This is a genomic window from Klebsiella sp. CN_Kp113, assembly GCF_040064585.1.
GTDB lineage: Bacteria > Pseudomonadota > Gammaproteobacteria > Enterobacterales > Enterobacteriaceae > Klebsiella > Klebsiella michiganensis.
This window is the reverse complement of the sequence record NZ_JBEAID010000020.1, coordinates 1-57671: the sequence shown is the minus strand read 5'-3', so window position 1 is coordinate 57671 and position 57671 is coordinate 1. Positions and strand designations below refer to the sequence as shown.

At 54.9% G+C, this 57671-nt stretch carries 51 protein-coding genes, 1 tRNA gene, 4 pseudogenes and 1 other annotated feature (1 of these 57 running past the window's edge); of the genes and pseudogenes, 40 read left to right on the top strand and 16 right to left on the bottom strand.

The window, feature by feature from the left end; translation table 11 throughout:
* Positions 1-65: the 5' portion of a GGDEF domain-containing protein gene (locus ABLV30_RS12600; protein ID WP_025106869.1), read on the bottom strand. Its footprint begins 982 nt before the window's first position; only the first 65 of its 1047 coding nucleotides appear in the window; its start codon is at positions 63-65; its stop codon lies beyond the left edge, outside the window.
* Positions 66-328: 263 nt separating this feature from the next.
* Between ABLV30_RS12600 and ABLV30_RS12595 the strand changes: the two genes are divergently transcribed.
* Positions 329-568 (top strand): DUF1435 domain-containing protein, encoded by a 240-nt coding sequence (locus ABLV30_RS12595; protein WP_014227825.1) that lies wholly within the window; start codon positions 329-331, stop codon positions 566-568.
* 19 nt (positions 569-587) lie between these two features.
* On the opposite strand, the gene ABLV30_RS12590 is transcribed toward ABLV30_RS12595, so the two are convergent.
* Positions 588-674 (bottom strand) — tRNA-Leu (locus tag ABLV30_RS12590).
* Positions 675-842: 168 nt separating this feature from the next.
* Positions 843-1871, bottom strand: coding sequence for a 16S rRNA (guanine(1207)-N(2))-methyltransferase RsmC (gene rsmC / locus ABLV30_RS12585; RefSeq protein ID WP_064406233.1), 1029 nt, complete (start codon positions 1869-1871; stop codon positions 843-845).
* A 158-nt stretch (positions 1872-2029) separates the two neighbouring features.
* On the opposite strand from rsmC, the gene ABLV30_RS12580 reads away from it, so the two are divergent.
* The 13 genes from ABLV30_RS12580 to deoD all read left to right on the top strand — a co-directional run bounded on the left by ABLV30_RS12580 (position 2030) and on the right by deoD (position 14429).
* The gene (locus tag ABLV30_RS12580; protein ID WP_014837349.1) at positions 2030-2443 is read left to right on the top strand and encodes a DNA polymerase III subunit psi; all 414 of its coding nucleotides are present in this window, start codon (positions 2030-2032) and stop codon (positions 2441-2443) included.
* On the top strand, positions 2412-2858 hold the full coding sequence (gene rimI, locus ABLV30_RS12575; RefSeq protein ID WP_004098383.1) for a ribosomal protein S18-alanine N-acetyltransferase: 447 nt from the start codon (positions 2412-2414) through the stop codon (positions 2856-2858). The genes ABLV30_RS12580 and rimI overlap by 32 nt, the downstream gene beginning before the upstream one ends.
* Before the next feature lie 14 nt (positions 2859-2872).
* Positions 2873-3550 (top strand): pyrimidine 5'-nucleotidase, encoded by a 678-nt coding sequence (gene yjjG / locus ABLV30_RS12570; protein ID WP_004098385.1) that lies wholly within the window; start codon positions 2873-2875, stop codon positions 3548-3550.
* A gap of 92 nt (positions 3551-3642) precedes the next feature.
* Positions 3643-5232, top strand: coding sequence for a peptide chain release factor 3 (gene prfC / locus ABLV30_RS12565; protein ID WP_004098388.1), 1590 nt, complete (start codon positions 3643-3645; stop codon positions 5230-5232).
* 217 nt (positions 5233-5449) lie between these two features.
* Positions 5450-6061 (top strand): molecular chaperone OsmY, encoded by a 612-nt coding sequence (osmY, locus tag ABLV30_RS12560; RefSeq protein WP_014227828.1) that lies wholly within the window; start codon positions 5450-5452, stop codon positions 6059-6061.
* 124 nt (positions 6062-6185) lie between these two features.
* On the top strand, positions 6186-6347 hold the full coding sequence (locus ABLV30_RS12555) for a DUF1328 domain-containing protein (RefSeq protein ID WP_003856556.1): 162 nt from the start codon (positions 6186-6188) through the stop codon (positions 6345-6347).
* Positions 6348-6467: 120 nt separating this feature from the next.
* The gene (locus ABLV30_RS12550) at positions 6468-7541 is read left to right on the top strand and encodes a patatin family protein (RefSeq protein ID WP_004128693.1); all 1074 of its coding nucleotides are present in this window, start codon (positions 6468-6470) and stop codon (positions 7539-7541) included.
* Complete coding sequence (locus tag ABLV30_RS12545) at positions 7538-8317, top strand: metal-dependent hydrolase (protein ID WP_048262661.1); 780 nt, start codon at positions 7538-7540, stop codon at positions 8315-8317. The genes ABLV30_RS12550 and ABLV30_RS12545 overlap by 4 nt, the downstream gene beginning before the upstream one ends.
* 146 nt (positions 8318-8463) lie before the next feature.
* Positions 8464-9741: a NupC/NupG family nucleoside CNT transporter gene (locus tag ABLV30_RS12540; RefSeq protein WP_224385030.1), complete on the top strand. Its 1278-nt coding sequence runs from the start codon at positions 8464-8466 to the stop codon at positions 9739-9741.
* Between the two features lie 416 nt (positions 9742-10157).
* Positions 10158-10937: a deoxyribose-phosphate aldolase gene (gene deoC, locus ABLV30_RS12535; protein WP_014837351.1), complete on the top strand. Its 780-nt coding sequence runs from the start codon at positions 10158-10160 to the stop codon at positions 10935-10937.
* Between the two features lie 77 nt (positions 10938-11014).
* The gene (deoA, locus tag ABLV30_RS12530; protein WP_014227832.1) at positions 11015-12337 is read left to right on the top strand and encodes a thymidine phosphorylase; all 1323 of its coding nucleotides are present in this window, start codon (positions 11015-11017) and stop codon (positions 12335-12337) included.
* 52 nt (positions 12338-12389) lie between these two features.
* Positions 12390-13613 (top strand): phosphopentomutase, encoded by a 1224-nt coding sequence (gene deoB / locus ABLV30_RS12525; RefSeq protein ID WP_057173129.1) that lies wholly within the window; start codon positions 12390-12392, stop codon positions 13611-13613.
* 93 nt (positions 13614-13706) lie between these two features.
* Positions 13707-14429 (top strand): purine-nucleoside phosphorylase, encoded by a 723-nt coding sequence (gene deoD, locus ABLV30_RS12520; protein ID WP_004098401.1) that lies wholly within the window; start codon positions 13707-13709, stop codon positions 14427-14429.
* Between the two features lie 49 nt (positions 14430-14478).
* Here deoD and lplA read toward each other — a convergent pair whose 3' ends face one another.
* Positions 14479-15495 carry a lipoate--protein ligase LplA gene (gene lplA, locus ABLV30_RS12515; protein WP_014227834.1) on the bottom strand — a complete coding sequence of 339 codons (1017 nt, stop codon included), beginning with the start codon at positions 15493-15495 and terminating at the stop codon, positions 14479-14481.
* Positions 15496-15505: 10 nt separating this feature from the next.
* Entirely contained in the window at positions 15506-16147 is a 642-nt protein-coding gene (locus ABLV30_RS12510) for a YtjB family periplasmic protein (RefSeq protein ID WP_014227835.1), read from the bottom strand.
* 104 nt (positions 16148-16251) lie between these two features.
* On the opposite strand from ABLV30_RS12510, the gene serB reads away from it, so the two are divergent.
* From serB to nadR, 3 genes are read left to right on the top strand one after another with little or no spacing between them, the layout of a single operon-like run.
* Positions 16252-17223 (top strand): phosphoserine phosphatase, encoded by a 972-nt coding sequence (gene serB, locus ABLV30_RS12505; RefSeq protein WP_014227836.1) that lies wholly within the window; start codon positions 16252-16254, stop codon positions 17221-17223.
* 9 nt (positions 17224-17232) lie between these two features.
* Positions 17233-18615 (top strand): DNA repair protein RadA, encoded by a 1383-nt coding sequence (gene radA, locus ABLV30_RS12500; RefSeq protein WP_004098408.1) that lies wholly within the window; start codon positions 17233-17235, stop codon positions 18613-18615.
* A 21-nt stretch (positions 18616-18636) separates the two neighbouring features.
* Complete coding sequence (gene nadR / locus ABLV30_RS12495; protein WP_004098414.1) at positions 18637-19869, top strand: multifunctional transcriptional regulator/nicotinamide-nucleotide adenylyltransferase/ribosylnicotinamide kinase NadR; 1233 nt, start codon at positions 18637-18639, stop codon at positions 19867-19869.
* Between the two features lie 108 nt (positions 19870-19977).
* On the opposite strand, the gene ettA is transcribed toward nadR, so the two are convergent.
* On the bottom strand, positions 19978-21645 hold the full coding sequence (gene ettA / locus ABLV30_RS12490; protein ID WP_014227837.1) for an energy-dependent translational throttle protein EttA: 1668 nt from the start codon (positions 21643-21645) through the stop codon (positions 19978-19980).
* 273 nt (positions 21646-21918) lie between these two features.
* Here ettA and sltY point away from each other — a divergent pair, with 273 nt between their 5' ends.
* Entirely contained in the window at positions 21919-23856 is a 1938-nt protein-coding gene (sltY, locus tag ABLV30_RS12485) for a murein transglycosylase (protein WP_014227838.1), read from the top strand.
* Positions 23857-23973: 117 nt separating this feature from the next.
* Positions 23974-24306 (top strand): trp operon repressor, encoded by a 333-nt coding sequence (gene trpR / locus ABLV30_RS12480; RefSeq protein ID WP_004098417.1) that lies wholly within the window; start codon positions 23974-23976, stop codon positions 24304-24306.
* On the opposite strand, the gene yjjX is transcribed toward trpR, so the two are convergent.
* A complete protein-coding gene (yjjX, locus tag ABLV30_RS12475) occupies positions 24293-24808 on the bottom strand; it encodes an inosine/xanthosine triphosphatase (RefSeq protein WP_014837357.1) in 516 nt (171 codons plus the stop codon). The genes trpR and yjjX overlap by 14 nt on opposite strands.
* A gap of 114 nt (positions 24809-24922) precedes the next feature.
* Between yjjX and gpmB the strand changes: the two genes are divergently transcribed.
* Positions 24923-25570, top strand: coding sequence for a 2,3-diphosphoglycerate-dependent phosphoglycerate mutase GpmB (gpmB, locus tag ABLV30_RS12470; RefSeq protein WP_014227840.1), 648 nt, complete (start codon positions 24923-24925; stop codon positions 25568-25570).
* On the opposite strand, the gene robA is transcribed toward gpmB, so the two are convergent.
* Positions 25567-26436, bottom strand: coding sequence for an MDR efflux pump AcrAB transcriptional activator RobA (robA, locus tag ABLV30_RS12465; protein WP_014227841.1), 870 nt, complete (start codon positions 26434-26436; stop codon positions 25567-25569). The two genes, gpmB and robA, sit on opposite strands and share 4 nt — an antisense overlap.
* Before the next feature lie 209 nt (positions 26437-26645).
* Between robA and creA the strand changes: the two genes are divergently transcribed.
* From creA to creD, 4 genes are read left to right on the top strand one after another with little or no spacing between them, the layout of a single operon-like run.
* Entirely contained in the window at positions 26646-27119 is a 474-nt protein-coding gene (gene creA / locus ABLV30_RS12460; RefSeq protein ID WP_004098425.1) for a protein CreA, read from the top strand.
* A 12-nt stretch (positions 27120-27131) separates the two neighbouring features.
* On the top strand, positions 27132-27821 hold the full coding sequence (gene creB / locus ABLV30_RS12455; RefSeq protein WP_004098427.1) for a two-component system response regulator CreB: 690 nt from the start codon (positions 27132-27134) through the stop codon (positions 27819-27821).
* Positions 27821-29245, top strand: coding sequence for a two-component system sensor histidine kinase CreC (creC, locus tag ABLV30_RS12450; protein WP_049082059.1), 1425 nt, complete (start codon positions 27821-27823; stop codon positions 29243-29245). Before creB ends, creC begins: the two co-directional genes overlap by 1 nt.
* Before the next feature lie 57 nt (positions 29246-29302).
* Positions 29303-30661, top strand: coding sequence for a cell envelope integrity protein CreD (creD, locus tag ABLV30_RS12445; RefSeq protein ID WP_049069365.1), 1359 nt, complete (start codon positions 29303-29305; stop codon positions 30659-30661).
* 54 nt (positions 30662-30715) lie between these two features.
* Here the strand turns inward: creD and arcA are convergent, their stop codons facing one another.
* On the bottom strand, positions 30716-31432 hold the full coding sequence (gene arcA, locus ABLV30_RS12440) for a two-component system response regulator ArcA (protein ID WP_002887843.1): 717 nt from the start codon (positions 31430-31432) through the stop codon (positions 30716-30718).
* A gap of 95 nt (positions 31433-31527) precedes the next feature.
* On the opposite strand from arcA, the gene yjjY reads away from it, so the two are divergent.
* The 6 genes from yjjY (at position 31528) to thrC (ending at position 37793) form a co-directional block, all read left to right on the top strand.
* The gene (gene yjjY, locus ABLV30_RS12435; protein ID WP_001541509.1) at positions 31528-31668 is read left to right on the top strand and encodes a protein YjjY; all 141 of its coding nucleotides are present in this window, start codon (positions 31528-31530) and stop codon (positions 31666-31668) included.
* Between the two features lie 398 nt (positions 31669-32066).
* Positions 32067-32753, top strand: coding sequence for a tRNA/rRNA methyltransferase (locus ABLV30_RS12430; protein WP_032747866.1), 687 nt, complete (start codon positions 32067-32069; stop codon positions 32751-32753).
* A gap of 212 nt (positions 32754-32965) precedes the next feature.
* The gene (thrL, locus tag ABLV30_RS12425) at positions 32966-33034 is read left to right on the top strand and encodes a thr operon leader peptide (protein WP_004222578.1); all 69 of its coding nucleotides are present in this window, start codon (positions 32966-32968) and stop codon (positions 33032-33034) included.
* Positions 32973-33090: a sequence feature (Thr leader region), on the top strand. It overlaps the preceding gene by 62 nt.
* A gap of 25 nt (positions 33091-33115) precedes the next feature.
* Positions 33116-35578 (top strand): bifunctional aspartate kinase/homoserine dehydrogenase I, encoded by a 2463-nt coding sequence (gene thrA / locus ABLV30_RS12420; protein WP_154920109.1) that lies wholly within the window; start codon positions 33116-33118, stop codon positions 35576-35578.
* A 1-nt stretch (position 35579) separates the two neighbouring features.
* Positions 35580-36509, top strand: a complete 930-nt coding sequence (gene thrB, locus ABLV30_RS12415; RefSeq protein WP_004128739.1) for a homoserine kinase — start codon at positions 35580-35582, stop codon at positions 36507-36509.
* A gap of 3 nt (positions 36510-36512) precedes the next feature.
* Positions 36513-37793, top strand: a complete 1281-nt coding sequence (gene thrC, locus ABLV30_RS12410) for a threonine synthase (RefSeq protein WP_004098452.1) — start codon at positions 36513-36515, stop codon at positions 37791-37793.
* Positions 37794-37845: 52 nt separating this feature from the next.
* Here thrC and yaaA read toward each other — a convergent pair whose 3' ends face one another.
* Both yaaA and ABLV30_RS12400 read right to left on the bottom strand, forming a co-directional pair.
* On the bottom strand, positions 37846-38619 hold the full coding sequence (yaaA, locus tag ABLV30_RS12405; RefSeq protein WP_004098454.1) for a peroxide stress protein YaaA: 774 nt from the start codon (positions 38617-38619) through the stop codon (positions 37846-37848).
* Positions 38620-38696: 77 nt separating this feature from the next.
* The gene (locus tag ABLV30_RS12400) at positions 38697-40127 is read right to left on the bottom strand and encodes a sodium:alanine symporter family protein (protein ID WP_048262678.1); all 1431 of its coding nucleotides are present in this window, start codon (positions 40125-40127) and stop codon (positions 38697-38699) included.
* Between the two features lie 203 nt (positions 40128-40330).
* Here ABLV30_RS12400 and tal point away from each other — a divergent pair, with 203 nt between their 5' ends.
* The 3 genes from tal to ABLV30_RS12385 all read left to right on the top strand — a co-directional run bounded on the left by tal (position 40331) and on the right by ABLV30_RS12385 (position 43402).
* Positions 40331-41284 carry a transaldolase gene (gene tal, locus ABLV30_RS12395; protein ID WP_004098458.1) on the top strand — a complete coding sequence of 318 codons (954 nt, stop codon included), beginning with the start codon at positions 40331-40333 and terminating at the stop codon, positions 41282-41284.
* Between the two features lie 99 nt (positions 41285-41383).
* Positions 41384-41971, top strand: coding sequence for a molybdopterin adenylyltransferase (gene mog / locus ABLV30_RS12390; protein ID WP_004098459.1), 588 nt, complete (start codon positions 41384-41386; stop codon positions 41969-41971).
* Positions 41972-42091: 120 nt separating this feature from the next.
* Complete coding sequence (locus ABLV30_RS12385) at positions 42092-43402, top strand: MFS transporter (RefSeq protein ID WP_014227850.1); 1311 nt, start codon at positions 42092-42094, stop codon at positions 43400-43402.
* A gap of 42 nt (positions 43403-43444) precedes the next feature.
* Here the strand turns inward: ABLV30_RS12385 and satP are convergent, their stop codons facing one another.
* The 3 genes from satP to ABLV30_RS12370 form a co-directional block, all read right to left on the bottom strand.
* A complete protein-coding gene (gene satP / locus ABLV30_RS12380) occupies positions 43445-44011 on the bottom strand; it encodes an acetate uptake transporter (RefSeq protein ID WP_014227851.1) in 567 nt (188 codons plus the stop codon).
* Between the two features lie 88 nt (positions 44012-44099).
* Positions 44100-44849: an acidic protein MsyB gene (gene msyB, locus ABLV30_RS12375; protein WP_025106856.1), complete on the bottom strand. Its 750-nt coding sequence runs from the start codon at positions 44847-44849 to the stop codon at positions 44100-44102.
* Positions 44850-44876: 27 nt separating this feature from the next.
* The gene (locus tag ABLV30_RS12370) at positions 44877-45281 is read right to left on the bottom strand and encodes a DUF2541 family protein (RefSeq protein ID WP_265801772.1); all 405 of its coding nucleotides are present in this window, start codon (positions 45279-45281) and stop codon (positions 44877-44879) included.
* 386 nt (positions 45282-45667) lie between these two features.
* Between ABLV30_RS12370 and dnaK the strand changes: the two genes are divergently transcribed.
* From dnaK to ABLV30_RS12350, 4 genes are all read left to right on the top strand, one after another.
* Positions 45668-47584, top strand: coding sequence for a molecular chaperone DnaK (gene dnaK, locus ABLV30_RS12365; RefSeq protein ID WP_004128758.1), 1917 nt, complete (start codon positions 45668-45670; stop codon positions 47582-47584).
* 87 nt (positions 47585-47671) lie between these two features.
* Positions 47672-48805, top strand: a complete 1134-nt coding sequence (gene dnaJ / locus ABLV30_RS12360) for a molecular chaperone DnaJ (protein ID WP_064406215.1) — start codon at positions 47672-47674, stop codon at positions 48803-48805.
* A 167-nt stretch (positions 48806-48972) separates the two neighbouring features.
* Entirely contained in the window at positions 48973-49920 is a 948-nt protein-coding gene (locus tag ABLV30_RS12355) for a LysR family transcriptional regulator (protein ID WP_025106854.1), read from the top strand.
* Between the two features lie 124 nt (positions 49921-50044).
* A complete protein-coding gene (locus ABLV30_RS12350) occupies positions 50045-50392 on the top strand; it encodes a phage holin family protein (RefSeq protein ID WP_348865604.1) in 348 nt (115 codons plus the stop codon).
* A 77-nt stretch (positions 50393-50469) separates the two neighbouring features.
* On the opposite strand, the gene ABLV30_RS12345 is transcribed toward ABLV30_RS12350, so the two are convergent.
* Positions 50470-51003 (bottom strand): glycoside hydrolase family 108 protein, encoded by a 534-nt coding sequence (locus tag ABLV30_RS12345; protein ID WP_025106853.1) that lies wholly within the window; start codon positions 51001-51003, stop codon positions 50470-50472.
* A 16-nt stretch (positions 51004-51019) separates the two neighbouring features.
* Positions 51020-51464 (bottom strand): annotated as a pseudogene (locus ABLV30_RS12340) (transcriptional regulator).
* A 385-nt stretch (positions 51465-51849) separates the two neighbouring features.
* Between ABLV30_RS12340 and ABLV30_RS12335 the strand changes: the two are divergent.
* The 3 pseudogenes from ABLV30_RS12335 to ABLV30_RS12325 all read left to right on the top strand — a co-directional run.
* Positions 51850-53950 (top strand): annotated as a pseudogene (locus tag ABLV30_RS12335) (glycosyl hydrolase family 18 protein).
* A 90-nt stretch (positions 53951-54040) separates the two neighbouring features.
* Positions 54041-57086: pseudogene (locus ABLV30_RS12330) on the top strand (chitinase).
* Positions 57087-57392: 306 nt separating this feature from the next.
* Positions 57393-57618: pseudogene (locus ABLV30_RS12325) on the top strand (cytoplasmic protein); the annotation flags it as partial.
* Positions 57619-57671 lie beyond the last annotated feature (53 nt).

The window sequence follows — 57671 nt, the reverse complement described above, 5'->3', positions numbered from 1 at the left end:
AAAAATAGCCGTAAGGAATACTGATATTTTTGTTCGTAATGGGAGCGCCAGGATTGTGCAGTCATGTCGGAGTTGTCATTATTAATCGTTAAAATTCAATGTGATGTTAGTTTGAAGTGAATAATAAAAAACAGTGCGCAAAATAAGGTTTTTACGAAATAATCAGATAATTTAATATATTATTTTTTGCCGCTTAATTTATCACCTTCATGAATGTATGTCATTACCACAAACGTAAAGAATAAGGACGCGCTATTTTCCCGGGATGACAAATGATAAAAATTACCATATGATATTGGTTATCATTATCGTTGTGAGAGGCGAAAACATGTTGCAGCGAACTTTAGGGAGTGGATGGGGCGTGTTGATCCCTGGCGTACTGATAGCCGTCCTCGGGTTTGCCGATTTGTCGGTAGATGCCTGGCGCGGATTGGTGACGCTGGGAATGCTCATGTCAGCGGTGATGATTTGGCACCGTCAGCTAAGGCACTTTGTTCTGCTGCCATCATGCGTGGCGCTGGTCAGTGGGATGATGCTGGTAATAATGAATTTGAAGCTGATGGGATAAAACGGAAGGGTAAGAATATTGGTGCGAGGGGGGGGACTTGAACCCCCACGTCCGTAAGGACACTAACACCTGAAGCTAGCGCGTCTACCAATTCCGCCACCTTCGCATACCATCGACACTATGAAAGTATCGTTACCACGGAGGCGCATTCTAGTGGTTTTCAGCTATTCGTCAATAGTTAATTGTATCAGTTGGATTGATTGTTGCAAAAATGGACGGTCAGAGAGGAAAAACATCGGCGACCAGCGTCTGCTGGCGCCGAAAAAACGCAGGATTATTTCTTCGCCTGACGGGTCATCACCGTCCGGTAGACCTTAAAGCGGCCCGTTTGGGCAATCACTTCATGGAAGCCGAAGATCTCATCCAGCACGTTCGGATAGGGCAGGAAGGCGTTAGCGACGATGCGCAGCTCGCCGCCGCTGTTCAAATGACGAACGGCGCCGCGAATCAGCGTTTGCGCGGCCTCCAGGCTGGTTTGTAGACCATCGTGGAAAGGCGGGTTGGAGATAATCATGTCGAAGCGGCCGTTCACTTCAGAGAACACGTTGCTGGCGAACACTTCCCCTTCGATGCCGTTAGCGGCCAGCGTGGCGCGACTGGCTTCAACTGCCGGGGCGCTGACGTCGCACAACGAGAGGCGGACTTTAGGCGAGTGGCTGGCCAGCACGGTTGCCAGCACGCCGGCGCCGCAGCCGACATCAAGCACTTTACCTTTGGTATGCGGCGTCAGCGTGGAAAGCAGCAGCTGGCTACCGACATCCAGGCCATCGCGGCTGAAGACGCCCGGCAGCGTTTTAATCGTCAGATTATCCAGCGAATACTCGCCCCAGTACTGTTCTGGATTGAACGCGGGCTGTTTTTCCAGACGACCGTGATACAGTCCACAGCGGCGCGCGCTGTCGACTTTGCTCAGCGGCGCATATTCCGCCAGCATCTGCTCGGCGCTGCGCACGCCGCTGCGGTTTTCGCCAACCACGAAAATATCAATACCGGTCGGCAGCAGCGAAAGCAGGTTCATCAGCTGAAACTGCGCTTCCGGTTTGTTCTTTGGCCAGTAGTAAATCAGCGTATCGCAATCGGCGACATCGCCGGCCTCTGCGACCAGGCTATAGCGGGCATTTTCGCCCATCTGGCGGCTCAGTACCTGCCAGTGGTGGAACTGCTGGGTATGGGCGCGGCTGGCGGCCGTGTCCAGACGTGCGGGCAGGTCATCCTGCAGGTCACCGGCAAACAGAACGCGGGCGGACTCGAAATCATCACTGTGGCGCAGCAAGACTTCACTTGCCGGGGTAAAAGCGGACATGAAACACTCCTTCATTAAGACTGGCGCCGATTATACACGTTATCTTTCGGCCTGCCTCTTTGTTGGCGGCGGGATGCGCTCCGACCGCCGCGTAGTTTGTTGGCGCAGATACGACGGATTTGCTATATTGCGCGCTTAATTAACAGGAGTGTTTCGCTATGACATCCCGACGAGACTGGCAATTACAGCAGCTGGGCATCACCCAGTGGTCGCTACGTCGTCCTGGGGCGTTACAGGGTGAAATCGCTATCTCGCTTCCTGGACACATTCGTCTGGTGATGGTGGCGGAAGAACCGCCATCGCTGACCGAACCGCTTATCAGCGATATTCTGCGCGCGCTGGCCCTGATGCCGGAGCAGGTGATGCAGCTGACGCCTGAACGCGTTGCGATGCTGCCTCAGGACGCACGCTGTAATAGCTGGCGGCTGGGCACCGACGCGCCGCTGCTGCTGGCGGGCGCACAGCTTTCCACGCCCGCTTTCGATGAACTTCAGACCAGCACGCCTGCTCGCATGGCGCTCTGGCAACAGATTTGCGCACATGAACACGATTTCTACCCTCAACCCGGCTGATTTGCCCCGCGCCTGGCAAATTGAAACGCGCGCCCACGCTTTTCCGTGGAGCGAACAGACGTTTGCCAGTAATCAGGGCGAGCGCTATCTGAATCTTCAACTGTCCGTGGACGGCGTGATGGCGGCCTTTGCCATTACGCAAATCGTGCTCGACGAAGCGACGCTGTTCAATATTGCCGTCGACCCCGCTTTCCAGCGTCGCGGTCTGGGCAGGGCGCTGCTGGAACGGGTGATTGATGAAGTTGAAAAACGCGGCGTCGTCACGCTGTGGCTGGAGGTGCGCGCGTCTAACGTCGCCGCCATCGCGCTCTATGAAAGCTTAGGCTTTAACGAGGCGACGATTCGCCGCAACTATTACCCCACGGTCGACGGACGTGAGGACGCCATCATAATGGCACTGCCAATCAGTATGTAAGACAAGGTGATACGATGAAGTGGGACTGGATTTTCTTTGATGCCGACGAAACGTTATTTACGTTTGACTCATTTAGCGGCCTACAGCGGATGTTTCTCGACTATAGCGTGACGTTCTCCGCAGAGGATTTTCAGGACTACCAGGCCGTGAATAAGCCGCTATGGGTGGATTATCAAAACGGCGCCATTACCTCTCTTCAGCTGCAGCATCAGCGCTTTGACGGTTGGGCGGAACGCCTGAACGTCCCTCCCGGCGAGCTGAACGCCGCGTTTATGAACGCGATGGCGGAGATCTGCTCGCCGCTGCCGGGAGCGGTATCGCTGCTTGATTCGCTGCAGGGGAAGGTAAAAATGGGCATCATCACCAACGGTTTTACCTCACTGCAGCAGACGCGTCTTGAACGTACCGGACTGCGCGATCACTTTGATTTGCTCATTATTTCCGAAGAGGTTGGGGTGGCTAAGCCGGATGCGCGTATTTTCGACTATGCGCTGGCGCAGGCGGGCAATCCCGATCGTTCGCGGGTGCTGATGGTTGGCGATACGGCGGAATCGGATATTCGCGGCGGCGTGAATGCCGGCCTGGCGACCTGCTGGTTCAACCCCCATCAGCGCGAACTGCCCGCGGACCTCCGCGCGGACTGGACGGTCACCTCTTTAAGCGAACTGGAGCAACTCCTGTGTAAACACTGATTGCCTCCCCCCCATTGATGGGTAAAATAGCCGCAATTTTTTCGTATTCAACATGCGCGGCGCGTTGCCGCGTTTACTAAGAAGATTGAATTATGACGTTGTCTCCTTATTTGCAGGAGGTGGCCAAGCGCCGCACTTTTGCCATTATTTCTCACCCGGATGCCGGTAAAACGACCATTACTGAAAAGGTACTGTTATTCGGACAGGCTATTCAGACCGCCGGAACGGTGAAAGGTCGCGGCTCCAGCCAGCATGCGAAATCTGACTGGATGGAGATGGAAAAGCAGCGCGGTATCTCCATCACCACGTCCGTGATGCAGTTCCCGTATCACGACTGCCTGGTTAACCTGCTGGATACCCCGGGCCACGAAGACTTCTCCGAGGATACCTACCGTACCCTGACGGCGGTGGACTGCTGCCTGATGGTTATCGATGCCGCGAAAGGCGTCGAGGATCGTACCCGTAAGCTGATGGAAGTCACCCGTCTGCGCGATACGCCGATCCTGACGTTCATGAACAAACTCGACCGCGACATCCGCGATCCGATGGAGCTGCTGGATGAAGTGGAAAACGAGCTGAAAATCGGCTGCGCGCCGATCACCTGGCCGATTGGCTGCGGCAAACTGTTCAAGGGCGTTTACCATCTTTATAAAGATGAAACCTACCTGTATCAGACCGGTAAAGGCCACACCATCCAGGAAGTGCGCATCGTGAAGGGGCTGGATAACCCGGAGCTTGATGCCGCGGTGGGTGAAGACCTGGCGCAGCAGCTGCGCGATGAGCTGGAGCTGGTGCAGGGCGCGTCTAACGAATTCGATAAAGAGCTGTTCCTGGCGGGCGAAATTACGCCGGTATTCTTCGGCACCGCGCTGGGTAACTTTGGCGTCGATCATATGCTGGACGGTTTAGTGGAGTGGGCGCCCGCGCCGATGCCGCGCAAAACCGACACCCGCACCGTGGAGGCCGCGGAGGAGAAGTTCACCGGCTTCGTCTTTAAAATTCAGGCCAACATGGACCCGAAACACCGCGACCGCGTGGCCTTTATGCGCGTGGTTTCCGGTAAGTACGAGAAGGGTATGAAGATGCGCCAGGTGCGTATCGGCAAGGACGTGGTGATCTCCGACGCGCTGACCTTTATGGCCGGCGACCGTTCGCATGTGGAAGAGGCGTATCCGGGCGATATCCTGGGTCTGCATAACCACGGCACCATTCAGATTGGCGATACCTTCACCCAGGGTGAAATGATGAAGTTCACCGGTATCCCGAACTTCGCCCCGGAACTGTTCCGCCGCATTCGCCTGAAAGATCCGCTCAAGCAGAAACAGCTGCTGAAAGGGCTGGTTCAGCTCTCTGAAGAGGGGGCGGTGCAGGTGTTCCGTCCGATCGCCAATAACGATCTGATCGTTGGCGCGGTGGGTGTGCTGCAGTTTGATGTGGTTGTTGCTCGCCTGAAGAGCGAGTACAACGTTGAGGCGATTTACGAGTCCGTCAACGTCGCGACCGCACGCTGGGTGGAATGCAGCGACGCGAAGAAATTCGAAGAGTTTAAGCGTAAGAACGAAATTCAGCTGGCGCTGGATGGCGGCGATAACCTGACTTATATCGCCCCGACCATGGTTAACCTGAACCTGACGCAGGAACGTTACCCTGACGTCCAGTTCCGTAAAACCCGCGAGCACTAATCCTCTCCGGAGCGCGGTTTTCGCCGCGCTCCACGCCATTTCCCCCTCAGATTGCCCTTTCTGGAAAGTTCTTAATTCTTACCGTTTTGCGCGCTTTTTTACCCGTTCATGCCGCACTCTTCCGCGTATCTACTACATTTAATAAGTAATTTTTGGAATCCTGGCTTAATAGACTACTTATTTTGCTTTACCTGCTTAGATATAACGAGGAACAACGATGACAAAACTTAAGAGCGGCAAGACACTCCTGGCCCTCTTCCTGGGCTCAGCAATAATCAGCGCTTCGGCGTATGCGGAAAACTCGACCGCAGATAGCGCAAAATCTGCAGCAAGCAATGCCGGGCAAGCCGTTGATAATTCGATGAACAAAGTCGGGAATTTTATGGACGACAGCACCATCACCGCCAGGGTGAAAGCGGCGCTGATCGATCATAAAGATATTCGCAGCACCGATATCTCTGTGAAAACTGAAAACAAAGTCGTCACGTTAAGCGGTACGGTTGACAGTTCAGAGCAGCATAAGCAGGCGCTTAGCGTAGCGAAAGCGGTTGAAGGCGTGACCTCCGTTAACGACAAGCTTAGCGTACAGAACGAAAAATCTGCTTCGCTGAAGGGCTACGCCGGTGACACGGCGGTGACCAGCGAGATCAAAGCGAAATTACTGGCTGACGATATCGTTCCGTCGCGTAACGTGAAGGTTGAGACCACCGATGGCGTTGTACATTTATCCGGTACGGTAGAGTCCAGTAAGCAGTCGGAGCGGGCGGAAGGTATTGCGAAAGCCGTTTCCGGCGTCAAAAGCGTGAAGAATGACCTTAGCGTCAAATAAATCTATTCACTAAAAAAATTTATTCTGCGGTCTTTCCGCAGGATGTGTAGCACCACAGGGTTGTGTATGCGCGGCCTGAGTGCGCAGAAAATCGACCGTCATTAACTATGGTAAGGAGAGACGTATGTTTAGATGGGGCATTATTTTTCTGGTGATCGCGTTAATTGCCGCCGCTCTGGGCTTTGGTGGCCTGGCGGGTACCGCTGCCTGGGCTGCGAAAATTGTCTTCGTTGTCGGTATTATCCTGTTCCTGGTCAGCCTGTTCACCGGCCGTCGGCGTCCCTAGACGTTAACGCGTGAAATACCGTCTTACATAAAGCCAGTCAATGTGACTGGCTTTCTCAGTTTCAGGGCGTTAAAAATTGCGTTACCTTTGTTTTTATAATAAGCCAGACAGGAAAGCAGGGTGGGGCAGCGAATTCCCGTTACGTTGGGCAACATTACGCCGTTATCTGTTAAACCCTTCCAGCCGGGCAGGCTCGCACTGGTGTGCGAAGGCGGGGGGCAGAGAGGGATTTTTACCGCCGGGGTACTGGACGAATTTATGCGCGCGGGATTCAACCCGTTCGACATGATGTTCGGTACCTCTGCCGGGGCGCAAAATCTCTCGGCCTATCTGTGCAACCAGCCCGGCTATGCCCGCAAAGTGATCACCCGCTACACCACCGCCCGCGAGTTTTTCGACCCGATGCGTTTTGTGCGCGGCGGGAATCTTATCGATCTTGACTGGCTGGTCGACACCACCTCGAAAAAGATGCCGCTGGCGATGGCCTATGCTGAAGATTGTTTTGCTCAGGGAAAAGAGTTCTGGATGTGCGCCTGTCGCGGCGATGATTACACGCCAAACTACTTTTCCCCCACTCAGCAGACCTGGCTTGACCTGATTCGCGCCTCCAGCGCCATTCCCGGTTTTTACCGCAGCGGCGTGCTGCTGGATGGCGTGAGCTATCTTGACGGCGGCGTCAGCGATGCGATCCCCGTACAGGAAGCGGCCCGCCGAGGGGCGCAAACCATCGTGGTGATCCGCACCGTTCCGTCCCAGATGTACTACACGCCGCAGTGGTTTAAACGGATGGAGCGCTGGCTTGGCGAAAGTAGTCTGCAGCCGTTTGTGAATCTGGTGCAGCATCACGAAACCACCTATCGCTCCACGCAAGAGTTCATTGAAAAACCGCCGGGTAAGCTGAGAATTCTGGAAATTTATCCGCAGAAGCCGTTGAAGAGTATGGCGTTAGGCAGCCGTCTTCCGGCGTTGCTGGAGGACTACAAGACCGGACGCCAGTGCGGGCGCTACTTTCTCGCTACCGTCGGTAAACTGCTGGCCGACAGACCGCCGCTGCTGCGCCATGCGCCGCGTATTGCGGTACCGAAAACGGTCGTTATTCCGCCAGCGCCGGTGGCCAATGAGATCCCTCAGGCGCCGGTCATCGCGGCGGTGCAGGCCAATGATGCCAGCTTTGAAAATGAGGACCTGGCGTGACCCTACGATTTATTGATACCCACTGCCATTTCGATTTTCCCCCTTTCACCGGCGACGAAAGCGCCAGCATTGCCCGGGCGACGGAGGCTGGCGTGACGCAGATCGTGGTACCTGCGACAGAAGCGGATAACTTCGCCCGCGTGTTAGCGCTGGCGGAGAAATATGATGAGCTCTACGCCGCCTTAGGCCTCCATCCGATAGCGATTGAACGGCATAGCGCAGAGAGTCTTGAACGGCTTGAAGCCTGCCTGGCGAAACGCGACGCTAAGCTGGTCGCGGTTGGGGAGATCGGTCTCGATCTCTATCGGGAAGATCCGCAGTTTGCACGTCAGGTTTCTGTATTTGAGGCGCAGATGCGGCTGGCGAAACGCTACGATTTGCCGGCGATCCTCCACTCCAGACGCACTCACGACAAGCTGGCGATGCTGCTGAAAAAGCACGCTTTACCGCGAACCGGCGTAGTGCACGGTTTTGCCGGTAGCCTTCAGCAGGCGGAGCGGTTTGTGCAGCTGGGCTACAAGATTGGCGTTGGCGGCACCATTACCTATCCGCGCGCCAGTAAGACCCGCGATGTGATCGCGCAGCTGCCGCTTTCGGCGCTGCTGCTGGAGACCGATGCGCCGGATATGCCGTTGAACGGTTTCCAGGGGCAGCCGAACAGGCCAGAACGGGTGGCTCGCGTCTTCTCCACCTTATGCGAGCTACGCTCTGAGCCCGCGGAAGAGATAGCGAATACCCTGATTGATAATACAAATGCGCTTTTTGCGCTTCCGTAGCGCTTTGCTGAGTGACCTGTGTCTCATTCCTGCCTTTTTATCTCATTGTTTTGCTTAAAATGTGTGAGCTGAAATGAGCATGATGGTTTCATGCCGTTATAATCGCGGGGTTTTAAGGCTGAACTCTCAATACACAGGGACTCTGTATGCAAATTATCATGGGACTTATCGGCATGGTGGTGCTGTTAGCCATCGCTGTGCTCCTCTCCAGTAATCGAAAAGCCATCAACCTGCGTACCGTCCTCGGCGCCTGGATTATCCAGGTGGGGATCGGCGCGTTAATTCTCTACGTGCCGGCCGGGCGCACCGCGCTGCTGGCCGTGTCGAACGGCGTTGCCAACGTGATTGCTTACGGCAATGAAGGGATCGGCTTTATCTTTGGCGGGCTGGTTTCCGATAAGATGTTTGAAGTCTTCGGCGGCGGCGGGTTTGTTTTTGCCCTGCGCGTCCTGCCGGTCATCGTCTTCTTCTCATCGCTGATCGCCGTGCTTTATTACCTCGGCATCATGCAGTTTGTTATCCGCATTCTCGGCGGGGCGCTGCGCGCGGTACTGAAAACCTCGCGCACGGAATCGCTCTCTGCCACGGCGAACATCTTCGTTGGCCAGACCGAAGCGCCGCTGGTGGTGCGTCCATATATCGCCACCATGACCCGTTCCGAGCTCTTCGCCGTGATGTGCGGGGGCCTGGCCTCGGTTGCGGGCTCCGTTCTGGCCGGTTACGCGCAGATGGGCGTACCGCTGGAATACCTGATTGCCGCTTCGTTTATGGCGGCGCCGGGCGGCCTGCTGTTCGCGAAGATTATCGTGCCCGAAACCGAGCAGCCCCGGGACAACCCGGCGATGGAAAAAAATGACGCCGATCCGCAGGCGCCGGCGAACGTGCTGGATGCCGCCGCGTCCGGCGCGGCTTCCGGGATGCAGCTGGCGCTTAACGTCGGGGCGATGCTGCTGGCGTTTATCGCGCTGATTGCCCTGGTTAACGGTATTCTCTCCGGCGTGGGCGGCTGGTTTAACCATCCGGACCTGTCGCTGCAAATGATTCTCGGCTGGGTCTTCTCGCCGCTGGCGTGGGTGATTGGCGTTCCGTGGAATGAGGCCACCGTTGCCGGCTCGTTTATCGGCCAGAAGCTGATTATCAACGAGTTTGTGGCCTACATGAATTTCGGTGAATACCTGAAAGCCGATGCCGAGGTCGCAGCCGCCGGTTTGCAGGTGATTTCAACCCACACCAAGGCCATCATCTCGTTTGCCCTGTGCGGTTTTGCCAATCTGTCATCCATTGCGATTCTGATTGGCGGACTGGGCGGCATGGCGCCTAATCGCCGCCAGGAAATTGCCCAACTGGGCATGCGGGCCGTGGCGGCGGGGACGCTGTCTAATCTGATGAGCGCCACGATAGCGGGCGTCTTCCTCGCGCTATAGCGCCGTCGTTAATCACGACCCTACCCCGCGGCACCGCCGCCGCGGGGAACTCTCCTCTGTGTGTTAAAATCCTATCATTTAATAATTATCTATTTATCAATAACTAATGATGCATCTGGCATTTTTTCGCACAAAATGTCCGCGCTGATATCGAGGTTTACCGCGTGGATATGTTACAATAATAACATTACCTCGATGCTGAGATTCCTGGTTATGCTTAAAGAGAGTCTGGCCTTCGGGGGGCATGCACAGGGATTTATTATGTGATTCATATCACTCTACAGTAATGCAAATTAGTAATTAGTTTTCATTAACTGTGATGTATATCGAAGTGTAACGGCGAGGGGATGTTACAATAGTAACAGACTCGCAAGGTGAACAAACTTTAATACGGCAATACGCCGTCGGAGTATGAAATGACTGATTTAACGGCAAGCAGCCTGCGCGCGTTGAAACTGATGGACCTGACCACCCTGAACGATGACGACACCAATGAAAAAGTGATCGCGCTGTGCCACCAGGCCAAAACACCGGTAGGGAATACTGCCGCAGTATGCATCTACCCGCGCTTTATCCCGATCGCGCGTAAAACGCTGAACGAGCAGGGTACTCCGGATATCCGGATCGCGACGGTGACCAATTTCCCGCACGGTAACGATGATATTGCTATTGCGCTGGCGGAAACCCGCGCGGCGATAGCTTACGGCGCAGACGAAGTTGACGTCGTATTCCCTTACCGCGCGCTGATTGCCGGCAACGAACAGGTGGGTTTTGACCTGGTGAAAGCCTGTAAAGAAGCCTGCGCGGCGGCAAACGTGCTGCTGAAAGTGATTATCGAAACCGGTGAGCTGAAAGAAGAAGCGCTGATTCGTAAAGCATCTGAAATCGCCATCAAAGCCGGTGCCGATTTTATCAAAACGTCTACCGGTAAAGTTCCGGTCAATGCGACCCCGGAAAGCGCGCGCATCATGCTGGAAGTCATCCGCGATATGGGCGTTCAGCAGAGCGTCGGCTTCAAACCGGCGGGCGGCGTGCGTAGCGCAGAAGACGCGCAAAAGTTCCTCGCTATTGCCGATGAACTGTTCGGTGCCGACTGGGCCGACTCTCGTCACTACCGCTTTGGCGCTTCCAGCCTGCTGGCAAGCCTGCTGAAAGCGCTGGGTCACGGCGATGGTAAGAGCGCCAGCAGCTACTAATACGTAATTTGCCTGACCTCAAGGCCGGATGCTGTCCGGCTGTGGTTGGTCTTTGACTCTTTCCTCGGGAGGTTATCTTGTTTCTCGCACAAGAAATTATTCGTAAAAAACGTGATGGTCATGCGCTGAGCGATGAAGAGATTCGTTTTTTCATCAACGGCATCCGCGACAACACCATCTCAGAAGGGCAGATCGCCGCGCTGGCGATGACCATTTTTTTCCACGATATGTCTATGCCGGAACGCGTTTCGCTGACCATGGCGATGCGGGATTCAGGGACCGTTCTCGACTGGAAGAGTCTTAACCTCAATGGCCCGATCGTCGATAAACACTCTACCGGCGGCGTAGGCGATGTGACCTCGCTGATGCTGGGGCCGATGGTCGCGGCCTGCGGCGGCTATGTCCCGATGATCTCGGGGCGCGGTCTCGGGCACACCGGCGGTACGCTCGACAAGCTGGAAGCGATTCCTGGGTTCGATATTTTCCCGGACGATAGCCGCTTCCGTGAAATCATTAAAGATGTCGGCGTCGCGATTATCGGGCAGACCAGCTCTCTGGCGCCGGCGGACAAACGTTTTTACGCCACGCGCGATATCACCGCAACGGTGGACTCTATCCCGCTGATCACCGCCTCCATTCTCGCCAAGAAGCTGGCGGAAGGCCTGGACGCGCTGGTGATGGATGTCAAAGTCGGCAGCGGCGCCTTTATGCCTACTTATGAGCTTTCCGCCGCGCTGGCCGAAGCGATCGTCGGGGTATCCAACGGCGCCGGCGTGCGGACGACGGCGCTGTTAACCGATATGAACCAGGTGCTGGCTTCCAGCGCCGGTAATGCGGTGGAAGTGCGTGAAGCCGTGCAGTTCCTCACCGGCGAGTACCGCAATCCGCGGCTGCTTGAGGTGACGATGGCGCTGTGCGTCGAGATGCTGATTTCCGGCAAGCTGGCGCAGAATGACGCCGACGCGCGGGCGAAGCTACAGGCGGTGCTGGATAACGGTAAAGCCGCAGAAGTCTTCGGCCGGATGGTGGCGGCGCAAAAAGGGCCGAACGACTTCGTGGAAAACTACGATAAGTATCTGCCGGCCGCGATGTTGAGCAAAGCCGTCTATGCCGAAGGCGAAGGGTTTGTCGCCGAAATGGACACCCGCGCGCTGGGCATGGCGGTGGTGTCAATGGGCGGCGGTCGCCGTCAGGCATCGGATCTGATTGATTACAGCGTCGGTTTCACCGACGTGGTCCGCCTCGGCGCGCGTATCGACGCGCAGCAGCCGCTGGCGGTTATCCATGCTAAAGATGAAAACAGCTGGCAGGAAGCGGCCAAAGCCGTGAAAGCGGCCATTAAACTTGACGATAAAGCGCCTGAAATGACGCCGACGGTCTATCGTCGTATCACCGAATAGTTATATACTGATCTGATCGCTTTTTTGCAGCGCAAAAGGTACGGAGAATAATATGAAACGTGCATTTATTATGGTGCTGGACTCATTCGGCATCGGTGCGACTGAAGACGCCGATCGCTTTGGCGACGTCGGTTCAGACACCATGGGCCATATTGCAGAAGCCTGTGCCAAAGGCGAGGCTGACAACGGCCGCAAAGGCCCGCTCAATCTACCGAATCTGACCCGTCTGGGGCTGGTTAAAGCCCATGAGGGTTCTACCGGTAAAATTGCCGCCGGTATGGACGGCAGCGCGGACGTTATCGGCGCCTACGCATGGGCGCATGAGCTCTCTTCCGGTAAAGACACCCCGTCAGGCCACTGGGAAATCGCCGGCGTGCCGGTTCTGTTTGACTGGGGCTACTTCCCCGAGCATGAAAACAGCTTCCCGCAGGAACTTCTGGATAAACTGGTTAAGCGCGCAAACCTGCCGGGCTACCTCGGCAACTGCCACTCTTCCGGTACCGTTATCCTCGACCAGCTGGGCGAAGAGCATATGAAAACCGGCAAGCCGATTTTCTATACCTCCGCTGACTCGGTATTCCAGATTGCCTGTCATGAAGAGACCTTTGGTCTCGATAAGCTGTACGAGCTGTGTGAAATCGCGCGTGAAGAGCTGACCGAAGGCGGCTACAACATCGGTCGCGTTATCGCGCGTCCGTTTATCGGCGACAAAGCCGGTCATTTCCAGCGCACCGGTAATCGCCACGATTTGGCCGTTGAGCCGCCGGCGCCGACGGTGCTGCAGAAGCTGGTCGACGAGAAAAAGGGCCAGGTTGTATCGGTGGGTAAAATCGCCGATATCTACGCCAACTGCGGTATTACCAAAAAGGTGAAGGCGACCGGCCTGGATGCGCTGTTTGACGCCACTATCAAAGAGATGAAAGAAGCGGGAGACGAGACCATCGTCTTCACCAACTTCGTGGACTTCGACTCTTCCTGGGGCCACCGCCGCGACGTTGCAGGCTATGCCGCAGGGCTGGAGCTGTTCGATCGCCGTCTGCCGGAGCTGATGGAACTGGTCGGGGAAGATGACATTCTGATCCTGACCGCCGACCACGGCTGCGACCCGACCTGGACCGGTACCGACCATACCCGCGAGCACATTCCGGTGCTGATCTATGGCCCGAAAGTGAAGCCGGGTTCGCTGGGTCACCGCGAAACCTTCGCCGATATTGGCCAGACCCTGGCAACGTACTTCGGTACGTCTCCGATGGAATACGGCAAAAACATGCTGTGATTATTTGCCCGGTGAGCCTCGCTCGCCGGGCCTTTTTTGTCGACCTGATTAGGCATAGCCGCCATCAGGTAAAACATTCAGAAGGATTTAACGATGGCTACTCCACACATTAACGCAGAAATGGGCGATTTCGCTGACGTTGTGCTGATGCCTGGCGACCCGCTGCGCGCGAAGCACATTGCAGAAACGTTCCTTGAAGATGTCCGCGAAGTGAATAACGTGCGCGGTATGCTGGGCTTCACCGGTACCTACAAAGGCCGCAAAATTTCCGTGATGGGTCACGGCATGGGGATCCCGTCCTGCTCCATTTACGCAAAAGAGCTGATCACCGACTTCGGCGTCAAAAAAATCATTCGCGTCGGCTCCTGCGGCGCGGTGCGTATGGACGTTAAGCTGCGCGACGTGGTTATCGGCATGGGTGCCTGCACCGACTCTAAAGTTAACCGTATGCGTTTTAAGGACCACGACTTTGCGGCGATTGCCGACTTTGGCATGGTGCGTAACGCGGTTGACGCGGCAAAAGCGCTGGGCGTTGACGCTCGCGTGGGCAACATTTTCTCCGCTGACCTGTTCTATGCGCCGGACGGCGGCGAAATGTTCGACGTGATGGAAAAATACGGCATTCTGGGCGTGGAAATGGAAGCGGCCGGCATCTACGGCGTCGCGGCGGAATTTGGTGCGAAAGCGCTGACCATCTGCACGGTCTCCGACCACATCCGTACCCACGAGCAGACCAGCTCCGCTGAACGTCAGACGACCTTCAACGACATGATTAAAATCGCGCTGGAATCCGTTCTGCTGGGTGATAAAGAGTAATCATCTCTTCCGCCCTCTCCCTATGGGAGAGGGCCGGGGTGACCGCACGTTAGCGTACCGCGCCGGCAATCCATGCCGAGAGCTCCCGCAGCGCTTTCTCCTGCTCCGGGAAATCCACGAGTAATGCATCGCACTCCTGCTGCAGCATATCCGCGCGGTAGAGGCATCCCTGCAGCCTGGCGGCCAGCGCTTCCAGCGGCGCCGGGTTGAGGCTGTCGGTAAAAATCTGCGTGCGCGTGATATGGCCTTTTTCGACGTCGAAATGGAGCTCTACGCCGCCCCAGGTAAAACGTTCATCCAGCAGATGGCTGAAGGCCGGAGCCTGGCCAAAGTTCCACTCCCAGCTGCTCTGGCGGGCAAAGGTCGCGGCAAAATTCGGCAGGTCCGGCATTTTCTCCGGAGAGATCACTTCGGCCTCCACGCGCTCGCCGTAATGGGCGAAGAACGCCTCCTGAATCGCTTCGCAAACCTGCTGATGGGTAATGCCCGGCAGCAGCTCGACCAGATTGGCTACCCGTCCGCGCACGGAGGTAATGCCTTTGGCCTGCAGCTTCTTCTTATCGGGATTGAGGTAGTTGGCCAGGCGGCTTAAATCGGCGTTCAGCAGCAGCGTACCGTGGTGAAAGCCGCGATCCATCGTTTCGCGATAGGCGGAACCGGAGACCTTGCGGTCGCCTTCGGCGGTTTTGACCACCAGATCGTTGCGGCCCGAGGCTTCCGCCGCTACGCCCAGCGCATTCAGCGCCGTCAGCACGATATTTGTGGAAACGGTTTTATCGTACTCCGGTTTGCCGGCCATAAAGGTAAAGCAGGTATTGCCCAGATCGTGGAATACCGCGCCGCCGCCGCTGCTGCGACGGGCCAGGCGCACGTTATCTTCTTCCATACGTCGGGTGTTGCACTCTTTCCACGGGTTCTGCGCGCGGCCAATGACCACCGTATCGGCATTGCGCCACAGAAACAGCACCCGTTGAGTCGCGGGCATCTGGCGAAAAATAGACTCCTCAACCGCCAGATTGAACCAGGGGTCGTAAGAGTCGGAGAGCAGCAGGCGCAGCGTGGACATGGCGATTTCCTTATTCTGATTCATCTTTATCTTCATCCTGCACCGGCTTATTGGCGGTGAGCAGGAAAGGCGATTGCTGCCAGCGGGTACGTTTACCCTGCAGCAGGGTGCGCGTCAGGACGACGCCGATGGCCAGAGATAGCAGCAGCATCAGACGCAGGATATTGGTGGTATTATCGACCTGCTGCGCTTCGGTGGCCAGGGTATGGGTATCCAGCGTCAGGCGCAGGTAGCCGAGCGGGCCGTTTTTACCCTGAACAGGTTCGACGATTTGCTGGTTGAAGTAGCCGCCGGCTTTTTTACCGTCCAGCGCCAGCCGATCGCGTACCTCGACGCTTTCGCCGGAACGCGCCACCAGGTCGCCCTGTTCGTCATATACGCCGGCGTCGAGGATCCGGCTTTTATGGGTAAGCTGATCCAGCAGCTGGCTAATCCGCTTTTCGTCGGGCGTTTCGCTACGCATCAGCGGCGCCAGGTTGAGCGTGACCTGCTGGGCGAGCGTGCGGGCCAGTTCTTCCAGCTGCGGATTGCGCTGCTTCTGGCTGTTCTGGCTGAACCATGAGGCCCCCTGCATCAGGGCGACGAGGAGCGCGAGACAGATCAGAACAATCACCGCGCGATGCAGCCGGAATTTAAGTTTTGCGCGTACCATATTCCACCTTTGAAAATTTGCAGCTTAATGTTGCCAGAAGCGCTGGTTACAAGGTAGCCTCATGCGTTATTTTCCTCGCCTGAATGAAGTTATGTGGAGCCGTGATGCCAAACAGTTTGACCTGGTGCGACCTGCCTGAAGATGTTTCCCAGTGGCCTGGATTGCCGCTTTCCCTGAGCGGTGATGAGGTCATGCCGTTGGATTATCACGCCGGACGCAGCGGCTGGCTGCTGTATGGTCGCGGTCTTAACAAGCGTCGCCTGACCGAGTGGCAGCGCGAACTGGGGGCGGCCCTGGTGATTGTTGCCTCCTGGGCGGTCGACGACTATCAGGTGATTCGGCTGGCTGGTTCTTTGACGCTACGAGCGACCCGTCTGGCCCATGAGGCCGGTTTTGATGTTGCGCCGCTGGGTAAAATCCCGCATTTACGTACGCCGGGGCTGCTGGTCATGGATATGGACTCGACGGCGATTCAGATTGAGTGCATTGATGAAATCGCCAAACTGGCCGGTACCGGCGAGCTGGTCTCTGAAGTGACCGAGCGCGCGATGCGCGGCGAACTTGATTTTACCGCCAGCCTGCGCCAGCGGGTGGCGACGCTGAAAGATGCCGATGCCAATATTCTGCTGCAGGTGCGGGAAACGCTGCCGCTGATGCCGGGCCTGACCCAGCTGGTGCTGAAGCTGGAAACGCTCGGCTGGAAAGTGGCGATCGCCTCCGGTGGCTTCACCTTCTTTGCCGAGTATCTGCGCGACAAGCTGCATCTCGACGCGGTGGTCGCCAACGAACTGGAGATCATGGACGGTAAGCTGACCGGCAACGTTATCGGCGATATCGTCGATGCGAAATACAAAGCCAATACGCTGCGTAAACTGGCGGAAAAGTATGAGATCCCGCCGGCGCAAACCGTCGCCATTGGCGATGGCGCAAACGATCTGCCGATGATTAAAGCGGCAGGGCTCGGCATCGCCTATCATGCTAAGCCCAAAGTTAATGAACTGGCGGAAGTGACAATCCGCCACGCTGACCTGATGGGGGTATTCTGTATTCTCTCCGGCAGCATGAATCAAAAGTAAGAGGTTAACGTGGCGAAAGCTCCAAAACGCGCATTTGTCTGTAATGAATGCGGTGCGGATTATCCGCGCTGGCAGGGGCAGTGCAGCGCCTGTCATGCCTGGAATACCATAACCGAGATGCGCATTGCCGCTTCGCCCCAGGTGGCAAGAAACGAACGTCTGTCAGGATATGCCGGTAATGCCGGCGTATCGAAAGTGCAGAAGCTCTCCGATATCAGCCTCGAAGCGCTGCCGCGCTTTTCGACCGGCTTTAAAGAGTTTGACCGCGTGCTCGGCGGCGGCGTGGTGCCGGGGAGCGCGATTCTGATCGGCGGCAACCCCGGCGCGGGTAAGTCAACGCTGCTGCTGCAAACCCTGTGTAAGCTCGCCGAAGGTATGAAAACGCTCTACGTCACCGGGGAAGAGTCGCTTCAGCAGGTGGCGATGCGCGCTCACCGTTTAGGCCTGCCGACGGCTAACCTCAATATGCTGTCAGAAACCAGCATTGAGCAGATTTGCCAGATTGCCGATGAAGAAAAGCCGCAGCTGATGGTTATCGACTCCATCCAGGTGATGCATATGGCCGACGTACAGTCGTCGCCGGGCAGCGTGGCCCAGGTGCGCGAAACGGCGGCCTATTTAACGCGCTTTGCCAAGACGCGCGGCGTGGCTATCGTCATGGTCGGCCACGTGACCAAAGACGGCTCGCTGGCCGGGCCGAAAGTGCTGGAGCACTGTATCGACTGCTCCGTGCTGCTCGACGGCGACGCCGATTCTCGTTTCCGCACCCTGCGCAGCCATAAAAACCGCTTCGGCGCGGTCAACGAGCTGGGCGTATTCGCCATGACCGAGCAGGGGCTACGTGAAGTGAGCAACCCCTCGGCTATCTTTCTGAGCCGCGGTGACGAAGTGACTTCCGGCAGTTCGGTGATGGTGGTCTGGGAAGGCACGCGACCGCTGCTGGTGGAGATCCAGGCGCTGGTCGATCACTCGATGATGTCCAACCCGCGCCGCGTGGCGGTGGGGCTGGAGCAGAACCGTCTGGCGATCCTGCTGGCGGTTCTGCATCGTCACGGCGGTCTGCAGATGGCCGACCAGGACGTCTTCGTCAACGTGGTTGGTGGCGTGAAGGTCACCGAAACCAGCGCCGATCTGGCGCTGCTGCTGGCGATGGTTTCCAGCCTGCGCGACCGTCCGCTGCCCCAGGACCTGGTGGTTTTCGGCGAGGTGGGTCTGGCAGGCGAGATTCGCCCGGTGCCGAGCGGCCAGGAGCGTATTTCAGAAGCGGCTAAGCATGGTTTTCGTCGGGCGATTGTTCCGGCAGCCAATGTGCCGAAAAAAGTGCCGGAAGGGATGCAAATCTTTGGCGTGAAAAAGCTTGCGGACGCACTTAGCGTCTTTGACGACTTATAATAAGTTAAAAGGAGACTCGCGATGTCGTCATTTGACTATTTAAAAAGCGCCATAAAGCAGAAGGGGTGTACGCTACAGCAGGTAGCTGACGCCAGCGGGATGACAAAAGGCTATCTGAGCCAGCTGCTGAACGCGAAAATTAAAAGCCCCAGCGCGCAGAAGCTGGAAGCGCTGCACCGGTTTCTCGGGCTGGAGTTTCCGCGTCGGCAAAAAAGCGTTGGCGTGGTATTTGGTAAGTTTTACCCGCTGCATACCGGACACATCTATTTGATTCAGCGCGCCTGTAGCCAGGTCGATGAGCTGCACATCATTATGGGCTACGACGATCCCCGCGACCGCGAGCTGTTTGAAAAGAGCGCGATGTCGCAGCAGCCGACCGTGCCCGATCGCCTGCGCTGGCTGCTGCAGACCTTCAAGTACCAGAAAAATATCCGCATCCACGCCTTCAATGAAGAGGGGATGGAACCTTATCCGCACGGCTGGGACGTCTGGAGCCGCGGGATCCGCGCCTTTATGAACGAGAAGGGCATTGAGCCTAACTGGATCTACACCTCGGAAGAGGGCGACGCGCCGCAGTATCTGGATCATCTGGGAATTGAAACCGTACTCATCGATCCTAAACGCACCTTTATGAACATCAGCGGCGGGCAGATTCGTGAAAACCCGTTCCGCTATTGGGAATATATTCCTACCGAAGTGAAGCCGTTTTTCGTGCGCACCGTGGCGATCCTGGGCGGTGAATCGAGCGGTAAGTCGACGCTGGTGAATAAGCTATCCAATATCTTTAATACCACCAGCGCCTGGGAGTATGGCCGCGACTACGTCTTTTCGCACCTCGGCGGCGATGAGATGGCGCTGCAATATTCCGACTACGACAAGATTGCCCTCGGCCACGCGCAGTATATTGATTTCGCGGTGAAGTATGCCAACAAGGTGGCGTTCATCGACACGGACTTTGTCAGCACCCAGGCGTTCTGTCTCAAGTACGAAGGGCGGGAACACCCCTTTGTGCAGGCGCTGATCGACGAGTATCGTTTTGACCTGGTCATCCTGCTGGAAAACAACACGCCGTGGGTGGCGGATGGTTTGCGTAGCCTTGGCAGCTCGGTGGACCGCAAAGAGTTTCAGACGCTGCTGGTGTCGTTGCTCAAGGAAAACGAGATAGATTTTGTGCATGTAAAAGAGGCCGACTACGATGCCCGCTTCCTGCGCTGCGTGGAACTGGTGAAAGAGATGATGGGCGAGCAGGGATAGGCCTTCTGCGGCCTGATGCCGCATGAATGCCTGCGCCTGGCTACAACCCTCTCCCGGCGGGAGAGGGGGCAAACACGAAAAAGGGCAACCTGCGTTGCCCTTTTGCTTTTATTTCGCGATACGTTTGTACTTAATACGCTTCGGCTCCAGCGCATCGGCGCCGAGGGTGCGTTTCTTGTACTCTTCGTATTCGGTAAAGTTACCTTCGAAGAACTCCACCTTACCTTCATCCTGGTAGTCCAGAATGTGGGTCGCGATGCGGTCGAGGAACCAGCGGTCGTGCGAGATAACCATCGCGCAGCCCGGGAACTCCAGCAGGGCGTTTTCCAGCGCGCGCAGGGTTTCGATATCCAGGTCGTTGGTGGGCTCATCGAGCAGCAGGACGTTACCGCCCACCTGCAGCAGCTTCGCCAGGTGCAGACGACCGCGCTCACCGCCGGACAGCTCGCCAACGCGCTTGCCCTGGTCAACGCCTTTGAAGTTAAAGCGGCCCACGTAGGCGCGGCTCGGCATCTCGGTGTTGCCAATCTTCATGATATCCAGCCCGCCGGAAACTTCTTCCCATACGGTTTTGCTGTTGTCCATCGCGTCGCGGAACTGATCGACGGAGGCCAGCTTGACGGTTTCACCCAGGGTGATTGAACCGGCATCAGGCTGTTCCTGACCGGACATCATGCGGAACAGGGTGGATTTACCCGCGCCGTTCGGGCCGATGATGCCGACGATAGCGCCTTTCGGTACCGAGAAGCTCAGGTCGTCAATCAGCAGACGGTCGCCGTAGGACTTACGCAGGTTGCTGACTTCAACCACTTTATCGCCCAGACGTGCGCCTGGCGGAATAAACAGTTCGTTAGTCTCGTTACGCTTCTGGTACTCGACGTTGTTAAGCTCTTCAAAGCGCGCCAGACGGGCTTTGCCCTTAGACTGACGGCCTTTCGCGCCCTGACGGACCCACTCCAGCTCTTTCTCGATTGACTTACGGCGCGCCGCTTCCTGAGAAGCTTCCTGCGCCAGACGCTGATCTTTCTGCTCCAGCCAGGAGGAGTAGTTGCCTTCCCACGGAATACCTTCGCCGCGGTCAAGCTCAAGGATCCAGCCGGCGACGTTATCGAGGAAGTAGCGGTCGTGGGTAATCGCCACGACGGTGCCTTCGAAATCGTGCAGGAAGCGTTCCAGCCACGCGACGGACTCTGCATCCAGGTGGTTAGTCGGTTCATCGAGCAGCAGCATGTCTGGTTTTTCCAGCAGCAGGCGGCACAGCGCGACGCGGCGGCGCTCACCGCCGGACAGGTTGGCGATTTTCGCGTCCCAGTCCGGCAGACGCAGGGCATCCGCCGCGCGCTCAAGCTGGACGTTCAGGTTATGGCCATCGTGCGCCTGGATAATCTCTTCGAACTTGCCCTGCTGAGCGGCGAGCTTGTCGAAGTCGGCATCCGGCTCCGCGTATTTGGCGTACACCTCATCCAGACCTTTCAGGGCGTTGACCACTTCGGCCACCGCTTCTTCAACCGACTCACGTACGGTCTGCTCCGGATTGAGCTGCGGCTCCTGCGGCAGATAGCCGATTTTCAGGCCCGGCTGCGGACGGGCCTCGCCTTCGATATCGGTATCGATGCCGGCCATGATGCGCAGCAGGGTAGACTTACCGGCGCCGTTCAGACCGAGAACGCCGATTTTTGCGCCAGGGAAAAAGCTCAGGGAGATATTTTTCAGAATATGACGTTTCGGCGGAACCACTTTGCCGACACGATGCATGGTATAAACGAATTGAGCCACGTTGGACTTCGCCTCTTTTATATACTCTTCATCCCTCAGGCTCGCTTGATGCAGCCAGAATGATTTTGAGTAGGGTAGTGAATAGTTTTCAAAGGCGAAGTGTAGCCTTTTTCGCGCTTTAATCCCAGCGAGGCGATGGGATTCACAAAAGCGTAAAAAAATGTCCGGGACGTGGCGCGATTCGCGTTGTCTGATTAGCATATCTACGTAATACCTGAAATTTTTGCCCGCGGCATGATGCTGCTGTGGTGTATCTGAATAGAGGAAGAGCTTGTGGAAAAAGCCAAAACTGTGACGTGGCGTCTTCTGGCCGCCGGCGTAAGTCTGCTGACGTTAAGCCAACTGGCGCATGCGGATTCACTGGATGAACAGCGCAGCCGCTATGCTCAAATTAAACAGGCGTGGGACAGTCGACAAATGGACGTCGTCAATCAGCTGATGCCCACCCTGACGACCTATCCGCTCTATCCTTATCTCCAGTACCGGCAGATTACCGACGATCTGATGAACCAGCCGGCGCTGGTGGTGACCAACTTTATCGCCGCCAACCCGACGCTGCCTCCCGCGCGCTCGCTGAAATCACGGTTCGTCAATGAACTGGCGCGCCGTAGCGACTGGCGCGGCCTGCTGGCCTTCAGTCCGGATAAGCCGACCGGCACCGAGGCGCAGTGCAATTACTACTATGCGAAGTGGAACGTCGGCCAGGCTCAGGAGGCCTGGGACGGCGCCAAAGCGCTGTGGCTGAGCGGCAAAAGTCAGCCAAACGCCTGTGATCAGCTGTTTGGCGCCTGGCGCGCCTCCGGCCAGCAGGATCCGCTGGCCTACCTTGAACGCATTCGCCTGGCGATGAAAGCGGGTAATACAAGCCTGGTGCGGGTCCTGGCCCAGCAGATGCCTGCCGATTATCAAACGATTTCGACGGCGGTCATCGCGCTGGCTAACGATCCTAATAGCGTGATGACGTTCGCCCGGACAACCGGCGCGACGGATTTTACCCGCCAGATGGCGGCGGTCGCGTTTGCCAGCGTTGCGCGGCAGGATGTGGAAAATGCGCGCCTGATGATCCCCTCATTAGCGCAGGCGCAGCAGCTCAATGAAGATCAGATTCAGGAGCTGCGGGACATCGTCGCCTGGCGCCTGATGGGCAGCGACGTGACCGAAGAGCAGGCCATCTGGCGCGACGATGCCATTATGCGTTCGCAATCCACCTCGCTGGTGGAGCGCCGGGTACGTATGGCGCTGGGTCTTGGGGACCGCCGGGGCCTGAACACCTGGCTGGCGCGCTTGCCGATGGAAGCGAAAGAGAAGGACGAATGGCGCTACTGGCAGGCCGATCTGCTGCTGGAGCGCGGGCGCGATGACGAAGCGAAAGATATTCTCCGCTCGCTGATGCAGCAGCGCGGCTTCTATCCGATGGTCGCCGCGCAGCGCCTTGGCGAGGAGTACAGGTTCCGCATCGATAAAGCGCCAGCGAACCTCGATCCGGCGCTGACCTCGGGGCCGGAAATGGCGCGGGTGCGCGAACTGATGTACTGGAATATGGATAACACCGCCCGCAGCGAGTGGGCCAATCTGGTCACCAGCAAGACCAAAGACCAGCAGGCGCAGCTGGCTCGTTACGCGTTTAATCAGAACTGGTGGGATCTCAGCGTCCAGGCCACCATCGCCGGTAAATTGTGGGATCAGCTGGAAGAGCGTTTCCCGCTGGCCTATAACGACCTCTTTACCCGCTATATCAGCGGTAAAGATATTCCGCAAAGCTACGCGATGGCCATTGCGCGTCAGGAGAGCGCCTGGAACCCGAAAGCCGGTTCACCGGTTGGCGCCCGCGGTCTGATGCAGATTATGCCGGGGACGGCAACGCATACGGTGAGCATGTTCAGTATTCCCGGCTATAGCGGTCCATCGCAGCTGCTCGATCCGGAAATGAACATCAACATTGGTACCAGCTATCTGCAATATGTTTATCAGCAGTTTGGCAATAACCGTATCTTCGCCTCCGCGGCCTATAACGCCGGTCCCGGGCGGGTGCGCACGTGGCGGGGCAACAGCGGCGGCCGCATTGACGCGGTGGCGTTTATTGAGAGCATTCCTTTCTCTGAAACGCGCGGCTACGTGAAAAACGTTTTGTCCTATGACGCCTACTATCGCTATTTTATGGGCCAGAAAGAGACGCTGCTGAGCGATGCGGAGTGGAAGCTGCGCTATTAATATCGCCGTCGTCGGGCAACATCGTATTTCGCGATGTTGCCCGAAATCCGTAGAGTCCGGACAGAAGTATGTTATGCTTTGTACTCGTTAGTGAGTACATTCGACAGGTGGCGTAACATGACCCAACAATCCCCCTATTCAGCGGCGGTGGCCGAACAGCGTCATCAGGAGTGGCTGCGTTTTGTCGCCCTCCTGCAGCAGGCGTACGCCGACGATCTCCATCTGCCGCTTTTACAGCTCATGCTGACGCCCGACGAGCGCGAGGCGCTGGGCACGCGGGTGCGTATTATTGAAGAGCTGCTGCGCGGCGAGATGAGCCAGCGCGAGCTGAAAAACGAGCTCGGCGCCGGGATCGCCACCATTACCCGCGGTTCGAACAGCCTGAAGTCAGCCCCGCCGGAGCTGCGTCTGTGGCTGGAGCAGGCGTTGATTAACGTTAACGATAAATAGCGTTATGAAACGGGCTTAGCGCCAGCACGACGGCCTGATGATAAACGCTGCTGCGCGTCAGTTTTCCGGCCGTAAATACGCCGATAGCGCCCTCTTTACGGCCAATTTCATCGATGCCGGTATACTGAGACATCACCGGCCCCAGCGCTTCTCCTGCCTGGACTTTTTCAAGAATGACCTGCGGCAGCGGCAGGGTCGCCGAGCGCGCTTCGCCGCGCAGGCTGCCGTCCTCGATCGTCACCCAGCTAAAGGTGCTGCCCTCATCGATGCCGGCTTCAATAGCGACCCAGAAGTCAGCATTGGGCTGCGCGCGACGCGCGTTAGCCACGCGGTTTCGTGCGCCAGCGCGCGTTTCGTCGCTGCCGAAAGGCTGTTCCGGCACGCCGCTCTCGACGGAGACGGACTCAATGTGGCAGGATCCTTCGCCGAAGATCTCGTTAAAAGCCTGCAGAATTGCCTGAATTTTGGCGGGATTAGTGGTAGCTGAGACAACATGGTGCATAATCAAAACAACTCAGAAATACTAAACATCATCGCAGTATACTCCAAATCATTCTTGTTGCAGGCGGCTATGCTTGTAGCTTAATGGTTAAGAGCTCATAACGGATAATAAAGCATGTTACAGGTATACCTTGTTCGCCACGGTGAAACGCAGTGGAACGCCGAGCGACGTATTCAGGGCCAGTCCGACAGTCCGCTTACCGCCCACGGTGAGCGTCAGGCCTGGCAGGTAGGCGAGCGCGCCAGAACGCTGGGGATTACGCATATTATCGCCAGCGATTTAGGCCGGACGCGGCGTACCGCAGAAATCATCGCTGAAGCCTGCGGATGCAGCGTCATGACCGATTCACGCTTGCGTGAGCTGGATATGGGCGTGCTGGAAAAGCGCCATATCGACTCGCTGAGCGAAGAAGAAGAGGGCTGGCGTCGACAGCTGGTTAACGGTACGCCCGACGGGCGCATCCCGCAGGGAGAGTCAATGCAGGAGCTGAGCGACCGTATGCACGCGGCGCTGACCTCTTGTCTGGAGCTGCCCGCAGGCAGCCGGCCGCTGCTGGTGAGCCACGGCATGGCGCTGGGGTGTCTGGTGAGTACGATTCTTGGCTTGCCCGCCTATGCCGAGCGTCGCCTGCGTCTGCGCAACTGCTCTATCTCTCGCGTTGACTATCAGCAAAGCCCCTGGCTGGCGTCGGGATGGGTCGTGGAAACCGCGGGGGATGTCTCGCATCTTGATGCCCCCGCGATGGATGAGCTACAGCGTTAACGACGAATCGGAATCAGGTATTCGCAGCGCAGCTGAATAGGCGGTTCCTGATTCCGGTTTTCATCTTCCGGGAAGAAACGTTCGATATCCAGGCCCTTACGACGAGTGAGATTGAGCATCGGCATGCAGGTGCCGTAAACCGTCAGAATAAATTCCTGTAGCCCGGTGCCCAATCCTTCGTAGGTAAACATCACGTATTCGCCGCCTTCCAGCGTCACCGGGTGGGCGTTGTGCAGATGGCCGTTAGCCAGCTCCGGCGTCAGCGCGGTGGTGTAAAACACCTCCTGCTCATCGTCTTTATCGAGGCTCGGACGCGGCTCATGCAGGCCGTACAGCGTCGGAGGAATCGATGGCGTATTGGCGAGGAATTCACGCCAGAACTGCACGCGCATCTGATTACGGAAATCGGAGATCTCTTCCAGCTTGCAGGTATAGCTCTGGGTCACGCCGACCAGCTGAGTGGTGTTCAGCGTGACGAATTCGTACTGCGGCATGGTGAACTCGCCCAGACGCAGCGGAGGACGCATACCGTAAGAGCTCCAGTCGGGGGAGCGTCGGTAAAGGGCTGGCGTCAACGAGAACTGTTTTTTAAATGCGCGAGTAAAAGTCTGCTGCGAGTCAAAGCGATACTGCAGCGCAATATCGAGAATCGGACGCGCGGTCAGGCGTAGGGCAACCGCTGACTTAGATAAGCGACGGGCGCGAATATAGGCACCAATGGCATGGCCGGTCACGTCCTTGAACATTCTTTGCAGATGCCACTTGGAATAGCCCGCCTTCGCTGCCACATTGTCCAGTGAGAGTGGCTGATCCAGGTGACCTTCCAGCCAGCTAAGGAGATCGCGAATAATCCCTGCTTGATCCATAAAATATCCCCATCCTTAAACTCAGGTGCCTGATACTAAAGGTAGCGGATAATAGCATTTTTTGATGTTTTAGCATTCAGTGTTTTTTTTGCTTTTAAATGCGATTCTTCCAGAAGTATCGGTGGTAATTTTGTAAAGCTGTGATCTATAAAACTTTTCTTCTTAATGTGTGATAATCACTCAGCTAAATTTTTAAGAATGGTAACAATATGAAATACAAGAAGTTAGTGGCAGGTATGCTTTTACTGGCGGGGTCTCAGATGGCGCAGGCGGAGCAAATTGGCTCTGTGGATACCGTGTTTAAGTTCCTTGGGCCGGATCATAAAATTGTCGTAGAGGCCTTTGACGACCCGGATGTACAAAACGTGACGTGCTACATCAGCCGGGCGAAAACCGGGGGAATTAAAGGCGGGTTAGGGCTGGCGGAAGATACCTCTGATGCTGCGATCTCCTGTCAGCAGGTGGGGCCGATTGAGCTGACGGATAAAATCAAAAACGGTAAAACGCAGGGCGATGTCGTGTTCCAGAAACGCACCTCGCTGGTATTTAAAAAGCTGCAGGTGGTGCGCTTTTACGATGCCAAACGCAATGCGCTGGTCTATCTGACCTATTCGGATAAAATCGTCGATGGCTCGCCGAAGAACGCGATTAGCGCGGTGCCGATTATGCCATGGAATAAATAACAGGGAACGCCGATGCAACAACCGCGGATCTGGTTGGTGGAAGATGAGATGAGCATCGCCGATACGCTCGTCTACCAGCTGCAGCAGGAAGGATTTATCGTTACGGCGTTCGAGCGCGGGCTGCCGGCGCTCGATGCGGCACATCACCACCAACCCGACCTGGCGATTCTCGACGTCGGGCTGCCGGATATCAGCGGGTTTGAGCTCTGTCGGCGGCTGCTTGCTCGCTACCCGGCGCTGCCGGTGCTGTTCCTGACGGCCCGCAGCGAAGAGGTGGATAAGCTGCTTGGCCTGGAAATCGGCGCTGATGACTATATTGCCAAGCCATTTTCCCCTCGTGAAGTTTGCGCCAGAGTTCGCACCGTTCTGCGGCGGCTGCAGAAGTTCGCCGCTCCTCCACCGCTCTTGCGCGTGGGGGAGTTCACATTGAACGACGCCGCGGCTCGGGTCACCTGGTGCGGTCAGAGCCTGAATCTGACCCGCTATGAGTTTTTATTATTAAAAACGCTACTGCACTCTCCGGGGCGCATTTTTTCCCGCCAGCTGCTGATGGAGCAGGTATGGGGCGATGCGAACGAGAGCTTCGATCGTACCGTGGATACTCATATCAAAACGCTGCGCGCTAAGCTGCGAGAAGTGAACCCTGACATCTCCCCCATCAATACGCACCGCGGCATGGGATACAGCCTTGGAGGCTTCTGATGCGCATCGGTATGCGGCTGCTGATGGGCTACTTTTTGATTGTGGCGATCGCGGCCTGGTTTGTGCTTTCCATCTTCGTTCAGGAGATTAAACCCGGGGTCCGGCGGGCAACCGAAGGGACGCTGATTGATACGGCTACCCTGCTTGCCGAGCTGGCCCGCGAGGATTTACTCTCCGCCGATCCCCAGCACGGGCGCCTGGCCCAGGCTTTTCAAACGCTGCATCGCCAGCCGATCAACGCCAACATTGCCGGCATTAATAAAGTTCGCAATGAATATCATGTCTATATGACCGATGCGCAGGGCAAGGTGGTGTTTGATTCTGCGGGCAGTGCGCTGGGGCAAGACTACTCGCGCTGGAACGATGTCTGGCTCACTTTACGCGGGCAATACGGCGCGCGCAGCACGCGCAGCGATCCGAACGATGATAACAGCTCGGTGATGTATATTGCCGCGCCGGTGACTGACAGCGGCCGAATCATTGGCGTGCTAAGCGTCGGGAAACCCAATCTGGCCATGGCGCCGGTCATTAAACGCAGCGAGCGGCGTATTCTGTGGGCCGGCGGGGCGCTGCTGGGGATCGCGCTCCTGATAGGCGCTGCGATGGTATGGTGGATTAACTTTTCCATCGGCAAGCTGGTTCGCTACGCGGACTCCGTGACCGCCGATCGTCCGGTTCCGCTGCCGAATCTGGGCGGCAGCGAGCTGCGTAAGCTGGCGCAGGCGCTGGAGAGTATGCGCCTTAAGCTTGAAGGTAAAAACGCCATTGAAAACTATATTTATGCGCTGACCCATGAGCTGAAGAGCCCGCTGGCGGCGATTCGCGGCGCGGCAGAAATTCTCCGTGAGGCTCCTCCGCCTGAGGTCGCCGCCCGTTTTACGCGTAATATTCTGGCGCAGAACGCGCGAATGCAGTCGCTGGTGGAAAATTTGCTCCAGCAGGCCCGGCTGGAGAATCGGCTGGAGATCGCCCGACGTCCCGTCCCCGTCGCTGAGCTATTTCATCGCCTGGCCGAGGAGCGCGAGATCGCGCTGGCGGCGAAAAAAGTGACGCTGCGCTGGCAGGATACGCCTGTGATGGTTGAAGGCGATCGGGAGCTTCTGGCGCAGGCGTTGGGTAATCTCCTTGATAATGCTATCGATTTTACGCCTTCCGCAGGGGAAATCCTGATTGGGGCGGAAGAGCGTGATGGCGGCGTGCTGTTAACCGTATGCGATACGGGATGCGGCATTCCCGACTACGCCCTGGGGCGTATTTTTGAACGTTTCTATTCCCTGCCTCGTGAAAATGGGCAAAAAAGCAGTGGCCTGGGGCTGGCGTTTGTTCGTGAAGTCGCGCGCCTGCATCAGGGGGATATCCAGCTGGTTAATCGCCCTGAAGGCGGCGCGTGCGCTTTGCTGACACTTCACGCTCACTTCACATAGCTTCAAACTCTCCCCACACGGCCCCTTTAAGGTGAGCGCATCACTAAGGAGAGGGCTATGTTGAAATCACCACTATTCTGGAAAATGAGCACCCTGCTGGGGTGCATTTTACTGTTGTCGATCCCGCTGATGCTGGTCCGGCAGCTGATCGTTGAACGCGCGGACTATCGTAGCGACGTGGTTGACGCGCTGGAGAGCAGCACCAGCGGATCGCAGAAACTGGCCGGACCGCTGATTGCCATTCCGGTAACCGAGACGCTAACGCGGGTTGAGGGAACTAAAACGGTAGAATATCAAACCCAATGGGTACACTACTGGCTGCCGGAGACGCTGGCGGTCACCGGTAATCAGGATGTTGAATCCCGGAGAATCGGTATCTATGAGGGGCAGATCTGGCACAATAATCTCAGCGTCAAAGCGCATTTTGAACCTTCGCGCATCAAGGCGCTCAGGAAGCAGACGATTACGCTGGGCAGACCGTTTCTGGTCGTCAGCGTCAGCGATGCGCGCGGTATTGGCGAGATTAAGTCACCAGAGCTCAATGGCGAGAGGCTACCCGTTGAGCCTGGGCCGGGTCTCGACGATAGCGGGGAGGGCATTCATATGCCGATGCCGCTGTTACTCCCTGAACAAAAAGCGCTGGATATTGAATTCACTCTCAATCTGAATGGCAGCGGCAGTTTCTCGGTGGTTCCGCTTGGGCGCAACAGTACCTTACAGCTTGCCGGCAACTGGCCGCACCCGGGTTTCCTTGGCGACTTTTTACCTGCAAAGCGGGAAGTCAGCCCAACAGGCTATAGCGCCCAGTGGCAAAGCACCTGGTTTGCCAACAATATGGCGAAGTTTTTTGTTGAGGGTCGGCAGATTGAGTGGCGTCAGTTGCCCGCTTTCAACGTGAATGTCACCACGCCCGCCGATCAATATCAGCTGACCGATCGGGCGACAAAATATGCCGTTCTGTTGATAACGCTGACGTTTATGGCCTTTTTTGTTTTTGAAAGCTTAACGCGGTATCGCATGCACCCCATGCAGTATCTGCTGGTGGGGCTGTCGCTGGTCATGTTCTATCTGGTGCTGCTGGCGCTGTCCGAACATATCGGTTTTACGGCATCGTGGATTGCCGCCAGCCTGCTAGGCGCGCTTATCAACGGGGTGTATCTTCAGGCAGTATTGAATGGTTGGCGTAACAGTTTACTGTTCGTCTGTGCGCTACTGCTGCTGGACGGCGTTATGTGGATGCTGTTGCGATCGGAAGATAGCGCATTGCTGCTGGGGACCGGCGTATTGCTGCTGGCGTTAAGTGCGCTGATGTTCCTGACCCGCCACGTTGACTGGTACGCGTTATCTCTGCCGAAGGCAAAAGGTGAGCTGCCGGACGCTGGTCAGGATGACGATAAGCTCAGGATCTGGAAATAAAAAAAACGGCGCGAATTGCGCCGTTTTTACGTTATGACAGCAAGAAAAACGGTGTTATTCCTGCAGGTCGCCACAGAAGCGGTACCCCTCGCCATGGATGGTGGCGATAATTTCCGGGGTGTCCGGAGTGGATTCAAAATGCTTACGAATGCGACGGATGGTCACGTCCACGGTACGGTCGTGCGGCTTCAGCTCACGGCCGGTCATTTTCTTCAGCAGTTCCGCACGCGACTGGATTTTGCCCGGATTTTCGCAGAAGTGCAGCATGGCGCGGAATTCACTGCGCGGCAGCTTGTACTGCTCACCATTGGGGCTTACCAGCGAGCGGCTATTGATATCCAGCTCCCAGCCGTTGAACTTATAGCTTTCCACGCTACGGCGCTCTTCGCTCACGGTACCCAGGTTCATGGTACGGGAGAGCAGGTTGCGCGCGCGGATCGTCAGTTCACGTGGGTTGAACGGTTTAGTGATATAATCATCGGCGCCAATTTCGAGGCCAAGGATTTTATCCACTTCGTTATCGCGGCCGGTGAGGAACATCAGCGCGACGTCCGCCTGCTCACGCAGTTCGCGTGCTAACAGGAGACCATTTTTACCCGGCAGGTTGATATCCATGATCACCAGGTTGATATCATTTTCAGACAGGATCTGATGCATTTCCGCGCCATCGGTCGCTTCGAATACATCATAACCTTCTGCTTCGAAAATACTTTTTAACGTGTTGCGTGTTACCAACTCGTCTTCAACGATAAGAATGTGCGGGGTCTGCATGTTTGCTACCTAAATTGCCAACTAAATCGAAACAGGAAGTACCAAAGTCCCTGACCTGCCTGGTGCATGTCGCAAATTAACATGCCCGGCGTAACATGACTAAAGTACGTAATTGCGTTCTTGATGCACTTTCCATCAACGTCAACAACATCATTAGCTTGGTCGTGGGTACTTTCCCTCTGGACCCGACGGTGTCAAAAACGGCTGTCATCCTAACCATTTTAACAGCAACATAACAGGCTAAGTGAGTCATGACACCCAATAAAACTACGCTTCGTTGACATATATCAAGTTCAATTGTAGCACGTTAACAGTCTTGTGAAATCATTGCATCTAAACGGGATTCATCTTCACAATTCATACTTCGCTCAATTAGTTGCAATGAGAAAATAATAAACGCGGTGAATCCAAAGCCTCAAAACGTACTCGGACGTAAATTTCATTGCCAAACATACGGATAAAGCCGTTCTGTTAACATACTCTGTGTCATGGTGCCTTGGGAATAGTTTAGTTTTTTTTATGGGTGATAAAGCTCAAATTTAGTGATTTTTGTTGCAAATTTGTAAATTCACGGCGCGTAAAATGAGGGAAAAAATCGTTATTCCCACCGCCTAAAAGGTAAAAGAGAAACCGAATGCGTTTATCAATTGTATTAGTGTCCCCGGCTCGGGCGGAAAACGTCGGGGCGGCAGCCAGAGCGATGAAAACCATGGGGTTTAGCGACATGCGTATCGTCGATAGCGAGGCGCATTTGCAGCCCGCCGCGCGCTGGGTCGCGCACGGTTCTGGCGATATCCTCGATAATATCAACACTTATGCCACGCTGGAGCAGGCGCTGCACGATGTTGATTTTACCGTGGCCACGACCGCCCGCAGCCGGGCGCGTTTCCACTACTACGCGACGCCGCAGCAGCTCCTGCCGCTGCTGGAAGAAAAAGCGCAGTGGATGCATCATGCCGCGCTGGTGTTTGGCCGGGAAGATTCTGGTCTGACGAATGAAGAGCTGGCCCTTGCCGATGTGTTGACCGGTGTGCCTATGGCGGCTGACTATCCTTCGCTAAACCTGGGGCAGTCGGTGATGGTCTATTGCTACCAGCTGACCTCATTGCTGCAGCAGGCCCCGTCAACCTCCGCCGACGCAGATGATAATCAGCTGCAGGCGTTACGCCTGCGAACGCGCGATCTGCTTAACCGCCTCGGCGCGGGTGACGATGTAAAACTGTCCGACTGGCTGGAGCAGCGGATAGGACTTTTGCAGCAGCGAGACACCGCCATGCTGCATCGTTTACTGCACGATATTGAAAAAAACCTCCCAGGGTAAAATGCTGTCATATTATTTTCATATGGTCTTATGTGCTAATTATTGGCGTCTGGATGCGTAAATCCGGATGAATTGTCAGGTTGCTATGGCGTATTGGCCAGGTGTGAAAAAAAGGGCTAAAAGTAGAAATTCGTTGACTTAAGTCGACAGATACTTTAACCAATATAGGCACAGGACACAGACAGATAAAAATTACAGAGTACACAACATCCATGAATCGCATCGGCATGATCACCACGATTATCACCACCACTATTACCACAGGTAACGGTGCGGGCTGACGCGTACAGGAAACACAGAAAAAAGCCCGCACCTGAACAGTGCGGGCTTTTTTTTCGATAAAAAATCAAGGGGTCATAACCATGCGTGTGTTGAAGTTCGGCGGTACATCAGTGGCAAATGCAGAACGTTTTCTGCGTGTTGCCGATATTCTGGAGAGTAATGCCAGGCAGGGGCAGGTAGCGACCGTACTGTCTGCCCCGGCGAAGATCACTAACCATCTGGTTGCGATGATCGAAAAAACCATTGGCGGGCAGGATGCGCTGACCAATATCGCTGATGCCGAACGCATTTTCGCCGAACTTCTGCAAGGCCTCGCCGATGCCCAGCCGGGCTTTCCGCACGCTCAGTTGAAAATGTTTGTCGAGCAGGAGTTTGCGCAAATCAAACACGTCCTGCACGGTATTAGCCTGCTTGGACAGTGCCCGGATAGCGTCAATGCGTCTCTGATCTGCCGGGGAGAAAAGCTCTCCATCGCTATTATGGCCGGCTTACTGGAAGCGCGCGGTCATAACGTCACGGTGATTAATCCGGTTGAAAAACTGCTTGCCGTTGGCTATTACCTCGAATCCACCGTGGATATCGCCGAGTCGACCCGCCGCATTGCCGCCAGCCAGATCCCGGCTGACCATATGGTGCTGATGGCGGGCTTTACCGCCGGTAACGAAAAGGGCGAACTGGTGGTGCTGGGCCGTAACGGCTCTGACTACTCCGCAGCCGTGCTGGCCGCCTGCCTGCGCGCCGACTGCTGTGAAATCTGGACCGACGTTGACGGCGTTTATACCTGCGACCCGCGTCAGGTGCCGGATGCGCGTTTGCTGAAGTCGATGTCCTATCAGGAAGCGATGGAGCTCTCCTACTTCGGCGCCAAAGTTTTGCACCCGCGTACTATCGCACCCATCGCCCAGTTCCAGATCCCCTGTTTAATCAAAAATACCGGCAATCCGCAGGCGCCGGGTACGCTTATCGGCGGCAGCAGCGATGAAGACGATCTGCCGGTGAAAGGTATCTCTAATCTCAACAATATGGCGATGTTCAACGTCTCCGGGCCGGGAATGAAGGGGATGGTTGGCATGGCGGCGCGCGTGTTCGCCACTATGTCCCGCGCGGGAATCTCCGTTGTTCTTATCACCCAGTCCTCTTCCGAATACAGCATCAGCTTCTGCGTGCCGCAGAGCGATTGCGCTCGGGCGAAGCGGGTAATGGAAGATGAATTTTATCTGGAGCTGAAAGAGGGGCTGCTTGAGCCGCTGTCGATCATGGAACGCCTGGCGATTATTTCGGTTGTCGGCGATGGTATGCGCACCCTGCGTGGGATTTCCGCTAAATTCTTCGCTGCGCTGGCGCGCGCCAATATCAACATTGTGGCGATTGCCCAGGGTTCTTCCGAGCGCTCTATTTCCGTTGTCGTGAGCAACGATGATGCGACCACCGGCGTTCGCGTGACCCACCAGATGCTGTTCAATACCGATCAGGTGATTGAAGTGTTTGTCATTGGCATCGGCGGCGTCGGCGGCGCGCTGATCGAACAGATCAAGCGCCAGCAGAGCTGGTTGAAGAGTAAACATATCGACCTCCGCGTTTGCGGGGTGGCTAACTCGCGCGCCTTGCTGACCAACGTACACGGCCTGAACCTTGAACACTGGCGCGATGAGCTGGCGGAAGCCAAAGAGGCGTTCAACCTGGGGCGACTTATTCGTCTGGTGAAAGAGTACCATCTGCTGAACCCGGTGATTGTCGACTGTACCTCCAGCCAGGCGGTGGCCGATCAGTACGCCGATTTCCTGCGCGAGGGTTTCCACGTGGTGACGCCGAACAAAAAGGCCAATACCTCATCGCTGGATTACTATCATCAGCTGCGTCATGCCGCGAGCAGCTCACGACGTAAGTTTTTATACGATACCAACGTCGGCGCGGGGCTGCCGGTAATCGAAAACCTGCAAAATCTGCTGAACGCCGGCGATGAGCTGCTGCGCTTCTCCGGTATTCTGTCCGGCTCGCTGTCATTTATCTTCGGTAAGCTGGACGAAGGCGTAAGCTTCTCCGCGGCGACGAAGCTGGCGCGTGAAATGGGCTATACCGAACCGGATCCGCGCGACGATCTTTCCGGCGTGGATGTCGCGCGTAAGCTACTGATCCTCGCGCGTGAAACCGGGCGCGAACTGGAGCTGTCTGACATTATCGTAGAGCCGGCGCTACCGGCGGGTTTTGACGCCAGCGGCGATGTCGACAGCTTTATGGCACGCCTGCCTTCTCTGGATGACGAGTTTGCCTCGCGGGTCTCAAAAGCGCGCGATGAAGGTAAGGTCTTGCGCTATGTCGGTAATATCGAAGAGGATGGCACCTGCCGCGTGAAAATCGCCGCGGTTGATGGCAACGATCCGCTGTTTAAAGTGAAAAACGGCGAGAATGCGCTGGCGTTCTACAGCCACTATTACCAGCCGCTGCCGCTGGTGCTGCGCGGTTATGGTGCGGGTAACGATGTGACGGCGGCTGGCGTTTTCGCCGACCTGCTGCGTACCCTGTCATGGAAGTTAGGAGTTTAAGATGGTCAAAGTATATGCCCCGGCTTCCAGTGCTAATATGAGCGTCGGGTTTGACGTGCTGGGCGCGGCGGTAACGCCGGTTGACGGCACGCTGCTGGGGGACAATGTCTCGGTTGAGGCGGCGACGAGCTTTAGCCTGCAAAACGTGGGTCGCTTCGCCAGTAAACTGCCGACGGCGCCGCAGGAAAATATCGTCTATCAATGCTGGGAGCGTTTTTGCCAGGAGATTGGCAAGAAGGTACCGGTGGCGATGACCCTGGAAAAAAACATGCCGATTGGTTCCGGCCTGGGCTCCAGCGCCTGTTCCGTCGTCGCCGCGCTGGTCGCGATGAACGAGTTCTGCGGCAAGCCGCTCAATGAGAGCCGAATGCTGGCGCTGATGGGCGAGATGGAAGGGCGGATTTCCGGCAGTATCCATTACGATAACGTCGCGCCGTGCTATCTGGGCGGGATACAATTGATGCTTGAGGAAAACGGCATCATCAGCCAGCAGATTCCGGCCTTCGACGAGTGGCTGTGGGTGCTGGCCTATCCGGGTATTAAGGTCTCCACCGCGGAGGCGCGGGCAATTTTGCCGGCGCAGTATCGCCGTCAGGACTGTATTGCCCACGGTCGTCATCTGGCGGGCTTTATTCACGCCTGCTATTCCCGCCAGCCTCAGTTGGCGGCGAAGTTGATGAAAGATGTGATTGCCGAACCGTATCGTACCAAACTACTGCCGGGCTTCAGCGAAGCGCGTCAGGCAGCAATGGAAATTGGCGCGCAGGCGTGCGGCATTTCCGGTTCCGGTCCTACGTTGTTTGCACTATGCGATAAACCGGAAACCGCGCAGCGCGTCGCCGACTGGCTGGCTACGCACTATCTGCAAAATCAGGAAGGCTTCGTTCATATTTGCCGGCTGGACACGGCGGGCGCTCGAGTAGTGGGATAACCAATGAAACTCTATAACTTAAAAGATCATAACGAACAGGTCAGCTTTGCGCAGGCCGTCACGCAGGGGCTTGGCAAGCATCAGGGGCTGTTCTTCCCGCACGATCTGCCGGAATTCAGCCTGACTGAAATCGACGAGATGCTGCAGCAGGACTTTGTGTCGCGTAGCGCAAAAATCCTGTCGGCATTTATCGGCGATGAGATCCCGCAGGGCGTTCTGCAAGAGCGCATCGGCAATGCCTTTACCTTCCCGGCGCCGGTCAGCAAAGTGCAGGACGACGTCGGCTGCCTCGAACTGTTCCACGGCCCGACTCTGGCGTTTAAAGACTTCGGCGGCCGCTTTATGGCGCAGATGCTCACCCATATCGCAGGCGACAAACCGGTCACTATTCTGACGGCCACCTCCGGCGACACCGGCGCGGCGGTTGCGCACGCGTTTTATGGCCTGCCAAACGTCAAAGTGGTCATTCTCTATCCGCGCGGCAAAATCAGCCCGCTGCAGGAAAAGCTGTTCTGCACCCTCGGCGGTAACATTGAAACTGTGGCTATCGACGGCGACTTTGACGCCTGCCAGGCGCTGGTTAAACAGGCCTTTGATGATGAAGAGCTGAAAGCTGCGCTGGGTCTTAACTCGGCTAACTCAATCAATATCAGCCGCCTGCTGGCGCAGATTTGCTATTACTTTGAAGCCGTGGCTCAGCTGCCTCAGGAAGCCCGTAACCAGCTGGTTATCTCGGTACCCAGCGGTAACTTTGGCGATCTGACCGCCGGCCTGCTGGCCAAATCTCTGGGTCTGCCAATCAAACGCTTTATTGCGGCGACTAACGCCAACGACACCGTGCCGCGCTTCCTGCAGGACGGTAACTGGTCGCCGAAAGCAACCCAGGCCACGCTGTCTAACGCCATGGACGTCAGCCAGCCGAACAACTGGCCGCGCGTGGAAGAGCTGTTCCGTCGTAAAATCTGGCGCCTGAATGAGCTGGGCTACGCGGCGGTGGATGATGAAACCACCAAAGAGACCATGCGTGAGCTGAAGGCTATCGGCTATACCTCAGAACCGCATGCGGCGATTGCTTATCGCGCGCTGCGCGACCAGCTGCAGGCGGGTGAGTACGGCCTGTTCCTCGGCACGGCGCATCCGGCGAAGTTTAAAGAGAGCGTGGAAGAGATTCTGCAAGAGACGCTGCCGCTGCCGAAAGAGCTGGCCGATCGCGCCGATCTGCCGCTGCTGTCGCATAATCTGCCGGCCGATTTTGCCGCGCTGCGTAAGCTGATGATGGGCTAAGTCTGAATCAGCGCTTCCCTGCTGCGTGATTTGCGGCAGGGAAGCGGTTTTTTTACTGCTCGTGGCGTTTAAAGACCAGCTCTCCGTTACCCGAAGCGTCGGCGTCAAAGAAATAGCCTTCACTATCAAAGCGGGTCAGCTGCTCCGGCTTCGTTAAGCGATTCTCAATGATGTAACGACTCATCAAGCCGCGCGCTTTTTTAGCGTAGAAGCTGATCACTTTAAACTTGCCGTTTTTCTCATCAAGGAATACCGGCTTTATCAGCTGGCCCTCAAGCCGTTTGGGTTTCACCGACCTGAAGTACTCATCAGAGGCCAGATTTACCACAATATCGTCGCCCTGGGCTTTCAACGCCTGATTCAGCTTATCGGTAATAACGTCTCCCCAATACTGATACAGATCTTTGCCTTTTGCGTTCTCAAGCTTAATCCCCATCTCCAGACGATAGGGTTGCATCAGATCCAGCGGGCGCAGAACGCCGTACAGGCCGGAAAGCATCCGCAGATGCTGCTGGGCAAAATCGAAATCGGCTTCGCTAAAGGTCTCTGCCCGCAGGCCGGTATAGACATCACCCTTAAACGCCAGGATCGCCTGACGGGCGTTGTCCGGGGTGAAGTCTGGCTGCCAGTCGTGAAAGCGGGTCGCGTTCAGGTCAGCCAGCTTGTCGCTGATGCCCATCAGTTTACCAATCTGCGGTGCCGACAGCTGACGGGCAATGCCGATAAGCTCCTGAGAGTGTTCCAGTAGCTCTGGCTGGGTATAACGCGTCGTTGCCAGCGGGCTTTGATAATCGAGCGTTTTTGCAGGTGAAATCAGAATGAGCATATCCAGTCCTTACAGGAAATTTTTGACGACTTTAGCAAAAAAACGTCATGAGAGGATCGATAGCTGCGATTGCCGCGCTATTCGCGCGGCAGGTTGTCCCATGTTCCCGGTACCAGCTGCTGATGAATTTCAGGGTAGCGGGTGACGTCAAATTCCGGCCGCTGGCCCAGCTTCCGCTGTCGCAGATAATCGCTGGCAATGATCCGCACCGTCGGCGACAGCAGCAGGATAGCCGTCAGGTTAGTTATCGCCATCAGCGCCATGATGATATCCGCCATCTGCCAGACCACCGGTAGGCTGACCATCGCGCCGGTGACGACCATACACAGCGTGAGCAGACGCAGCAGCCAGATGTTACGCAGGCTATCCATGCGGAGAAAAATGAGATTATTTTCGGCATAGATATAGTTTGCGACGATCGAACTGAAGGCGAACAGCAGCACGATAAAAGCGACAAAGCTGGAACCCCAGTCGCCGACGAGGTTGCTCATCGAATGCTGGATAGCCTGAATGCCGCTTGCCGCTTCTTCGTTGCCGTCTCGCGGCGCCAGCATGATGATCACGGCGCTGGCGGTACAGATCACGATGGTATCAATAAAGACGCCAATCATCTGTACGATCCCCTGCGCCGCGGGATGAGGGGGCCAGGAGGCGGCAGCGGCGGCGGAATTTGGCGTCGAACCCATACCCGCTTCATTGGAAAACATCCCGCGCTGAAAGCCGCTGGTGAGCGCCTGGCTGATGGTGTAGCCCACCGCGCCCGCAGCGGCCTCTTGCCAGCCGAAAGCGCAGCGGAAAATGATTTCAAAAATCGTCGGCAGGGCGGTGATATGCCACAGGCCGATAATCAGGCTGGTCAGCACCCACAATAAAGCCATAAGCGGCACGAGCCACTGCATCAGCCGCGCTACGCCGCGAATCCCGCGAACGATGACCAGCAGGGTCAGCGCCGCCAGGACGCCGCCGGTGATAACATCGGGTAAACGAAACGCATACTCCATGGCATGGGCAACGGAGTTGGCTTGTACGGTATTAAAGATGACGCCGTAGGCCAGCAGGAGAAGAATGGAAAACAGCACGCCCATCCAGCGCATGCCGAGTCCCCGGGCCATATACCAGGCCGGGCCACCGCGAAAGTGCCCGCGGGAGTCGCGCTCTTTATAAAGCTGCGCGAGAGAACATTCGGCGAAACTGCTGGCCATGCCGAGCAGCGCCGAGACCCACATCCAGAAAACGGCGCCGGGGCCACCTGCGGCAATGGCCAGCGCCACGCCTGCCATATTGCCGCTGCCCACGCGCGCCGCCAGGCTCATACAGAGCGCCTGAAAAGAGGTTAACCCGCCGGGCTGCGGCTGAAGGCTCTTTTTCAGACTTCTGCTAAACTGGCGGATATAACGGAACTGTATAAATTTTGTTCGCCAGGTAAACCAAACGCCAGCGCCCAGTAACAGATAAATCATTACCGAGCCCCAGAGTATTTCATTGATAAACGACAGAAAATCAGGCATCAAGCATCCTCTTGCCCATATCGGTGCGTGAGTGTAAGCGCTACCAATCCAGTGACAATCCTTTAGTGTTCAGGGAATTAATTGGCCCAGTTTATCACACTCTGCGCTCATGCATTGTAGGCGGTTGCGCTGCCCCGGCAGCGTGTTATCATCTTGGCAGACCGGTTACATCCCCTTAACTGCTGTTTAAGAGAAACACTATCATGACGGATAAATTGACTTCTCTGCGTCAGTACACCACTGTCGTAGCTGATACCGGAGATATCGCGGCAATGAAGCTGTATCAGCCTCAGGACGCCACGACTAACCCTTCTTTGATTCTCGGCGCGGCTCAGATCCCTGAGTACCGTAAGCTGATTGATGACGCTGTTGCCTGGGCTCGCGGCCAGAGCAGCGACCGCGCGCAGCAGATTATCGATGCTTCCGATAAGCTGGCGGTGAACATTGGTCTCGAAATTCTTAAGCTGATCCCTGGCCGTATTTCCACCGAAGTTGATGCTCGCCTGTCCTATGACACCGAGGCTTCTATCGCCAAAGCTAAGCGCCTCATCAAACTGTACAACGATGCTGGCATCGGCAACGATCGCATTCTGATTAAACTGGCTTCTACCTGGCAGGGCATTCGCGCCGCTGAGCAGCTGGAAAAAGAAGGCATCAACTGTAACCTGACGCTGCTGTTCTCCTTCGCTCAGGCGCGTGCCTGTGCGGAAGCGGGCGTATTCCTGATTTCTCCGTTCGTTGGCCGTATCCTCGACTGGTACAAAGCCAACACCGATAAGAAAGAGTACGCGCCGGCAGAAGATCCGGGCGTGGTGTCCGTAAGCGAAATCTACGAATACTACAAACAGCACGGTTACGAAACGGTGGTTATGGGCGCAAGCTTCCGTAACCTCGGCGAGATCCTCGAACTGGCCGGCTGTGACCGTCTGACTATCGCTCCTGCGCTGCTGAAAGAGCTGGCGGAAAGCGAAGGCGCCATCGAACGCAAACTGGCCTTCAGCGGCGAAGTTAAAGCGCGTCCGGCGCGTATCACCGAATCTGAATTCCTGTGGCAGCACAACCAGGATCCGATGGCGGTAGATAAACTGGCGGAAGGCATCCGCAAGTTTGCGATCGACCAGGAAAAACTGGAAAAAATGATCGGCGATCTGCTGTAATCCCCCATGTGGCCGGCGTCCGTCGGCCACATTAAACTGTCTGCCTTGCTCCCCTCGGTGTATTATTCTGTCTATTAATACTGTTTGAACGGAATAATCATGAACACCTTACGAATCGGCTTAGTTTCCATTTCCGATCGCGCCTCCAGCGGCGTCTATCAGGATAAAGGCATTCCAGCGCTTGAAGCGTGGCTGGCCCGTGCGCTCTCCACGCCTTTCGAATTGCAAACCCGCTTGATCCCGGATGAACAGGTTATTATCGAGCAAACCCTCTGTGAACTGGTCGATGAAATGGGCTGCCATCTGGTCCTGACTACAGGCGGCACGGGCCCGGCCCGCCGTGATGTCACCCCGGATGCGACGCTGGCGATTGCCGATCGGGTGATGCCCGGCTTTGGTGAGCAAATGCGCCAGGTGAGCCTGCACTTTGTGCCGACGGCCATTCTTTCTCGTCAGGTTGGCGTTATCCGCAAGCAGGCGCTGATCCTTAACCTGCCCGGGCAGCCAAAGGCGATTGAGGAAACGCTGGAAGGCGTGAAAGATGCGGAAGGTAACGTGCTGGTGCACGGCGTTTTCGCGAGTGTACCGTATTGTGTACAGCTGCTTGAGGGGCCTTATGTGGAAACAAACGGCGAAGTAGTAGCAGCTTTCCGTCCTAAAAGCGCCAGGCGTGAAACATTATCCTGAATTTACCGTATTCCTGATATAACCTGCATCACCAGTGGTGTGTTGTTTTATTTACGATATAGTGTTTTTTACTTTACACTATGCGTAGAATATCTTCATACCTCTGGATGATTGCCCGTTATGTCACACTACACCCGACCTCTGAATCGACAGGATTATAAAACGCTGACGCTGGCCGCCCTCGGCGGCGCGCTGGAGTTTTACGATTTCATTATCTTTGTCTTCTTCGCCGCCGTTGTCGGCGAGCTATTTTTCCCGGCCGATATCCCGGAATGGCTGCGCCAGGTGCAGACCTTCGGCATTTTTGCGGCGGGCTATTTAGCTCGTCCTCTTGGCGGCATCATTATGGCCCATTTTGGCGATCTGGTCGGGCGTAAGAAGATGTTTACCCTGAGTATTTTACTGATGGCGCTGCCTACGCTGGCGATTGGCCTGCTGCCCACCTACGCGTCGGTAGGCATCGTGGCGCCGCTTTTGCTGCTGCTTATGCGCATTCTTCAGGGGGCGGCGATTGGCGGTGAAGTCCCCGGCGCCTGGGTCTTTGTGGCGGAGCATGTACCGGAAAAAAGAATAGGTATCGCCTGCGGTACGCTGACCGCTGGCCTGACGGTGGGGATATTACTGGGGTCGGTCGTCGCGACGCTGATTAATACTCATCTGACTCCTCAGGGTATCCACGATGGCGGCTGGCGTATTCCGTTCCTGTTAGGCGGCGCGTTTGGTCTTGTCGCCATGTATCTGCGCCGTTGGCTCCAGGAGACGCCGATTTTCCTCGAAATGCAGCAGCGTAAAGCATTAGCGCAGGAGCTGCCGGTTAAAGCCGTCGCGCTGAAGCATCAGAAAGCGGTGGTGGTCTCAATGCTGCTGACCTGGCTTTTATCCGCCGGCGTGGTGGTGGTGATCCTGATGTCGCCGGTCTGGCTGCAAAAGCACTACGGTTTTGCCCCCGCAATCACCCTGCAGGCGAACAGTATTGCCACTATCATGCTGTGTATCGGCTGCCTGCTGGCAGGGCTGGCCGCTGACCGTTTTGGCGCCAGCCGCACGTTTATTGTCGGCAGCGTATTCCTCGCGGCGGCAAGCTGGGCGTTCTATCATCTTTCCGGCGATAGCCCGCAGCGCCTGTTCCTGCTTTACGGTGCGGTGGGGCTGTGCGTCGGCGTGGTCGGGGCGGTTCCGTATGTGATGGTGCGCGCGTTCCCGGCTGAAGTGCGTTTTACCGGTATCTCATTCTCTTATAACGTCTCTTACGCCATCTTTGGCGGTCTGACGCCGATTGCGGTGACCATGCTGATGGGCGTTTCGCCGATGGCGCCCGCGTGGTACGTGCTGGCACTGTCGTTGATGGGATTGGGGCTGGGGATCTGGCTGCGCCAGGGGCTGGAACAACAGGTCGCTGCGCCGAAAGCTGAACTGCAGCGCCTGCCGTAAATCGATAGGGCTCACGTCGCCGCTCGCGAGCGGCGACGTTAATTAATGCTTTTCGCCGATTGGCAGAACGGTGCGGCCAAACTGCTCGTTCAGCACTTCACCCATCGCCAGATAGATGGCGCTAGCGCCACAGACCAGACCGACCCAGCCCGCAATCTTAACGATGCCTTCGTTATCAGCCAGGTGACCAATCGCCAGCAGCGCGAACAGCACGGTCAGACTGAGGAAAACAAACTGCAGCATACGCGCGGCTTTCAGGGTGCCAAAGAACATAAACAGGGTAAAAACGCCCCATAGTCCCAGGTACATACCGAGGAAGTGCGCGTTGGGTGCTTCTGCAAGGCCCATTTTCGGCATCAGAAGAATAGCAACCAGCGTCAGCCAAAAAGCGCCGTAAGACGTGAATGCGGTTAAACCAAAGGTGTTGCCTTTTTTAAACTCCAGCAGGCCGGCAAAAATCTGCGCAATGCCGCCGTAAAAAATGCCCATCGCCAGGATAGCTACATCAAACGCGAACAGGCCGCTATTTGCCAGGTTAAGCAGAATAGTGGTCATGCCGAAGCCCATAAGGCCCAGCGGTGCCGGATTAGCCAACTTAGTGTTGCCCATAATTCCTCAAAATAATGATTAGAAAGGGAAGCATTCCCCGTCTCTCAGCGACGGGGCGCGGCATAATAATTAGGCGCTGCGAAACTGTCTATGATCTGGCGGGGTATTTTTCACCAATTTCATTTTTCACCTGATGAAGTCTGGTCATTTGCCGCAAACAGGCAATATGCAGTACGGCCGGGATGGTCACGCGATAAGCGCTGCCGCTCACGGCTTTGACGCCATTAAATGCGGCGCCGAGGGGGCCGCCAAGCCCCGCGCCGCGAACCAGACCGTGGCCGATGACGCTAACCGCGGCGTGCGTGCGCAGGATCTTCGCCAGCCGGATTTCCAGAAGGTGGTTGACGCCCTGCGCCAGCTTATTTGTCTGCAGCAGATGGGGAAGTAATGCTTTATGGTCGTTGACCCGACACTCAACGGCAGTGAAGAAGTCAGCTTTCTGCCGATCGTCCATCTTCTTCCAGCTGTGTTCAAGGAAGTGCTCCAGAAGATGCTGTTCTATTTCCGGCGTAGAGGTGTGCTTATCGGCTTTGATTTTTAGCCGCTTGCAAACATCCAGCAAAATTTCCCGGTAGAACTTTCCGTGACGACGCAGCGTGTTGGCGATGCTGTCGCCGCCAAAGTGCTGGAGCTCGCCGGCAATGAGCTGCCAGTTGCGACGATAGCGTTCGGGATGCCCTGCCATCGCCTGGAAAGTTTGATTACGTAATAGCGTGCTTGAAAGACGCGGCTTTCCATTCTCATTGTGGGTCAGAATTCGGGTGAATGTTTCCAGATGCTCTTCGCTACAGCGATGAAGAAAAGAGAGGTCTTCATCATCCAGATAATTAATTTTCATAAATACCAGATAAGGTGAACAGTAATATTAATCGTCGCCAATGATTTTTAGCGAGGCCATGTCGGAAGAGTTAATCGTGTGGCCAGAAAAAGCGATTTTTTTTACGCAGCGCTTGTTATCGTTGTCGCTATTAATGTTAATCCAGTCGGTGGTTGCCCCCTGTTTGATGGTTGACGGAACGTTGAGGCTCTGGCTGGCGCTATTGCTGGCTTTAAAGTACACCGTCGCGCCGGAGAGCTGGATGTCGCCGCGATCGGCAGTGAGCTGGATACGCTTAATCACCCGGCATACCGGTAGCTTCAGCGTGAGATCGTTAGTCTCATTTCGCGGCATGGCGACAACCCCTAAAATTTTATGATCGTTAGCGGATGCTGACGATATTAAGGCGGCGCTTAAAAATAACCCTGCTGATATATGAATCAGTGATTTCATGAGGATTTCCTGAATATTGGATGTGTCATAGCGGGGGCGTATTTTATCACCGGAACTTTATTGTCTTTAGCACGTAATTATTGCGGATTATGTCAATTGTTTTGTGAATATATTTAACTTTAATTATTATCATTAATTATATTTTGTGCGTTTTTAGGCCCGCTTTCCGGACCGCTTATGAGGCCTGCTTGCCACCCGTCGGCGCGGGCAGGGCAAAAATTTTTTTGTATCCCCCCTTGATGCCGCGGTGGGCGACCCCATCTTGTAGTCAACCGCAGTGAATGAACCTGAAAAAAAATGATGTCTGGGTAGTTGAAACCGCACGTTTCGCCCTTATTACAGGTTCACAACCACATGTTGACTGAATTTTTAGTGGAGACGTTTAGATGGGTAAAATTATTGGTATCGACCTGGGTACTACCAACTCTTGTGTAGCGATTATGGATGGCACTACTGCACGCGTGCTGGAGAACGCCGAAGGCGATCGCACCACGCCTTCTATCATTGCCTATACCCAGGATGGTGAAACTCTGGTTGGTCAGCCGGCTAAACGTCAGGCAGTGACAAACCCGCAAAATACCCTGTTTGCGATTAAACGCCTGATTGGCCGCCGCTTCCAGGACGAAGAAGTCCAGCGTGACGTTTCTATCATGCCGTACAAAATCGTTGCCGCAGACAATGGCGACGCATGGCTTGATGTGAAAGGCACTAAAACCGCACCGCCGCAGATCTCTGCCGAAGTGCTGAAGAAAATGAAGAAAACGGCTGAAGATTACCTGGGTGAACCGGTAACTGAAGCGGTTATTACCGTACCTGCTTACTTTAACGATGCTCAGCGTCAGGCAACCAAAGACGCCGGCCGTATTGCAGGTCTGGAAGTCAAACGTATCATCAACGAACCGACTGCCGCTGCGCTGGCTTACGGTCTGGATAAAGAAGTCGGCAACCGCACTATCGCGGTGTACGACCTCGGTGGTGGTACCTTCGATATCTCCATTATCGAAATCGACGAAGTTGATGGCGAAAAAACCTTCGAAGTTCTGGCGACCAACGGTGATACCCACCTGGGCGGTGAAGACTTCGATACCCGTCTGATCAACTACCTCGTTGACGAGTTTAAGAAAGATCAGGGCATTGACCTGCGTAACGACCCGCTGGCGATGCAGCGCCTGAAAGAAGCCGCTGAGAAAGCGAAGATTGAACTCTCTTCCGCTCAGCAGACCGACGTGAATCTGCCGTACATCACCGCAGATGCCACCGGTCCGAAACATATGAACATCAAAGTGACCCGTGCGAAACTGGAAAGCCTGGTAGAAGATCTGGTTAACCGTTCCATCGAGCCGCTGAAAGTTGCTCTGCAGGATGCTGGCCTGTCCGTATCCGATATCCAGGACGTTATCCTGGTTGGTGGTCAGACCCGTATGCCAATGGTTCAGAAGAAAGTTGCTGAGTTCTTCGGTAAAGAGCCGCGTAAAGACGTTAACCCGGACGAAGCCGTTGCCATTGGCGCTGCTGTTCAGGGCGGCGTCCTGACGGGTGAAGTGAAAGACGTTCTGCTGCTGGACGTTACCCCGCTGTCTCTGGGTATCGAAACCATGGGCGGCGTGATGACTGCGCTGATCAATAAGAACACCACCATCCCGACCAAGCACAGCCAGGTGTTCTCAACTGCTGAAGACAACCAGTCTGCGGTAACCATCCATGTTATTCAGGGTGAGCGTAAACGCGCATCGGATAACAAATCTCTGGGTCAATTCAACCTGGATGGTATCAACCCGGCACCGCGCGGTATGCCTCAGATCGAAGTGACTTTCGACATCGATGCTGACGGTATCCTGCATGTGTCCGCGAAAGACAAAAACAGCGGTAAAGAGCAGAAGATCACTATCAAAGCCTCTTCTGGTCTGAACGAAGAAGAAATTCAGAAAATGGTACGCGATGCTGAAGCTAACGCAGAAGCTGACCGTAAGTTTGAAGAACTGGTACAGACCCGTAACCAGGGTGACCACCTGCTGCACAGCACGCGTAAGCAGGTTGAAGAAGCAGGCGATAAACTGCCGGCTGACGATAAAACCGCTATCGAGTCTGCGCTGACCGCGCTGGAAACTTCGCTGAAAGGTGAAGATAAAGCCGATATTGAAGCGAAAATGCAGGCGCTGGCCCAGGCTTCCCAGAAGCTAATGGAAATCGCTCAGCAGCAGCACGCTCAGCAGCAGGCTGGCGGCGCTGACGCTTCCGAGAGCAACGCGAAGGACGACGATGTTGTTGACGCTGAGTTCGAAGAAGTGAAAGACAAAAAATAATCGCCCTTTGAACGGGTAAAACACTGGCACGGGCGAAGAGGTTTCCTCTCCGCCCGTGCACGCATGTTAAGGGGCTGAAAAACACCAATGGCAAAGCAAGACTATTACGAGATTTTAGGCGTTTCCAGAACAGCGGAAGAGCGTGAAATCAAAAAGGCGTATAAGCGCCTGGCCATGAAGTATCACCCGGACCGTAACCAGGGTGATAAAGAGGCTGAAGCTAAATTCAAAGAAATCAAAGAAGCGTATGAAATCCTGACCGATGCCCAGAAGCGTGCAGCCTACGATCAGTACGGTCACGCCGCATTTGAGCAGGGCGGCATGGGCGGCGGCGGTGGTTTTGGTGGCGGCGCGGATTTCAGCGATATCTTTGGCGATGTTTTCGGTGATATCTTTGGCGGCGGACGCGGTCGCCAGCGCGCAGCGCGCGGCTCGGACCTGCGCTATAACATGGATCTGACGCTCGAAGAAGCCGTTCGCGGCGTAACCAAAGAGATCCGTATCCCGACTCTGGAAGAGTGCGACGTTTGCCACGGCAGCGGAGCCAAAGCGGGTAGCCAGCCGCAGACTTGCCCAACCTGTCACGGTGCGGGCCAGGTCCAGATGCGCCAGGGTTTCTTCGCCGTTCAGCAGACCTGTCCGCATTGCCAGGGGCGCGGTACGCTGATTAAAGATCCGTGCAATAAATGCCACGGTCATGGTCGCGTTGAGAAAACCAAAACGCTGTCGGTTAAAATCCCGGCGGGCGTCGATACCGGCGACCGTATTCGTCTGGCAGGTGAAGGTGAAGCGGGCGAGCATGGCGCACCTGCTGGCGATCTGTATGTACAGGTCCAGGTTAAGCAGCACGCCATTTTCGAGCGTGAAGGAAATAATCTGTACTGCGAAGTCCCGATTAACTTCACCATGGCCGCTCTCGGCGGAGAGATTGAGGTTCCGACGCTGGACGGTCGTGTAAATCTTAAAGTGCCGGGCGAGACGCAGACAGGTAAGCTGTTCAGGATGCGCGGTAAAGGCGTGAAGTCCGTGCGCGGCGGTGCGCAGGGCGATCTGCTGTGCCGCGTGGTGGTTGAAACTCCGGTTGGTCTTAACGATAAACAAAAGCAGCTGCTGAAAGATCTTCAGGAGAGCTTTGGTGGACCAACGGGTGAGAAGAACAGTCCGCGCTCTAAAAGTTTCTTCGATGGTGTGAAGAAGTTTTTCGATGATTTGACGCGCTAATTGCTATTCATTTCCTGACTTTCTCCAAGCCCGGGCCTTCGTGCCCGGGCTTTTTTCTATCCGGCTTCCACACTATTTAAATTAACCTATTATTTATCAGGGCTAACAATTGATTTATTTTGAGTATTATCTATATTGCTTTTTTCATTTTTAGAGGCCTGCAGCGGATGGGATCGAAAGGTGCCAATAAGGATTTTGATTATAATTTAATCAAGACTCTTGACGCTGTTATTTCGGCTGGAAATGCTGCTAAAGCAGCCAAAAAACTTGGAATTACCCCTTCTGCCGTGTCATTGGCGCTCCGCCGTTTACAAGGGTATTATCAGGAAGAGTTGTTTGTTCGTGGTAAAGATGGTTTGTTACCTACCGCGAAGGCGATTGAAATCTATCAAAATTTCCGTCAGGTGATGGAATTGGTAGAGAGCACATTTATTTCCGACAAAAAAGATAACGCTGACGCCAGGATGACTATTTTAGGCGGAGATATCGTTGAGACTTACTACCTCTCTCAGCTTTATGCAGACGATATCTTTGAGCACGTGTTACTAAATCATTATTCATCACGAAATCTTTCCCGCGAGGTGCTGGCTGATTTACTACTCACTGCGGAATGCGATCTTCTGATTAGCAGCGAGCCGTTGAATATCCCGGGAATTGATAATCAGCTTATCGACAGCTTCAGGAGCTTTGTTTGCATTTTCGCCAGCAACCATATCCTGAGTACCTTACCTCATATCTCATTACATCATTTCTATTCTTCTCGTCACGCGATGTATCAACTGGGTAGGTATTCTCCGATGATTATAAATGATAAAGGCCTTTTTAAAGATAATCTTTATTATAAAGGATCGCGCATTATCGGCTATCGCACCGATTCACTTAATGGGATGTTAAGTATGATTGAACGCACCTCATTAATCGCATTAATGCCGTTAAAGCTGGCACTTTTTTATAAAAATCAGCGCAAATATGATATTAAGTTTGTTCAGCCGCCACCTGAACTCACGTTCAAATCTATACAGATTTATGCATCATGGGACAAAAATAGTAAAAATATATCCATCATTAACGAAGTTGTCTCCCGGTTACACACGCTGTCATCATTTCGTCGCTGAGGAGTATCTTTTCAAACACTATATCAAATATGGTTTGGTTTGATACTCTTTGATTATTTTAAAATAGTCAACCTACCTACACTCTGGTGGTGCCTTTTTATATGAGTTAATCAAGGAGTGTACTATGTCTATTCCCAACCATCTCGAAACCACGGAAGTCGTTTTGCTGGAAGTCGAAATATTGTTCACAATTATTGCTACCGGCGCCTGGGGGGGATTTGTTAGCTATCTTATCCGCCGTGATAGGCAAGAGGGTGACGATCATTCCCATAAGGGAATCATGCACTGTTTGACCCAAGTGGTGGTTTCCTGTTTTACCATTTTTTTGCTCAGCGCTGTAGCGATTGAAAAAGAGCTTAGTTTTAATATGGTGCTACTCGCCGCCGGTCTTGGCGGAGTATTTGCAGGGCCGATTTTAAAAATTCTTGGCGAGAAAATTAAAAAAGCGCTGGACGACGCAAAAATACATTAACTACATCTTTAATGTATATCGATCATGATAAAAGGCTCATCCCTGAGTCTTTTATTAGCTATAATTAAATAATCGTGTTATTTGACTCTGGCTTTCATCCAGCCAAAAATGAACTCTTCATTTTGTCTATTTTTTTCAGTGATATCCAGGTAGTAGGCGCCCTGGCTACAGTTGAGCGCTTTGACTAATACCTCCTCCCCCTGCTTACCCCGTAAGGTCAGAAAATACTTGAGGGCCGCGAGCGTTCGGGGGCCAATCTTGCCATCGGTTTTGATATCCTGGTAGCTTCTTTCTTCCCGATTTAGTGCATTTAGCCAGCGCTGTAGCCACACGCAGGGATAGTGGGGGCCAATATTGACTGCGGCATCGCAGAGTTCAAAGGAAATGGGGTAGGAGAGTGTTGATATCTGCTCGAAGCCAGGTTTAATCCAATAATCTTCTTCGAGAATAGAAAATGCTTCAGTTCGCGTCAGGTTGATCATCTCACCGGTATAACCATGGGCCCGGGCTGTCGCCTCAGTGATTCCCCAGTTGGTTGCACCACCTTTATCTTTCGGGTTCAGGCTGTAACCACCTTCCATCGCCAAAATGCCATCAATGATTGGGTTCATTTTTTCTCTCCTTGAATTAATGAATATGCAAATACATCACTGTACCGAGGGTGACAGAAAAGACCGTGGTTAATGCTGCCAGCGTCTTTCTGAAAACCTGTCGTTTGTTTTCTTTCTTCTTGCTTTCCATTGCTTTAATAGGGATCTCTTTATTAACTTGAATGCCTTGTCTTGGGATGGTGATAAAGAGATCGTTTATTCCAAGCGACTTCAGATCTCGTCTGATCAGGTAGAGTATTTGCGTTAAATTTGCATCATTGACAAAATGGCTACGACTTCCCCATAACTCTGTGGTTATTTTTTTGGCGCTCAATAATATCCATATCAGCATTTTCGATGATGAAGCTAAGACACTTCGCCCTCATTGCCGTCATTTTAATGACCTTTGAGTTGGAAGCGGTTCTCAGTTCATACTTTCCTTCATTATAAACGCAATTGTCGTTGATGAGATAAGTTTTCATATTGTCGTCCTTTAGATATGATCCTGTTTGCTTGCGTTAAATATATTGTACGAGAATTGTCTTAATCTATTACTTGTCATCCGTATTATTGTAATGTCATTTGATGGTGAGAGCTTAATCACATAATCTCATGTAAGTTAAATGATATTTAACTAGATGATTAATGATATTTACTATGCTGCTGATGTTTTAATCCCGTTTTGATGAGATGCGTTTACCTGCTGAGGAGCCGGAGATTATTACTATCATTTTGGCCTCATAAATTAGCGTGAAGCCTGTCTCGAAAACGTGATGTTTTGTGATTAGCCATCGCCTCGTAAGGATTGGATTATTGGCCCGGCAGAACGAACTGCGACAATTTTTCAAACTTAAAAGGAAATTAAAAATGGCTACCAGCAAATTGATTCAAGGCGATACGCTGACCGAAACCAGCAACGCCGCAGACGGCTTTAACCCGGCAACAGAAGTGAGCGCATACAGCTATACCTCCGCTCGCGTCGCTAAACCGGTCTATAACAAATACAAAGCTTCCACCACCAAACCCAAAGTCTTCGGCTACTACACCGACTGGTCACAGTATGATGGTCGTCTGCAGGGCGATGATTCAAAAGATAACCGCGGTCGCGGCTACGACCTGGCCAACGTTTCTCCTACCGCCTACGACAAAATCATCGTCGGTTTCGTCGGCGTGACCGGCTTCCACAAAGTAGACAACCTGTGGCGCGACGTGGTTGCCGAAGGTGCCGATCAGTGCGGAAAAGTGAAGTACGAGCCCACCTTTCTCGACCCGTGGGGCGACTTCCAGTCTTACGTTAACGTTGGCCATACCGTCAGCGGCTGGGATGTCGATCCGAAGACCGTGACCCAGAGTAATACTAAAGGCCTGCTCGGCGGCCTGCGCGATCTGCAGGCCAAAGCGAAGCAGCAGGGCCACGACCTGGTGCTGTCCATGAGCATCGGCGGCTGGAGCATGAGTAACGGTTTCCATGAAACCGCCGCGTCTGACGCCGCGCGTAAGGTCTTTGCCAAAGGCGTGGTAAAACTGTTCAAACAGTTCCCGATGTTCAGCGAAGTGGATATCGACTGGGAATATCCGAACGCCGAAGGCGCTGGCAACCCGTACGGCCCGGAAGACGGCGAGAACTACGCCCTGCTGATTGGCGAACTGCGTAAGCAGCTGGACGCCGCAGGCCTGAGCAACGTCAAAATCTCCATTGCCAGCTCGGCGGTGGTCAAGACGCTCGGCTACTCTAACGTCAATGCGCTGCTGGAAGCGGGCCTGTACGGTATCAACGTCATGACCTATGACTTCTTCGGTACCCCGTGGGCGGAGAGCGTGACCCACCACACCAACCTGAAGGCGCTGGAAGAAGGCGGCTGGGGGGGGGGATACCGTTGTCGGCCATCTGCTGTCCGAAGGCTTCCCGGCAGAGCGCATCAACATTGGTTACGCTGCCTACACCCGTAACGGGCGCAACGCGGAGCTGGAATCCCTGTCCCCGCTGAAAGGCACCTATAACCCGGGCACCGGCACCACCGTAGGCTCCTTCGAATCGGGTACCACCGAATGGTACGACATCATTTATAACTACCTGGATCTGGAAAACCAGAAAGGCCGTAACGGCTTCAACGTCTACACCGACAAGGTTGCCGACGCGGACTACCTCTACAACCCTGACAGCAAACTGTTCATGTCCCTGGATACGCCGCGCACGGTGAAAGCCAAGGGCGAATATGCCGCCAGCCTCGGCTTGGGCGCGCTGTTCACCTGGACAATCGACCAGGACAACGGCGTGCTGGTTAACGCCGCCCGTGAGGGTCTGGGCTATGAAATAGCGTCTGAAGTTATCGATATGGAGCCGTTCTATTTCGAAGGCATCAACGTCGACCCGGCGGATGAACCAGATGAAGAAGATGCGACTACCGACGTGAACCACGCGCCGAAAGCCGCCGTTGAACTGCGCGTCGTCGGCGGCTCTACCGTACAGCTTTCCGGTGAAGGATCCTCTGACGAAGATAAAGACGATATCACCTTCAGCTGGGGGGTTCCGTCTGAAATCACCGTGGCTGACAAAACCGTTCCCGTGATCGAGTTCGTCGTTCCGGACGTTTCCGTTAAAACCAACTTCCAGTTCACCCTGTTTGTCCGGGATGTCTGGGGTGAGCCTTCTACCCAGCAGCGTTTCGTGCTGGTCGCCGTTCCGGCTGCGTCTCAGATTCAGCCTGAGCCGGAAGAGGAAGATAGCGTTGTGCCAGTAGAGCCGGAAGAAGATACCACGCCGGCAGAAGATGAGACTTCCGGGGATGACGCGACTACGCCTTACCCGCTGTGGGATGCTGCTACCGTGTACGGTGGGAACTGGGGATCATTCGAAACGGTAAGCTGGAAAGGCCATAACTACCAGGTGAAATGGTGGTCTCAGGGCGACCAGCCGGATCTGAACTGCGCTGCGGGCCAGGCGTGGACTGACCTTGGTGCTTACTAATCCTTTTCATTAAAGGAAAAGGATTGAGTTCAACAATACAAGCCCCGGAAAACCGGGGCTTTTTCCACCAGGGAACGAGGAGTGTTGTCAATGACGGTCTCGATTAAAAACAGCCAGATCGATGTGAATAGCTGGTATCAAAAAATCACGTTAACCATCACCAATGAAAATAACCGTGCCGTGGATATGAATCATGCGGTCATTAGCTTTACCGGGTCCGGCCATCAGGATCCGTGGGGAAATTTTGGCGGTACCCTCAAAGGGGACATGCCTCTTACGTTAAGCGGTAAATCACAGGGGACCGTTGACGTCAATGAAATCATTATTAATAACAGCCGGCAGCTGTTACTGCAGCCGGGCGAAAGCGGTACGTTATTCTTTAGTTTTGCCGCCACTCAGGTTCCGGTAAAACTCTCGACCTTCACATTAACTCTGGCCTCTTCGGCACAAGACGAGACAACGGATGACGCTGCAGATGAGGTTGAGCCAGAACCTGAAGTTCCCGCCGATGATGATACTGATAGCCTGAAGCCCGAACCTGAAGACAATATCCCTGCTGATGAGGAAACGGATGAGGTTGCTCCGGAACCTCAAGAGCAGGGTGATGATGCGGTTGAGGAAGAGGAAGGGATGGTTATTGCGGCAAGCCAGCTGAGTACGACCAGCTGGTATCAGCGCGTCACCCTGACGCTGACCAATCTCTATTCCCACTCTATCGATCTTAATCAACTTAAGCTGGAGTTTACCGCCAGCGGGCATCCCGATCCTTACAGCCCGTTCAGCGGTTCTTTGCTCGGCAATAAGCCCGTGACGCTGGGCAGCGACGGCGGTTGGCCCATCGAGAAAAATACGATTACCCTTCATCATGATGGCGAGTTCTGGCTGACGGCCGGGGCCAGCGCCGAGCTGCAGTTCTTTCTTTCCGCGACCCAAACTCCGGTCACGATGAGCGGCTTAACCGCAACCCTGGCGCACGATCCTGGCCGTCAGGGGACGATTGAAATTCAGTTCCACCGTTGGCGGAAAGCACAACCCTCAAGCCGACCATCGATCTGCGCTATCCAGACGCAACATCACAACGCTTTGCCGGCGAGTGGGGACAGGCTTTAGTCATCGGCGATCTTAGCGCCGGCGATTACGCTATCACCGTGCTGGAGCTGTGCAATGATGATATGCGGATCGCGCCTGTTGAATCGACGTATCCGCTTAAGCTTGTTTCCGGTCATGACGCCCAGACCTGCCGGGTTGCGTATCAATCGCCAGTACCGTTGGCTTCGGTACGCCTGACTGTCGATGCCCCTGAGTTCATCGGCGCGGAAATGGTGGTTGAGCTGTGGACGGAATCTGGCGTCTGCGAAAGAACCCTGACAATGCCCGTCAATCAAATGCAGCTGGTGACCCGGCTTACCGCGGGGCACCGCTATCAGATGGGTTTGCAACCTGCGGTTATCAATAACCAGATGGTGACGACTCCCGCCCAGCCGACTATTTTTACCCCTGAACAAGGGGTGGCGAAAGAGGTGCTCGTCGGTTTCCGGCAGACGGAGGTTGATAGCCATGGTTTTGTTGAGGTTCAGGCCACTATACTGGGCTTGCCTGAGGGCGTTTCGCCCCAGCGCTATCGGTTCTGCTATGGGCAATATCAATATACTCTGATGCTGGAGAGCACTCCCCATCTGCAAACGCTGGCGATGCCTATGGCTCCTGGCCAGTACAGCGTTGAGGCGCCAGAGGTTTATCTCTCCGGGACGCCGTGGCGCTGTGAACCGGACGCGCCGCTGCGGCTGTTGCAAAGCGTCAACCATATCACCCTGGAGTTTGTTCAGGGCGTTCCGGCTGGCCAAACTATCTCGCCCACGGTGGCGTGACGGTGAATGCGGCGGACACCGTATCGCTATACCGCGACGTCCCCTTCAGCGCCCTGTTTAAATACGATGGTTTTGATGGCGGCGGTGACCCCGTCCCGGCTGCGGAAGTGGATAAAAACGGCGACGGCTTTCTTGATTATGATTCGCTCCCGATTCACAAAACCGTTCCTCTGGTACGTGAGATTGAAAAAGAGGCGGGCCGTTGCGTAATGCCGGTCATGGTGGTGTATACCGCCAATGCCAGCGGCGGCAGCGCGCTCGCCGATCTCCAGGACGCTCAGCGGTTGCGTAACCATTTTGGCAACTTCATCACCCAGTGTCTCGCGGCGCAATCCTGGAAGGATGACGAGCATCCGGTTCCCGCCACCTTTGTGCTGAACCCCGATTTTCTTGGCGCGATGCAGCAGGAGCCGTATGGCTACGCTGCGGTGCGTCAAGCGAATAGCATGCAGGTTAATGTCCAACTGGCGGCCGCGATTAACGCTTTGCCTGCGCTTCCGGGATTCAGCGCGCCGGTGTTGCCGACTTTCTCTAACGATCTCTACGGTTATGTCCAGGCGATCAACTACCTTGTGCGGCAGTTCGCGCCGGATGTGGCATTCGGCTGGCAGACAAACGTATGGGCGACAGGAACGGCAGATTGGGTACTCAGGCCGAACGCCGATCCGGCCGCGCAGGGGACCGCTATCGCCAACTTTATCAATGAGCTGGGTGTCTATAGCGGTGAGTATGCGCCAGACTTTATCGCCTTTGATAAATTTGAGCGCGATTGCTTTAGCCCTGATGCATTAGCGCACTATGCCTGGAACGCGACCTGCTGGTTTAATTATCTGGGGATGGTAAAACACGCGGCTAAAGCGCTGCGTAAACCGGCAATGCTGTGGCAAATTCCGGGCGGCCATATGCCAACCGTGGATGAAGGCAACAGTAAAATTGCCGCCGCTCATTACGCATCGGGCGGAAGCTTCTTTATGGGCGATGTGCGTATTGGCTGCGATCTCGATACCATCGCGTCAGATCTGCTCAATACGGCGGTGAATAGCGCAACTTACGGCGCGGAGACCGTCGGTGACTTTTTACGCCAGGATAAGGGTTACGACTGGGGGCAAATGCAGGCATTGAATCTACCCGACTACCATGTTTTCTCAGTACTGTGGGGCGGCGGCTCGACGGTAAGCATAACCACCATTCACTCTAATGGTGAAGATGGCGGTTGGCTTGCAGATAAAATGGTTGAGTATTATACCGCACCGGCCTATTTCAGTTAATGTCGCATTTACCCCGCCATAGCGCCTGAAAAATGCATCGCTGTTCATAGTGATTCAGAATATTTAATTTCTGAATCACTATTTTTTAGTGTATTTTTATTTCGTGAGAGATAGTTTCAGCAGTTATTTTATTGTTATGTTAATTTTTTGTTTTGCGATTTATTTGTGGTTGTTGAAGTTTATATTAAGAATTTGCGCTTTGTGCGAAGTATTGCGTTTTCGTGCTTGCGGCTAAAAATATACTTCCGGGAGGATGTTTATAATGAATTGAAGATAACCTCCGTTAAGTATATCTTGGGGTAATCTATGATTATGGTAATAATGAAAAATGAAATTAGACGTTGCTGAAAATGATAATGGGAATACCCTGCATTCCTATCTTTTTTCCCAACAGGCTAAACCGCATGCAGCGCTTGATGCACTCTTCGCCTCGCTATGGCCCTTCGGTAAACCTTTTAATTTGGCTCCCGGAGATGAGTTTTTACTGAATTCAGACGGGGAAAATAAAATTGTGCTGCTGGAGTCCGGTATATTTAATGAGATGGTCACTCCCTCCTTCCCGGTACTATGCTGAGGACAGGCTTT

Coding starts and splice junctions, on each gene's coding strand:
- creA (WP_004098425.1), top strand. CDS start 26,646: ATGAAATACAAGAAGTTAGTGGCAGGTATGCTTTTACTGGCGGGGTCT.
- creB (WP_004098427.1), top strand. CDS start 27,132: ATGCAACAACCGCGGATCTGGTTGGTGGAAGATGAGATGAGCATCGCC.
- ABLV30_RS12580 (WP_014837349.1), top strand. CDS start 2,030: ATGACATCCCGACGAGACTGGCAATTACAGCAGCTGGGCATCACCCAG.
- dnaK (WP_004128758.1), top strand. CDS start 45,668: ATGGGTAAAATTATTGGTATCGACCTGGGTACTACCAACTCTTGTGTA.
- ABLV30_RS12345 (WP_025106853.1), bottom strand. CDS start 51,003: ATGAACCCAATCATTGATGGCATTTTGGCGATGGAAGGTGGTTACAGC.
- serB (WP_014227836.1), top strand. CDS start 16,252: ATGCCAAACAGTTTGACCTGGTGCGACCTGCCTGAAGATGTTTCCCAG.
- deoB (WP_057173129.1), top strand. CDS start 12,390: ATGAAACGTGCATTTATTATGGTGCTGGACTCATTCGGCATCGGTGCG.
- msyB (WP_025106856.1), bottom strand. CDS start 44,849: ATGAAAATTAATTATCTGGATGATGAAGACCTCTCTTTTCTTCATCGC.
- arcA (WP_002887843.1), bottom strand. CDS start 31,432: ATGCAGACCCCGCACATTCTTATCGTTGAAGACGAGTTGGTAACACGC.
- ABLV30_RS12400 (WP_048262678.1), bottom strand. CDS start 40,127: ATGCCTGATTTTCTGTCGTTTATCAATGAAATACTCTGGGGCTCGGTA.
- yjjX (WP_014837357.1), bottom strand. CDS start 24,808: ATGCACCATGTTGTCTCAGCTACCACTAATCCCGCCAAAATTCAGGCA.
- deoD (WP_004098401.1), top strand. CDS start 13,707: ATGGCTACTCCACACATTAACGCAGAAATGGGCGATTTCGCTGACGTT.
- ABLV30_RS12355 (WP_025106854.1), top strand. CDS start 48,973: ATGGGATCGAAAGGTGCCAATAAGGATTTTGATTATAATTTAATCAAG.
- satP (WP_014227851.1), bottom strand. CDS start 44,011: ATGGGCAACACTAAGTTGGCTAATCCGGCACCGCTGGGCCTTATGGGC.
- rimI (WP_004098383.1), top strand. CDS start 2,412: ATGAACACGATTTCTACCCTCAACCCGGCTGATTTGCCCCGCGCCTGG.
- ABLV30_RS12370 (WP_265801772.1), bottom strand. CDS start 45,281: ATGAAATCACTGATTCATATATCAGCAGGGTTATTTTTAAGCGCCGCC.
- thrC (WP_004098452.1), top strand. CDS start 36,513: ATGAAACTCTATAACTTAAAAGATCATAACGAACAGGTCAGCTTTGCG.
- creD (WP_049069365.1), top strand. CDS start 29,303: ATGTTGAAATCACCACTATTCTGGAAAATGAGCACCCTGCTGGGGTGC.
- tal (WP_004098458.1), top strand. CDS start 40,331: ATGACGGATAAATTGACTTCTCTGCGTCAGTACACCACTGTCGTAGCT.
- deoC (WP_014837351.1), top strand. CDS start 10,158: ATGACTGATTTAACGGCAAGCAGCCTGCGCGCGTTGAAACTGATGGAC.
- trpR (WP_004098417.1), top strand. CDS start 23,974: ATGACCCAACAATCCCCCTATTCAGCGGCGGTGGCCGAACAGCGTCAT.
- ABLV30_RS12595 (WP_014227825.1), top strand. CDS start 329: ATGTTGCAGCGAACTTTAGGGAGTGGATGGGGCGTGTTGATCCCTGGC.
- thrA (WP_154920109.1), top strand. CDS start 33,116: ATGCGTGTGTTGAAGTTCGGCGGTACATCAGTGGCAAATGCAGAACGT.
- ABLV30_RS12555 (WP_003856556.1), top strand. CDS start 6,186: ATGTTTAGATGGGGCATTATTTTTCTGGTGATCGCGTTAATTGCCGCC.
- nadR (WP_004098414.1), top strand. CDS start 18,637: ATGTCGTCATTTGACTATTTAAAAAGCGCCATAAAGCAGAAGGGGTGT.
- yjjG (WP_004098385.1), top strand. CDS start 2,873: ATGAAGTGGGACTGGATTTTCTTTGATGCCGACGAAACGTTATTTACG.
- creC (WP_049082059.1), top strand. CDS start 27,821: ATGCGCATCGGTATGCGGCTGCTGATGGGCTACTTTTTGATTGTGGCG.
- ABLV30_RS12540 (WP_224385030.1), top strand. CDS start 8,464: ATGCAAATTATCATGGGACTTATCGGCATGGTGGTGCTGTTAGCCATC.
- ABLV30_RS12510 (WP_014227835.1), bottom strand. CDS start 16,147: ATGGTACGCGCAAAACTTAAATTCCGGCTGCATCGCGCGGTGATTGTT.
- mog (WP_004098459.1), top strand. CDS start 41,384: ATGAACACCTTACGAATCGGCTTAGTTTCCATTTCCGATCGCGCCTCC.
- ABLV30_RS12350 (WP_348865604.1), top strand. CDS start 50,045: ATGTCTATTCCCAACCATCTCGAAACCACGGAAGTCGTTTTGCTGGAA.
- rsmC (WP_064406233.1), bottom strand. CDS start 1,871: ATGTCCGCTTTTACCCCGGCAAGTGAAGTCTTGCTGCGCCACAGTGAT.
- yaaA (WP_004098454.1), bottom strand. CDS start 38,619: ATGCTCATTCTGATTTCACCTGCAAAAACGCTCGATTATCAAAGCCCG.
- ABLV30_RS12385 (WP_014227850.1), top strand. CDS start 42,092: ATGTCACACTACACCCGACCTCTGAATCGACAGGATTATAAAACGCTG.
- yjjY (WP_001541509.1), top strand. CDS start 31,528: ATGACTAAAGTACGTAATTGCGTTCTTGATGCACTTTCCATCAACGTC.
- gpmB (WP_014227840.1), top strand. CDS start 24,923: ATGTTACAGGTATACCTTGTTCGCCACGGTGAAACGCAGTGGAACGCC.
- lplA (WP_014227834.1), bottom strand. CDS start 15,495: ATGTCCACGCTGCGCCTGCTGCTCTCCGACTCTTACGACCCCTGGTTC.
- thrB (WP_004128739.1), top strand. CDS start 35,580: ATGGTCAAAGTATATGCCCCGGCTTCCAGTGCTAATATGAGCGTCGGG.
- osmY (WP_014227828.1), top strand. CDS start 5,450: ATGACAAAACTTAAGAGCGGCAAGACACTCCTGGCCCTCTTCCTGGGC.
- dnaJ (WP_064406215.1), top strand. CDS start 47,672: ATGGCAAAGCAAGACTATTACGAGATTTTAGGCGTTTCCAGAACAGCG.
- ABLV30_RS12430 (WP_032747866.1), top strand. CDS start 32,067: ATGCGTTTATCAATTGTATTAGTGTCCCCGGCTCGGGCGGAAAACGTC.
- prfC (WP_004098388.1), top strand. CDS start 3,643: ATGACGTTGTCTCCTTATTTGCAGGAGGTGGCCAAGCGCCGCACTTTT.
- robA (WP_014227841.1), bottom strand. CDS start 26,436: ATGGATCAAGCAGGGATTATTCGCGATCTCCTTAGCTGGCTGGAAGGT.